The sequence below is a fragment of the Treponema socranskii subsp. socranskii VPI DR56BR1116 = ATCC 35536 genome (assembly GCF_000468115.1).
Lineage (GTDB): Bacteria > Spirochaetota > Spirochaetia > Treponematales > Treponemataceae > Treponema_D > Treponema_D socranskii.
The window spans coordinates 1-57,671 of the sequence record NZ_AVQI01000033.1 but is presented as its reverse complement, the minus strand read 5'-3'; the positions used below and the strand labels follow the sequence as shown (position 1 = coordinate 57,671).

At 47.2% G+C, this 57,671-nt stretch carries 51 protein-coding genes, 1 pseudogene and 1 CRISPR repeat array (1 of these 53 running past the window's edge); of the genes and pseudogenes, 25 read left to right on the top strand and 27 right to left on the bottom strand.

Going from position 1 to position 57,671, the window contains the following annotated elements; all coding sequences use genetic code 11:
- Positions 1 to 783: a CRISPR direct-repeat array (repeat unit 31 nt; unit sequence GTCGCTCCCTTACGGGAGCGTGAATTGAAAC) (it extends 2,273 nt beyond the left edge of the window).
- A 56-nt stretch (positions 784 to 839) separates the two neighbouring features.
- The gene (locus HMPREF0860_RS05430; protein ID WP_038081636.1) at positions 840 to 1,793 is read right to left on the bottom strand and encodes a DMT family transporter; all 954 of its coding nucleotides are present in this window, start codon (positions 1,791 to 1,793) and stop codon (positions 840 to 842) included.
- 100 nt (positions 1,794 to 1,893) lie between these two features.
- On the opposite strand from HMPREF0860_RS05430, the gene HMPREF0860_RS05425 reads away from it, so the two are divergent.
- From HMPREF0860_RS05425 to HMPREF0860_RS05405, 5 genes are all read left to right on the top strand, one after another.
- Positions 1,894 to 3,426, top strand: coding sequence for an L-fucose/L-arabinose isomerase family protein (locus tag HMPREF0860_RS05425; RefSeq protein WP_021495568.1), 1,533 nt, complete (start codon positions 1,894 to 1,896; stop codon positions 3,424 to 3,426).
- Positions 3,427 to 3,465: 39 nt separating this feature from the next.
- Positions 3,466 to 4,488, top strand: coding sequence for a LacI family DNA-binding transcriptional regulator (locus tag HMPREF0860_RS05420; RefSeq protein WP_021331141.1), 1,023 nt, complete (start codon positions 3,466 to 3,468; stop codon positions 4,486 to 4,488).
- A 58-nt stretch (positions 4,489 to 4,546) separates the two neighbouring features.
- On the top strand, positions 4,547 to 5,329 hold the full coding sequence (locus HMPREF0860_RS05415; protein ID WP_021331161.1) for a TrmH family RNA methyltransferase: 783 nt from the start codon (positions 4,547 to 4,549) through the stop codon (positions 5,327 to 5,329).
- A 95-nt stretch (positions 5,330 to 5,424) separates the two neighbouring features.
- Positions 5,425 to 6,009, top strand: a complete 585-nt coding sequence (gene yfcE / locus HMPREF0860_RS05410) for a phosphodiesterase (protein WP_038081628.1) — start codon at positions 5,425 to 5,427, stop codon at positions 6,007 to 6,009.
- Positions 6,010 to 6,131: 122 nt separating this feature from the next.
- Positions 6,132 to 6,914, top strand: coding sequence for a metal ABC transporter substrate-binding protein (locus tag HMPREF0860_RS05405; RefSeq protein WP_021331144.1), 783 nt, complete (start codon positions 6,132 to 6,134; stop codon positions 6,912 to 6,914).
- A 24-nt stretch (positions 6,915 to 6,938) separates the two neighbouring features.
- Here the strand turns inward: HMPREF0860_RS05405 and HMPREF0860_RS05400 are convergent, their stop codons facing one another.
- Positions 6,939 to 8,120 carry an iron-containing alcohol dehydrogenase gene (locus HMPREF0860_RS05400; RefSeq protein WP_021331172.1) on the bottom strand — a complete coding sequence of 394 codons (1,182 nt, stop codon included), beginning with the start codon at positions 8,118 to 8,120 and terminating at the stop codon, positions 6,939 to 6,941.
- Positions 8,121 to 8,331: 211 nt separating this feature from the next.
- Between HMPREF0860_RS05400 and HMPREF0860_RS13765 the strand changes: the two genes are divergently transcribed.
- Entirely contained in the window at positions 8,332 to 8,538 is a 207-nt protein-coding gene (locus HMPREF0860_RS13765; protein ID WP_021331165.1) for a hypothetical protein, read from the top strand.
- 43 nt (positions 8,539 to 8,581) lie between these two features.
- On the opposite strand, the gene HMPREF0860_RS05390 is transcribed toward HMPREF0860_RS13765, so the two are convergent.
- From HMPREF0860_RS05390 to HMPREF0860_RS05325, 14 genes are all read right to left on the bottom strand, one after another.
- The gene (locus HMPREF0860_RS05390) at positions 8,582 to 9,400 is read right to left on the bottom strand and encodes a sugar phosphate isomerase/epimerase family protein (protein WP_021331166.1); all 819 of its coding nucleotides are present in this window, start codon (positions 9,398 to 9,400) and stop codon (positions 8,582 to 8,584) included.
- Complete coding sequence (locus HMPREF0860_RS05385) at positions 9,397 to 10,575, bottom strand: amidohydrolase family protein (protein WP_021331173.1); 1,179 nt, start codon at positions 10,573 to 10,575, stop codon at positions 9,397 to 9,399. Before HMPREF0860_RS05385 ends, HMPREF0860_RS05390 begins: the two co-directional genes overlap by 4 nt.
- A complete protein-coding gene (locus HMPREF0860_RS05380; protein WP_021331168.1) occupies positions 10,572 to 12,059 on the bottom strand; it encodes a tripartite tricarboxylate transporter permease in 1,488 nt (495 codons plus the stop codon). The genes HMPREF0860_RS05385 and HMPREF0860_RS05380 overlap by 4 nt, the downstream gene beginning before the upstream one ends.
- A gap of 9 nt (positions 12,060 to 12,068) precedes the next feature.
- Positions 12,069 to 12,521, bottom strand: coding sequence for a tripartite tricarboxylate transporter TctB family protein (locus HMPREF0860_RS05375; protein ID WP_021331159.1), 453 nt, complete (start codon positions 12,519 to 12,521; stop codon positions 12,069 to 12,071).
- Positions 12,522 to 12,581: 60 nt separating this feature from the next.
- Entirely contained in the window at positions 12,582 to 13,577 is a 996-nt protein-coding gene (locus HMPREF0860_RS05370) for a Bug family tripartite tricarboxylate transporter substrate binding protein (RefSeq protein WP_021331151.1), read from the bottom strand.
- 121 nt (positions 13,578 to 13,698) lie between these two features.
- The gene (locus HMPREF0860_RS05365; protein ID WP_021331154.1) at positions 13,699 to 14,679 is read right to left on the bottom strand and encodes a DctP family TRAP transporter solute-binding subunit; all 981 of its coding nucleotides are present in this window, start codon (positions 14,677 to 14,679) and stop codon (positions 13,699 to 13,701) included.
- A 15-nt stretch (positions 14,680 to 14,694) separates the two neighbouring features.
- Complete coding sequence (locus HMPREF0860_RS05360) at positions 14,695 to 15,975, bottom strand: TRAP transporter large permease (protein WP_021331157.1); 1,281 nt, start codon at positions 15,973 to 15,975, stop codon at positions 14,695 to 14,697.
- Positions 15,968 to 16,465 (bottom strand): TRAP transporter small permease, encoded by a 498-nt coding sequence (locus tag HMPREF0860_RS05355; RefSeq protein WP_021331140.1) that lies wholly within the window; start codon positions 16,463 to 16,465, stop codon positions 15,968 to 15,970. The genes HMPREF0860_RS05360 and HMPREF0860_RS05355 overlap by 8 nt, the downstream gene beginning before the upstream one ends.
- Positions 16,466 to 16,478: 13 nt before the next feature.
- Positions 16,479 to 17,141 carry a cyclase family protein gene (locus tag HMPREF0860_RS05350; RefSeq protein ID WP_021331145.1) on the bottom strand — a complete coding sequence of 221 codons (663 nt, stop codon included), beginning with the start codon at positions 17,139 to 17,141 and terminating at the stop codon, positions 16,479 to 16,481.
- Positions 17,142 to 17,214: 73 nt separating this feature from the next.
- Positions 17,215 to 17,886 (bottom strand): aspartate/glutamate racemase family protein, encoded by a 672-nt coding sequence (locus HMPREF0860_RS05345; protein WP_021331171.1) that lies wholly within the window; start codon positions 17,884 to 17,886, stop codon positions 17,215 to 17,217.
- Between the two features lie 32 nt (positions 17,887 to 17,918).
- Positions 17,919 to 18,893, bottom strand: a complete 975-nt coding sequence (locus HMPREF0860_RS05340) for a tripartite tricarboxylate transporter substrate-binding protein (protein WP_021495561.1) — start codon at positions 18,891 to 18,893, stop codon at positions 17,919 to 17,921.
- 92 nt (positions 18,894 to 18,985) lie between these two features.
- Positions 18,986 to 20,500: a tripartite tricarboxylate transporter permease gene (locus tag HMPREF0860_RS05335; protein WP_021331162.1), complete on the bottom strand. Its 1,515-nt coding sequence runs from the start codon at positions 20,498 to 20,500 to the stop codon at positions 18,986 to 18,988.
- A gap of 8 nt (positions 20,501 to 20,508) precedes the next feature.
- Positions 20,509 to 20,967 (bottom strand): tripartite tricarboxylate transporter TctB family protein, encoded by a 459-nt coding sequence (locus HMPREF0860_RS05330; protein WP_021331156.1) that lies wholly within the window; start codon positions 20,965 to 20,967, stop codon positions 20,509 to 20,511.
- A 4-nt stretch (positions 20,968 to 20,971) separates the two neighbouring features.
- Positions 20,972 to 21,994 carry a PdxA family dehydrogenase gene (locus HMPREF0860_RS05325; protein WP_021495564.1) on the bottom strand — a complete coding sequence of 341 codons (1,023 nt, stop codon included), beginning with the start codon at positions 21,992 to 21,994 and terminating at the stop codon, positions 20,972 to 20,974.
- Positions 21,995 to 22,353: 359 nt separating this feature from the next.
- Between HMPREF0860_RS05325 and HMPREF0860_RS05320 the strand changes: the two genes are divergently transcribed.
- The 16 genes from HMPREF0860_RS05320 to HMPREF0860_RS05245 all read left to right on the top strand — a co-directional run bounded on the left by HMPREF0860_RS05320 (position 22,354) and on the right by HMPREF0860_RS05245 (position 41,417).
- Complete coding sequence (locus HMPREF0860_RS05320; protein ID WP_021331152.1) at positions 22,354 to 22,683, top strand: VOC family protein; 330 nt, start codon at positions 22,354 to 22,356, stop codon at positions 22,681 to 22,683.
- A gap of 74 nt (positions 22,684 to 22,757) precedes the next feature.
- Positions 22,758 to 24,647 carry a sigma 54-interacting transcriptional regulator gene (locus HMPREF0860_RS05315; RefSeq protein ID WP_021331155.1) on the top strand — a complete coding sequence of 630 codons (1,890 nt, stop codon included), beginning with the start codon at positions 22,758 to 22,760 and terminating at the stop codon, positions 24,645 to 24,647.
- Between the two features lie 322 nt (positions 24,648 to 24,969).
- Entirely contained in the window at positions 24,970 to 25,860 is an 891-nt protein-coding gene (locus tag HMPREF0860_RS05310; RefSeq protein ID WP_021331163.1) for a transketolase, read from the top strand.
- Positions 25,857 to 26,789, top strand: coding sequence for a transketolase family protein (locus HMPREF0860_RS05305; protein WP_021331160.1), 933 nt, complete (start codon positions 25,857 to 25,859; stop codon positions 26,787 to 26,789). The genes HMPREF0860_RS05310 and HMPREF0860_RS05305 overlap by 4 nt, the downstream gene beginning before the upstream one ends.
- Before the next feature lie 14 nt (positions 26,790 to 26,803).
- Complete coding sequence (locus tag HMPREF0860_RS05300; protein ID WP_021331143.1) at positions 26,804 to 28,084, top strand: iron-containing alcohol dehydrogenase; 1,281 nt, start codon at positions 26,804 to 26,806, stop codon at positions 28,082 to 28,084.
- Between the two features lie 140 nt (positions 28,085 to 28,224).
- Positions 28,225 to 28,758, top strand: coding sequence for a tripartite tricarboxylate transporter TctB family protein (locus tag HMPREF0860_RS05295; RefSeq protein WP_021331153.1), 534 nt, complete (start codon positions 28,225 to 28,227; stop codon positions 28,756 to 28,758).
- A 17-nt stretch (positions 28,759 to 28,775) separates the two neighbouring features.
- Positions 28,776 to 29,747, top strand: a complete 972-nt coding sequence (locus HMPREF0860_RS05290; RefSeq protein ID WP_021495562.1) for a Bug family tripartite tricarboxylate transporter substrate binding protein — start codon at positions 28,776 to 28,778, stop codon at positions 29,745 to 29,747.
- Positions 29,748 to 29,831: 84 nt separating this feature from the next.
- On the top strand, positions 29,832 to 31,322 hold the full coding sequence (locus HMPREF0860_RS05285; RefSeq protein ID WP_021330905.1) for a tripartite tricarboxylate transporter permease: 1,491 nt from the start codon (positions 29,832 to 29,834) through the stop codon (positions 31,320 to 31,322).
- Positions 31,323 to 31,396: 74 nt separating this feature from the next.
- Positions 31,397 to 32,155 (top strand): SDR family NAD(P)-dependent oxidoreductase, encoded by a 759-nt coding sequence (locus tag HMPREF0860_RS05280; protein WP_021330924.1) that lies wholly within the window; start codon positions 31,397 to 31,399, stop codon positions 32,153 to 32,155.
- Between the two features lie 355 nt (positions 32,156 to 32,510).
- On the top strand, positions 32,511 to 33,479 hold the full coding sequence (locus HMPREF0860_RS05275; protein WP_021330907.1) for an ABC transporter substrate-binding protein: 969 nt from the start codon (positions 32,511 to 32,513) through the stop codon (positions 33,477 to 33,479).
- A gap of 134 nt (positions 33,480 to 33,613) precedes the next feature.
- Positions 33,614 to 35,143 (top strand): sugar ABC transporter ATP-binding protein, encoded by a 1,530-nt coding sequence (locus HMPREF0860_RS05270; RefSeq protein ID WP_021330925.1) that lies wholly within the window; start codon positions 33,614 to 33,616, stop codon positions 35,141 to 35,143.
- Entirely contained in the window at positions 35,130 to 36,218 is a 1,089-nt protein-coding gene (locus HMPREF0860_RS05265) for an ABC transporter permease (RefSeq protein ID WP_021330922.1), read from the top strand. The genes HMPREF0860_RS05270 and HMPREF0860_RS05265 overlap by 14 nt, the downstream gene beginning before the upstream one ends.
- Complete coding sequence (locus HMPREF0860_RS05260) at positions 36,215 to 37,246, top strand: ABC transporter permease subunit (RefSeq protein WP_021330914.1); 1,032 nt, start codon at positions 36,215 to 36,217, stop codon at positions 37,244 to 37,246. Before HMPREF0860_RS05265 ends, HMPREF0860_RS05260 begins: the two co-directional genes overlap by 4 nt.
- A 90-nt stretch (positions 37,247 to 37,336) precedes the next feature.
- Complete coding sequence (locus HMPREF0860_RS05255) at positions 37,337 to 38,323, top strand: ABC transporter substrate-binding protein (protein ID WP_021330908.1); 987 nt, start codon at positions 37,337 to 37,339, stop codon at positions 38,321 to 38,323.
- A gap of 9 nt (positions 38,324 to 38,332) precedes the next feature.
- Positions 38,333 to 39,787 carry a sensor histidine kinase gene (locus HMPREF0860_RS05250; RefSeq protein WP_021495566.1) on the top strand — a complete coding sequence of 485 codons (1,455 nt, stop codon included), beginning with the start codon at positions 38,333 to 38,335 and terminating at the stop codon, positions 39,785 to 39,787.
- A gap of 1 nt (position 39,788) precedes the next feature.
- Entirely contained in the window at positions 39,789 to 41,417 is a 1,629-nt protein-coding gene (locus HMPREF0860_RS05245; protein ID WP_021330926.1) for a response regulator, read from the top strand.
- A gap of 36 nt (positions 41,418 to 41,453) precedes the next feature.
- On the opposite strand, the pseudogene HMPREF0860_RS05240 reads toward HMPREF0860_RS05245, so the two are convergent.
- The 5 genes and pseudogenes from HMPREF0860_RS05240 to HMPREF0860_RS05220 form a co-directional block, all read right to left on the bottom strand.
- Positions 41,454 to 42,374, bottom strand: a pseudogene (locus HMPREF0860_RS05240) (ribokinase).
- A 55-nt stretch (positions 42,375 to 42,429) separates the two neighbouring features.
- A complete protein-coding gene (locus tag HMPREF0860_RS05235; RefSeq protein WP_021330920.1) occupies positions 42,430 to 44,289 on the bottom strand; it encodes a PfkB family carbohydrate kinase in 1,860 nt (619 codons plus the stop codon).
- Between the two features lie 322 nt (positions 44,290 to 44,611).
- Positions 44,612 to 45,820 carry a MalY/PatB family protein gene (locus tag HMPREF0860_RS05230; protein ID WP_231364413.1) on the bottom strand — a complete coding sequence of 403 codons (1,209 nt, stop codon included), beginning with the start codon at positions 45,818 to 45,820 and terminating at the stop codon, positions 44,612 to 44,614.
- A 44-nt stretch (positions 45,821 to 45,864) separates the two neighbouring features.
- Complete coding sequence (locus HMPREF0860_RS05225; protein ID WP_021330910.1) at positions 45,865 to 46,716, bottom strand: DUF3737 family protein; 852 nt, start codon at positions 46,714 to 46,716, stop codon at positions 45,865 to 45,867.
- A 282-nt stretch (positions 46,717 to 46,998) separates the two neighbouring features.
- Positions 46,999 to 47,958 (bottom strand): formylglycine-generating enzyme family protein, encoded by a 960-nt coding sequence (locus HMPREF0860_RS05220; RefSeq protein WP_021330906.1) that lies wholly within the window; start codon positions 47,956 to 47,958, stop codon positions 46,999 to 47,001.
- 730 nt (positions 47,959 to 48,688) lie between these two features.
- On the opposite strand from HMPREF0860_RS05220, the gene HMPREF0860_RS05210 reads away from it, so the two are divergent.
- The 3 genes from HMPREF0860_RS05210 (at position 48,689) to HMPREF0860_RS05200 (ending at position 51,077) form a co-directional block, all read left to right on the top strand.
- On the top strand, positions 48,689 to 49,150 hold the full coding sequence (locus HMPREF0860_RS05210; RefSeq protein ID WP_021330919.1) for a chemotaxis protein CheX: 462 nt from the start codon (positions 48,689 to 48,691) through the stop codon (positions 49,148 to 49,150).
- A gap of 50 nt (positions 49,151 to 49,200) precedes the next feature.
- Complete coding sequence (locus tag HMPREF0860_RS05205) at positions 49,201 to 50,565, top strand: aminopeptidase (RefSeq protein ID WP_021330927.1); 1,365 nt, start codon at positions 49,201 to 49,203, stop codon at positions 50,563 to 50,565.
- Positions 50,566 to 50,663: 98 nt separating this feature from the next.
- Positions 50,664 to 51,077, top strand: coding sequence for an EamA family transporter (locus tag HMPREF0860_RS05200; protein ID WP_021330923.1), 414 nt, complete (start codon positions 50,664 to 50,666; stop codon positions 51,075 to 51,077).
- 35 nt (positions 51,078 to 51,112) lie between these two features.
- Here the strand turns inward: HMPREF0860_RS05200 and HMPREF0860_RS05195 are convergent, their stop codons facing one another.
- From HMPREF0860_RS05195 to HMPREF0860_RS05175, 6 genes are all read right to left on the bottom strand, one after another.
- The gene (locus tag HMPREF0860_RS05195) at positions 51,113 to 54,130 is read right to left on the bottom strand and encodes a peptidase MA (RefSeq protein ID WP_021330921.1); all 3,018 of its coding nucleotides are present in this window, start codon (positions 54,128 to 54,130) and stop codon (positions 51,113 to 51,115) included.
- Positions 54,111 to 55,067 carry an RluA family pseudouridine synthase gene (locus tag HMPREF0860_RS05190; RefSeq protein WP_021330930.1) on the bottom strand — a complete coding sequence of 319 codons (957 nt, stop codon included), beginning with the start codon at positions 55,065 to 55,067 and terminating at the stop codon, positions 54,111 to 54,113. The genes HMPREF0860_RS05195 and HMPREF0860_RS05190 overlap by 20 nt, the downstream gene beginning before the upstream one ends.
- A gap of 21 nt (positions 55,068 to 55,088) precedes the next feature.
- Positions 55,089 to 55,223, bottom strand: a complete 135-nt coding sequence (locus HMPREF0860_RS13555; RefSeq protein ID WP_231364417.1) for a hypothetical protein — start codon at positions 55,221 to 55,223, stop codon at positions 55,089 to 55,091.
- 99 nt (positions 55,224 to 55,322) lie between these two features.
- On the bottom strand, positions 55,323 to 56,393 hold the full coding sequence (locus tag HMPREF0860_RS05185; RefSeq protein WP_021330912.1) for an endo alpha-1,4 polygalactosaminidase: 1,071 nt from the start codon (positions 56,391 to 56,393) through the stop codon (positions 55,323 to 55,325).
- The gene (locus HMPREF0860_RS05180; RefSeq protein WP_021330911.1) at positions 56,390 to 56,935 is read right to left on the bottom strand and encodes a methylated-DNA--[protein]-cysteine S-methyltransferase; all 546 of its coding nucleotides are present in this window, start codon (positions 56,933 to 56,935) and stop codon (positions 56,390 to 56,392) included. The genes HMPREF0860_RS05185 and HMPREF0860_RS05180 overlap by 4 nt, the downstream gene beginning before the upstream one ends.
- A 26-nt stretch (positions 56,936 to 56,961) precedes the next feature.
- Entirely contained in the window at positions 56,962 to 57,621 is a 660-nt protein-coding gene (locus tag HMPREF0860_RS05175) for an epoxyqueuosine reductase QueH (RefSeq protein ID WP_021330918.1), read from the bottom strand.
- Positions 57,622 to 57,671: the final 50 nt, after the last annotated feature.

Here is a 57,671-nt window from a genome sequence, read left to right as displayed (position 1 = left end):
AATTGAAACTTTTGTCATAATAATTTTACTCCATTACCCGCTCGTCGCTCCCTTACGGGAGCGTGAATTGAAACCTCGTCCTCGTCATTTTTGACAATAGCAAGGTAGTCGCTCCCTTACGGGAGCGTGAATTGAAACTTACCGCGTATACCGTAAACCCTGTTCTTACGAGGTCGCTCCCTTACGGGAGCGTGAATTGAAACTGACAACCTAATCCACGATACTAGCGATACGTGTCGCTCCCTTACGGGAGCGTGAATTGAAACACGAAAAAGCATAAAGACGCCCGCTCTATGCGAGTCGCTCCCTTACGGGAGCGTGAATTGAAACAATGCACAATTTACCGATCACCATGTCCACATCGAGTCGCTCCCTTACGGGAGCGTGAATTGAAACACAGTGAGCATGGTACCGTTGCGCCATGCACTAAGTCGCTCCCTTACGGGAGCGTGAATTGAAACTTTTTATCGACATCGAGCAACTCGGTTTCGTCTGGTCGCTCCCTTACGGGAGCGTGAATTGAAACATTTAGCAAATGGATACAAAAAGACAGATTGCCCGGTCGCTCCCTTACGGGAGCGTGAATTGAAACGTACACGGCAACACGGGCAAAATCCATCACGATGTCGCTCCCTCACGGGAGCGTGAATTGAAACCCTGCCCTGAAAAATAGAGCGGAGCAGTAAGCGTCGCTCCCTCACGGGAGCGTGAATTGAAACGGATGAATTCGGCGGTATGCCGTATACGAACGAGTCGCTCCCTCACGGGAGCGTGAATTAAAACTCCTTGTTCGAGAAAAACGTTTTTACAGGAGTTTTCCGAAACACCGGACGCGACGTTTACATTTGACTGCGCATTTTTTTATTCGACAGCATGAGCCCACAGATCGTCAGCACGACACCCGCTATGCCGGGTGCGGTGATCCGTTCACCGAGTGCAAAATACGCGAATACAATCGTCACGACGGGAATTAAATAAATGCCGACGGTTGCACGGACGGAACCGAGCTTATCGCATGCGGTGTTCCACGCAGCAAAACAGAGCGCGGACGCGGCGACGCCGAGAAAGAGCAGATTTATCCAGTTGAGCGGTTTTGCAAAACGGGACATATTGACAGCCGCATCGAACGTTACAAAAAAATTGTTATTGTCTTTTGCAAGCGGTGACAGAGCACCGAAAAGTACGAGCGGTACCATGCAAACGATCGCGTAAAAGAATATATGTCGTACGACTGCCAATTTATTGCAGCGCAACGCGTTGATTTTCGTGACAAAGAGCGTATAGAATCCCCATGAAACTGCGGAGCCGAGCGCAAGCAAGTCGCCTTTCGGCTTGAGATGAAATTCCGCCGCTCCGTTAAAGCTTACGAGTGCGACACCTGAAATCGCAATGACAAAACCGGCGATAAAAAAAGGCGTGACGTGTTTTTCGTGCAGAAAAATCTGTGCGACGATTGCAGCGAAGATCGGACAGATCGAAACGATAACGCTTATGTTCGACGCCGACGAAAACATGATCGCGATGTTTTCGAGAAATTGATATACCGCAACGCCGCTTAAGCCTGCCGCGACGAAAAGCCATTCGTCTTTTTTGCACGCAAGTCGAAGCGGATGCGGGCACAAAATCCACAGCATGACATAGGCGAATAAAAATCGGATGACGAGAATTTCCAGCGCGGAAAAATCTTGTAAAAGCGATTTCGTACAAACAAAGGTGATACCCCACACAAAGATCGAAAAAGCGGCAAAGAAAAAACCGGTGAGCGATTTTTGCGGTTGTCGATTTTTAAACATGACGAAAGTATAGCACATTCGCTTGATAAAAAACAGCGTATTCGATACGATAATACCGTGCACGAGCACGGTATTATCCCTTAATCAGGAGAACACAGCTATGAAAAAAATTACAAACGTCCCCGAAGTCAAACTCGGGATCATCGCGGTAAGCCGCGACTGTTTTGTCATTTCGCTTTCGGAGCGGAGGCGCAAAGCAATCGTAGAATCCTTTTCGCAGTACGGCACGATTTACGAAGCGAAGACGACGGTCGAAAACGAAGTCGATATGCTCAAAGCCGTCGACGAAGTAAAACAGGCGGGCTGCAACGCGCTGTGCGTATTTCTCGGAAACTTCGGCCCCGAAACGCCTGAAACGCTCATCGCAAAAGAATTCGCAGGTCCCGTATTGTACGCCGCTGCGGCCGAAGAGCACGCAGGCGATTTAATCGACGGGAGAGGAGACGCGTACTGCGGTATGCTCAACTGTTCGTACAATCTCGGGCTTCGAAAACTCAATGCAGTCATCCCCGAATATCCGATCGGAACCGCCTGCGACATTGCAAAAATGCTGCGTGATTTTATTCCGGTCGCGCGTGCGTGCATCGGCATTGCGAATTTGAAAATCATCACGTTCGGTCCTCGCCCTCAGGATTTTTTTGCGTGTAACGCGCCGATTAAAGCGCTCTACGATATCGGCGTCGAAATCCAGGAAAACTCGGAACTCGATTTGCTCGTGTCGTACCGCGCGCATAAAGACGACGGCCGCATTCCCGAAGTCGTAAAAGATATGGAAAGCGAACTGGGTACGGAAGGCAACCGATTTCCCGATCTGCTCCCGCGCATGGCGCAGTTTGAACTTACGCTGCTCGATTGGGCGGAAGCGAACAAAGGTGCGCGAAAATACGTCGCGTTTGCAAACAAATGCTGGCCGGCGTTTCCGAAAGAATTCGGCTTCGAACCCTGCTATGTAAACAGCCGCCTTGCGACACGCGGCATTCCGGTTGCGTGTGAAGTCGACATCTACGGCGCGCTCAGCGAATATATCGGCACCTGTGTGACGGGCTCTCCGGTCACGCTCCTCGATATCAACAATTCCGTACCCGCTGATATGTACGAAAACGATATCAAAGGAAAATTCCCTTACGCTTACAAAGCGACGGACGTGTTTATGGGATTTCACTGCGGCAATACGCCGTTCTGTCGTTTGAATCCGAAAAGCAAACCCGCGATTAAATATCAGCTCATCCAGCACCGCCTGCTCGAGCCGTCCGGCAGTGAGCCCGACTTTACGCGGGGCACGCTCGAAGGCGACATCGATTCCGGCGATATCACGTTTTTCAGACTTCAGAGCGCGGCGGACACGACGCTGCACGCATACATCGCGCAGGGCGAAGTGCTTCCCGTCGCAACGCGTTCGTTCTGCGGCATCGGCGTGTTTGCGATTCCCGAAATGGGCAGGTTTTACCGTCACGTACTCATTTCAAAACGATATCCGCACCACGGCGCGGTAGCGTTCGGACATGCGGGCAAAGCGCTGTTCACCGTGTTCGACTATCTCGGCGTACAGGATATTTCATACAATAAATCCGCCGGGCAGCTGTACGGCGATGAAAATCCGTTTGAAAACCGCTGCGACGAATACCGGGCGTAAAAACCGCTCGGCATTCGATCGATATCGAAAAGGCTGAACATGGCTGTTACGATAAAAGATATTGCGGCAAAAGCCGGCGTGTCCCGCGGAACCGTCGATCGCGTGCTTCACAACAGAAAGGATGTCAAACCCGAAGTAGCGAAACGGATCCTTCTCATCGCCGACAAACTGGGCTACATACCGAACCGCGCAGGCAAAGCGCTTGCAGCTCGCAAACAGCCTATTCGCTTCGGCTGCCTGCTTCCCGACAGAGACAATCCGTTTTTCAACGATGTCATCAAAGGATTTCGGCGAGCCGAAGCGGAGCTTAAAGATTACGGCGTAAGCGTAGAGCTGATTCACATACGCGGATTCGACGCGCAAACGCATATCGCCGCGATAAAAAAAGCGACAAAAAAAGGCTACAGCGGTATGTGCATCACAACGCTCGACTTACCCGAAGTGCAACGGGAAGTTTTCGCGTTCACGGACGGCGGCATCCCCGTCGTCAGCGTCAACACCGATATCCCCGACAGCGGAAGAATCTGCTATGTCGGCACCGACTACAAAAAAGCGGGGTACACCGCAGCGGGCATGTTGTCGCTTATCACAAAAGAAAAACAAAAATTATTAATCGTAAGCGGTTCATTCCACATGCGCGGGCACAACGATAGAATCAAAGGATTTTGCTCCGGGCTTGCAAAACACGGCATTGCATACGAAATTATTAAAACGGTAGAAGCTTTCGACAACAATGAAGATTCATATACGCTCACACGCACGATTCTTTCGGAGCATCCCGAAATCACCGGCGTCTTTGTCGTCGCAGGCGGCGTCCCCGGAGTATACCGTGCGATAAAAGAGCTCGGTCGCTCTTCAATCGCGCTACTCGTGTTCGACGATTTGCCGGAGATTAAAAAAATTATTAAAGAAGGCGGCATTGCTTTTACGATCTGCCAAGAGCCGGAAACGCAAGGCTATATCGGCATCATGCGATTGTTCTCCTATCTCATGGAAGAAGGCAAAAAGCCGCCCCAAGACTACATCACACAGACGATTATTAAAATCGCCGGCAACCTATAGGAATAGCGTACCGAAAAAACGCGTTGTCACGTGCGGCGCAATCGGCTACAATAAATTCATGCGAAACAAACAAAACGACGAACTTGCGGTGTGCGGACTTTCCGCCGTAAAAAAGCTCGAAAAAAAAGATTGGAAAAAAATCCGCCGATTGTATTTTACAAAAGAAACCGCGCCGTTTTTCGGAGGCTTGTGCAAAAAGCTTGCGAAAAAGGGCGGCATATATAATTTGGTCGAGCCGGCCGATTTGGAAAAACTTTCCGGAACCGTGCATCATCAGGGCGTCGTCGCGATGATCTTTATGCCGAAAATTATGCCGCTCGATTCCGACGTCGCGGACGAGTGGATCGCAAACGGCGAAAACGTGCTCGTGCTCGACCGCATCGGCAATGCGAACAATTTCGGCGCAATCGTCAGGAGCGCAGCTTTTTTCGGTATGAAAAACATCGTTATCCCGGCGGACGAATCGCAGTCGGCCATTACGACGAGCAGCTACCGCATCGCCCAAGGGGGCATGGAATTCGTCGATATCTATTCGGCGAATTCGATTGCGCGTTTTATGGAAGCGGTACGCGGACGCATGATGCGGATCGGCACCGATTTGCGTGCAAAAAAAACGCTTGCGGAAATTGCCGGTATGCGCGGCGAAAAACCGTTGCTCATCGTGCTCGGCAACGAAGAGGACGGCATCTCAGACGACGTGCGCAAAAACTGCGATGAATGCGTCATCATCCCCTTTGCCGGGTTCGCCGAAGGAGCCGAACCTGCGATACAGAGCTTAAACGTCGCGCAGGCGGCATCGGTCATTTTATACGAACTGCAAAAAACGCAGCCGCCGCACTGATGCGGGACGGAAAATATGATTTCCGATATTGTTGTCCCGAATGAGATATTTTCAAAACATTGTCAAAAGACGCTAAGCGTGTTATGATTCGTATTATGAAATACTTTATCATGTCCGATATTCACGGAAGCGCCGCCGCGTGCGAAAAAGCGCTTGCGCACTTTCAAGCGCTCGAATGCGATAAAGTTATTTTACTCGGCGACGTGCTGTACCACGGACCGAGAAATCCGCTGCCGGAAAATTATGCGCCCGCCCTTGTCTCGCAAATGCTCAATCCGCTTGCACATAAGATAATCGCGTGCCGCGGAAACTGCGATGCCGAAGTCGATCAGATGGTACTTGCCTTTCCGATTTCTGTGGATTACGCCTGTATCGTCGATGACGGTGTGAGAATTTTCGCATCGCACGGACATATCTATTCTCCGGCGAAAAAAACGTCGGACGAAGCGGTCGTCGCCGGAAGCAAAATTCCGCCGCTTTCGCCGAACGATATCGAACTGTTCGGACACATCCACGAACAGCATTTGTATAAAACGCAAGAAGGCGTGCTTGTATGCAATCCCGGTTCGACATCGCTTCCGAAGAACGGCTCTCCTGCGGGATTTGCCGTATACGAAAAGGGTGAAATCGCACTGTACGATATGGATGGGCGAGAACTCAAGCGGATGAGCTGCAAATAAGCGGCCCGCAAAAAATTGCATTAACAAGGAAACTGTCCATAAACTGAAGTTTTTGGACGCCGCCTGTGTAATTTTAAGGGACGGCAAACCGGTTTTGTCTGAATATATTTGGAGGACTTTACATGATGAAAAAAATTATTAATTTCATACTGCTCGCATTTGCAGGGGCGGTACTTTTTGCAAATGAAAAAACCGGAGAGCGCTCTCCTGTACGAAGTGCGTCCGAAACGAAACCGCGCGTCGTTGCGTCGACGTCGTGGACGGCCGCCTTTGCCGATATCGCAGGAGCGGACGGCGTCGAAACGATCGCACCCGCAAACCTCCGCCATCCGCCGGAATACGAAGTGACGGTGAGCGACATTCAAAAAATCGCAGCGAGCGATTTTTTCGTCTACGCCGGTTTTGAGCGTATGATGAAAACACTCGGCACTTCCGTCGGCACTGTGCAGATGATACGAATTGCGAACAACAATTCGATTGCGACTGTGACGAGCGAAACGGCAAAAATCGCGGAAAAGCTGGGTACGGAAAAAGAAAACGAAGCGCGCCTCGCGCTCTACGTAAACGCAATACGAGAAGCGAAAGCGGAAATCGAGCGCAGAGGAAAATCGAATGCAAAAGTTCTGTGCCACACGCATCAGCGCTATCTCGCCGCCGATTTGGGTTTTACCGTTGCGGCGATATTCGGAGCGGAGGGTGTGACGGCGAATCAAATCGCGGATGCGAAAAGCGGCGGCTACGATATAATCATCGACAACGTGCACAACCCCGTCGGCAGCCCGCTTGCCGAAGTCGCGCCGAAAGCGGTATACGTCGTGTGGCGGAACTTTCCCGATAAAGTCGAACGGAACGCGCTGCTGCGCGTCGTACAGGAAAATATCGCCGCGCTGATGAAGGCGCTCTAACAATTTACTCGATGCGGGTTTATGCTATTGATTTGCCGCTTTATAAATTTCGAACATATCCGCTTCGTATAACACTTTTGCAGAACCGCGCTTGCCGCCCGTCGCGAGGCTGCATTTGTGCGCGAGCGTTTTCATCTGCTCTTCGGAAAGATTGATGTCGAGCTCTTTGAGGTTCGTCGGCATTTTTATTTTGCGGAAGAATTTTTCCATCGCTTGAATGCCGCGCAGTGCGATCTCTTCCGGATTACCGTCCGCAATCCCCATGACGTTAACGGCAAACTTATGGAAACGCGGCAGGCAATCCTTATACACGTAGCGCGCCCAGCTTCCCCAAATCGCCGCGAGTCCTGCGCCGTGCGCGACGTCGAACATACCGCTCAATTCGTGTTCGAGCGCGTGCGACGACCAATCGCCGCCGCGGTCGTTACCGCAGCCGGTGAGCCCGTTGTGTGAAAGGCTTCCCGCCCACATGATCTCTGCGCGCGCATCGTAATTTTGCGGCTCGTCACGCAGTATCCGCGCATTTATCATAACCGTGCGCATGAGCGCTTCGGCGATGCTGTCGGTAATTTCCATATTGCCGCCGTTTGTAAAATAGCGCTCCATCGTATGCATGAGGATATCGGTACAGCCGCACGCGGTTTGATAATCGGGAAGCGTCATCGTCAATTCGGGATTCATTATCGCAAATTTCGGACGGCAAAAATCCGTATTGCAGCCGCGCTTTACCTGCCCTTCTTCTTTGGTGATAACCGTACTGTTGCTCATTTCGCTTCCTGCCGCTGCAATCGTCACTACGACGCCGATCGGCATACACGCTTCCGGCACACGCGTGTGTTCATAGAAATCCCACACGTCGCCTTCGTTTGCAACGCCGTAGCCGATTGCTTTTGCCGAATCGATAACGCTGCCGCCGCCGACTGCAAGGATAAAATCGACGTTTTCTTTTTTAACAAGATCGATGCCTTGATACACGAGGGAAAGGCGCGGGTTCGGTACGACACCGCCGAGTTCAATATACGAAATATGCATTTCGTCGAGCGATTTTTTTATGCGGTCGAGAAGCCCCGATTTTTGTACGCTGCCGCTCCCGTAATGGACGAGTACCTTTTTGCATTTTTGTTCCGCGACGAGCGCGCCGATTTGCTTTTCCGTCTCTTTTCCGAAAACGACTTTCGTCGGCGTAAAATATGTAAAATTGAACATACAACCCCCTATAAACTTGAAATACAAAGCGACGGCGATATTTCAGACATCGCTTTGTACATGCTTCTTCAATTGCGGTTTCGATGATTTCAGTATATATCGATTAGCCGAAGCGCGCAATAAGTTTCTTTCAAGCATTTCCAAAAACTATATGACTGCCCGTACGTTGATTGCGTTACAAGCTTGTGTTATGATGAAAAAGGAGGCCGGTATGATTATCAAAAAGATCGCTTTGCCGCTTTCCGTACTCTGCGTGCTTGCGTTCGCATTTTTTCCCGCATCGTGTACCGTAAAATCTTCGGAAAAAGCGGCACAGGAAGCGGCCGACGCACTCGCGATGCCTTTTGCGCCGATCGATTTCGACAAAGCGGAAGCCGCAAATGAGGGGCTGCAAAAAGAATCGGAGACGGGGAAATAGTAATTGCGTACCGCGACAAAATTCAGTTTTTAGAAGCTCCCGATTATCGGTAATACTTTGCGTATTTTCCTTTTATAAAAGATATCGCTTGTTTCGCAGCCGTATCGGGATCCGGAACGGGAAATATCTCTACAGATGTCCAGCCCTTATATCCGATATCATGTAAGGCTGCAAATATCTCATCCCAGTTCATATGACCTTGTCCGGGCGCATGACGGTTGGTATCGGCAAAGTGGACATAATCCACATATTCATGGCTCCGGCGCAATGCATCGCCGATATGAGCATCTTCGATATTCATGTGGAATACATCGGGCATCATTTTCAAATTGCCGCACCCGGCTTTTTTAATCATCAAAGCGCATTCTTCGGTATTATTAATGAAATCCGTTTCGTAACGATTGACAGGCTCAATCATCAAAGATACGCCTTTTTTTTCCGCGTATTCCGCCAAATATCGAATCATATCGATAAATAAATCTTCACAAAAAGAACGATCCCGTTCATTAAAAGTACCCCGAATACGGCCTATATTCACTTTTTGGCCGAAATCGGAAGCAAGATCGATAAAACCGCAAAAAGTTTTTTTCAATTCTTTTCGTTTTTGTTTATCTTCATCCATGAATGACAGCTGTCTTGCCGACCAAACTTGACCTGTTGAAACGGCGGAAATCGATAATCCCGTTTCACGCAATAGAGAGCGCAGCCGAGCCGCTTCCACTTCATCCGGACTTTTCAGTGCCAACTCGACACCGTCATAGCCCAATTCGGCAGCTTTTTTGATCGATGCGTCGATTCCTCGAAATACGACAAATGCGCTGGGCAGCGCATCTTTACTTGCAATTGCGACAGATAATTTCATACTGTTACCTCCATAGTGTTGTTGCAAAATATATCGCTTGTTTGAATCATATTCCCATGTATTATAATGGTATCAACGTCAGACAATGCCTGCCAATCGGTTAGTGGATCTCCTCTAACGGCGATCAAATCTGCGTCATAGCCGACAGTTAATTGTCCTGTTTTTCGCTCCAGCACTTCGCCTGCATACACGGTTATACCTTTTATCGCTTCTTTGATATCCATTCCCAAACGATGCATCCATCCGATTTCACGATATAAAAGTCCGTGATATGCGTCCGTACCGATAATAAAACGAGGTTTGGCGGCAACCAATTTTGAAAGTCTTTTTTGTACTTCATCTCTCGATTTTAAAACCGCGTCGGCATGGCTCGACGGAATCATGGGCAGCCGAGAATCGTCCATAATAATACCCGACGTAAAACAAACGCAGGTACCGTTTTTTATCAAAGCTTCGATTTCCGCATCCGTAACCCAATAACAATGATCGATTACATCGACTCCTGCATTCAAACAGTGATAAAGCGCTTTGCCGCCGATACAATGCGCACTGACTTTCAAACCGCAGTTTCGTGCCTCTTCTACTACAACATGTACTTCATCTTGCGTGAGAAAACAATTGAGATGCGCATCGCTTTTTGCAGGAGGAATACCCTGCGTCATAAATATTTTGAGCCAATCCGTGTGATGATATATATTTTCCCGACATTGTCGTCTGAAATCTTCCGTCCCTGAAAACCCCTTCCCTACATACCCGTGTCCATGTAATCCTTTCATGCCTATACCGGCGACCGCCATCCACGGCAGCTGTAAGTTTCCGGTTTTTTGAAGATCTCTGAGCATTACATCGATATAGTATCGATCCCCTACGCATCGTAACCCGGTAATACCGGCAGCCAAATCATCTCGTGCCGATTTCAGTGCCCGCAATAATTGTTTTTTTTCAGAATCGTTCGTCGAATTAAGATGATCGGGTATCCGCGCATCCAATGCAAGATGAGAATGACAGTCGATCATACCCGGCATTACTGTCGTCTTCGCACCAAAGACGATATCGGCACCTGCATCGGATCCCGCTTGTATGGACAGTATTTTCCCGTCGTCAATCGTTATCATTTGATTTGTCTTTGGCTCGAGTTGAGGTCCTGCCAACATGCGGGATGCAAAGATTTTCATTTTCTAACCTCTGTTTTTAATTTTTTACTTATCAACGGCCAAAACAAAGAAACGATAATAAAAAGACTGAAAATATCAACGATGGGTCGCGTAAAGATCATAAAAAAATTGGAATACATCGTAGTCGTGAGCATTATCGATTCTTCCAGCATCGGGCCGAGCAGTAAGCCGAGTGCTATCGGAGAAAGCGGATAATCGTATTTTGTTAAAAAGTATCCTATGACGCCTGCAATAAACATCGTTATAACGTCGGTTATGTTTTGCTGAATCGAATACGAGCCGACAACAGTGAGTATAATGATAAGGGTTACGAGCACTTGTTTCGGTATAAATAGAATCTTTTTAGCAATTTTACAAAAGAGCAAACCCACGAACAGCATTATTATATTTATGACGGCAAAACCGACAATCAGCGTATACACTTCAGAAGCATGGCTCGTAAAAAGCAGCGGGCCCGGTCGCAAACCTTTTATAATCATCGCTCCGAGAAAAATAGCGGCCGGCGCTGATCCGGGAATTGCCAAAGTAAGCAAAGGGATGAGGGAACCTCCCGTTACCCCGTTATTGGCGCTTTCGGATGCGATAAGCCCTTCGTATGCTCCGTGCCCGTACGTATCTTTATTTTTACTTGCCTTTTTTGATTCGTTGTACGCAAGAAACGAAGCGATATCCGGCCCTGCCGCCGGTATGATACCGACAATAATCCCGATGATAGATGATCGAAGCAGGTTAAACCAATTTTTATTTATGATTTTCCACGGTACTTTGACTTTGCTGTCGGAAAAAGAGATTTTTATTTCTTTTTCATTGCGGATGGAAATTATCATTTTAAAAACTTCAGGCAAACTGAATAAGCCTATTAAAATGGAAACGACTTCAAGTCCTCCGGATAATTTATAATTTCCGAATGTAAACCGCGGAAATCCAAGTACGGGATCTTGCCCTATGCACGCAATCGCCAAAGCGACAAAACAAATAAAAATACCTCGAGCCATATTTTTTTCGGAAAGCATCGAAACAACCGACAGACCGAAAACAGCGACCATCATTTGTTCGGGAGGACCTACACGCATCGCGATTAGCGCCAGCAACGGCGCACAAATAAGTAATGCGATCGACGACAGCAAACCTCCGAAAGAAGAAGCAAAAGTTACAATGCCGAGCGCTTGACCGCCTTCTCCTTTTTTCAACAGCGGGTGTCCCTCCATCGATGTCGGGACGCTTGCAGGTGTACCGGGAATACCCAATAATACTGCCGGAATAGATCCTCCGTAAATCGCGCCGCAATACACGCCGCTTAAAAGCAGCATCGCCGTCCCCGCATCCAAGACGTATGAAAAAGGGACGAAGACCGCCACCGCCATAGTTGCGCTGAATCCGGGCAAGGCTCCGAAGATTATACCGACGATAAGCCCTATCAACATAAAAAGCAGATTGTATACCGTAAATACCCCTGCAACTCCTAAAGCAATATTTGTAAACACGATCGACTCCTATAATGCGATAGCGCTTAAGAATCCTTCAGGCAATAAGACATGCAATACTTTATTAAACAAAAGATAGATGAACAAAGTAATGCAAATAGGATATAAAAAAAACAGCAATTTATTATTTTTTAAACCTAAAAAGAATAATGCTGCATATAAAAATACCAACGATGAAATAATATACCCTGCCGAATTTTGCATTACTATATACAAAAGAACCATACCGCTTAAAATTATACAATCGACGGTTTGACGTTTTTGAACCGTATTTGTATCGTTTTTTCCTGCTTTAAAAATTATTATATATATGCACAGAGCTATACCGACGATAAGCAATACCATGGGATACGTACGTCCGCTTTGAGGAATTTCTCTCAACTGCGTAAAAAACACAATCAACGCAGTCAAAAGACATAATAAAAAAATCCGTTCTTCCGTGATCGTTTTCTTTTTATTCATAGTAAAACTCCGCAGCGTACAGACCGGACGAGGTAATTATCCGGTCTGTATTATCGATGATTATTTATCGGTGTTTGATTTTAAAGCAGCTGTAATCAGTTTATTATAATTATCGTGCGACGTATAAAAATAATTTTTAAATCGGTCGTACGACATATATTCCATAGTTGAGCCTGCCAATGCAACTTCCTTTTGATATTCGGGATTATTGAATACTTTTGCGAGCATCGCATCGAGCTTAACTACGATCTCTTCAGGTATATTGGCCGGACCTACAAGAGCCCGCCACATCGCATGGCTGAAATCGAGTCCCTGCTCTCTCATCGTCGGAATAGACGGAACGATCGTATTCCGCTTATCGGATGAAATCGCAAGTGCGATAACATTTCCCGCCTGTATCTGCGCAAGCGCTTCGGAAACAAAGGGCACGGCGACATCACAGTTTCCTCCGGCAACGGCGGTTACCGCTGCGGCGCCGCCCTGAAACGGCATTCGCTTGAATTTAAGACCCAATTGATTTTCCAACTTGATTCGAAGAAAATCATGACTGGACCATGCTCCGCCCAAGCCGAAGGTTACGGAATCGGGATGAGCCTTTACTTTATCGATTAAATCGGACAAAGTTTTGATACCGGACTTTTTGGAAACGATTAAAATATGCGGATCGTTTGCAAATTGCGCGATAGGCGTAAAAGACGCAGCGTCGTATTTCACGCCTTCAAACAGCAGTTGCCCGTTAGACATATTGCAATCGCCGTATCCGAACGTATAACCGTCCGGTTTGGCATCGGCGATTGCGCTAAAACCGATAGTACCGCTGCCTCCGGTTATATTAGCTACGATAACGGGCTGCCCCATTTCTTTTTCGAGCCATTTCGTGATCAAGCGTACGGTAATATCGGCACCGCCTCCTGCTCCGTACGGAACGATTACTTTTACGGATCGATTCGGCCAGCTGCCGGCATCTTTTACGCCGGATTCCTTTTGTCCTTCCGCAAAAATCGTCAATGAACACAGGAATAAAAAAACAATGATCAAACCCAACATCTTTTTCATATTTGTCCTCTTGGAAAAATCGGCGATAAAAAACGACGATGATATTTCAAACGCTGTTTTTTATCGCTTTCTTTTATTAATATCCCGGCTGAACAGACTATCAACTGTACGATTTAAATTATCATTTAAGGATATTGATTATATCCGTGCCGTATTGAGCGGCAAACATAGCTGTAGAATTGCTCATAGCTTTTTTAAAAGCCTGCTTATCCGGTTTTTCATTGATTTTTACGCCGGCATCTTTAATCTGTTTCAGCAGAGCTGCGGAATTTTCATCGTTTATACGATAAACTTCTTGCTGAGCTTCTTTGGCGGCTTTTTTCAATATATTTTGTTGTTCCGCACTCAAGCGATTCCATGTGACACCGCTCGCGCTGAGCAGCATCGGGGTATAAACATGTTCGGTGAGAGAAAGGTATTTTTGAACTTCGTAGAATCGTTGGTTATAGATTTCGCTTAGCGGATTTTCCTGCCCGTCGACGACACCTTGCTGAAGAGACGAATACAATTCGGAGATATCCATCGGAACCGGGATGGCACCGGCGCTTTCCCATGCCTTTACTTGGAATGTTGCAGGAAGACATCTGAGTTTTATCCCTTTAAGATCTGCAGGAGTATTTATCTCTTTTTTATTATTTGTAAGCTGTCTGAAACCGATTTCCCAAAAGGCCAACGGCTGAATTCCTTTTTTTGAAAGTTTTTCCATTATAAAATCGCCGGCTTTACCATTGATTTTTGTTCTGGCATCGGATACGGAATTAAACATATAAGGCAGCTCAAATACCTGAATTTCCGGAACCAAACCGGAATAGTAAGCGTCTCCGGTTACACAGATATCGACGGTACCCTGCTGTAAACCGTTTACCAAAGAAGACGGACTGCCGAGTGTCGTATCGTAAAAAACTTTTACATCGACGGAACCTTTTGAATACTCTTTAACAAGCTCCGCAAATTTTGTTAAAGCTTTTCCGGCAGGACTGTTTACACTCATACCTCCGGAAGAAGCAGCCAATTCGATCTTTGAACTCTCGTTCTGCCCTGTTGCAAATACCGCCGTAAATGCAAAGACACAGACGAATGTCGATAAAATGATTTTTTTCATACGATCCTCCTAATTCTATTGTCGCGCCATCATTGGCAATAAGAGACTTAATTGGGGTATCAAAATAATAATAATCACCGATATAAACATCGAAATAAGAAACGGCATAATCTGTTTTGAAACGGACATGACCGGGCGGTTACCGATACCGGCAGAAACAAACAGCGTCATACCGACAGGCGGCGTAACGAGTCCGATACAGAAAGTAGTAACCATAACCACGCCGAAGTGAATCGGATTGATGCCCATTTCGACGGCGGCAGGTACCAGAATCGGAGCGAAAATCAAAACCGCAGGAACGGGATCCAAAAAACAGCCGACTGCCAATAAGATCAAACTGATAATTAGCATGAATACTTTAGGATTATTGCTGATTGTTGAACAAAGCGCAGCGATTTCATGAGGTAACCCTGCACGAGTAAGAATCCAGCTGAATAACTGAGTTACTGCAACGATACCGAGGATTTGACCGACTATTTTGACCGAATCGTACAGACAACGCATAAGATCTTTGATCTTCAATTCTCTATAGACAAACAGTCCTATCACAATTGCATAAAGACAGCTTAAAGCGGAAGCTTCCGTAGGAGTACAAAGGCCGCTGTATATGCCGCCCAAAATGATGACAGGTGTCAGTAGAGCAAAAATCGATTCTTTAAAACTTTTCCAGATATTCTTTAAACTGATACGGCCTTCTCCTTTGTATTCCCGTTTTTTGGAAATAAAAAGCGTCACTAAAATAAGGTTGAGCGCCACAAGCAGTCCGGGGAACAATCCTGCAAGCAGCATATCCCCGACACTGTTACCGGTTGAACAGCTGTACAGCACCATCAGAATACTCGGAGGAATTATAGGCCCCAAAGTACCGCCGGCTGCTTGAAGCGCACAGGAAAAATCCACATCATAGCCGTTATTTACCATAGCAGGGATCATCATACCGCCGATCGCCGCAACACAGGCGGCTCCGGAACCGGTCATAGCAGCAAAGAACGCGCTTGCAATAATTACAACAAGCCCCATACCACCCGGAAAAGATCCGACGATAGCGGTAGCAAAACCTATTATACGTTTACTGATTCCTCCCGATTCCATAAGCGCGCCGCTTATGATAAAAAACGGTATCGCCATCAAAGGTACCGAAGAAACGCCTGCTAAAATCTGATTCCCTACGATATTCAAGGGAATATTCATAAACCCCACGATATAGGCGACCGCGGCAAGCCCCATTGCGCCTATTACAGGAAGTCCCAAAAACAGTAAAATCAGAAAAAAAAGAATCATCAAAGAACTAAGCACGCTTAGCCTCCTTGTCCGTAAGCTGTTTAATGAGCATTACCGTTTTTGCAATCACTATCGCGAGCCATGCAGTCGCTCCGAGTACAAGAGATAACGTGGTGATCCATACGGGCAGATTCAATATTGCACTCTGCTGGCCTGTAGATATTTGAAGTCGGCATATCGAATAACTCTGCAGGCACAAAACGCCGATAAATACTATCATAAGAAAATTTTGAATCACCTTTAGAACGAGTTTTTTTCTTCCTTTCAGGGCATCAGTCAAGATTGAAATTTCTATATGTTTGTCATCGAAACTTGCAAGCGCGACTCCGATAAAAATTATCCAGATAAATAAAAGCACAAAAATTTCTTCGCTCCACGCAAATGACAGTTTCAGAACGTATCTGGAGAAAATCGCAAAATTTTCCAAAAGTATCCAAAAAAAGACAATGCCGCCCAAAAAAAGCTTAAAGCATTTTTCAATTTTCAAAATCGGGGTTTTATTCATAACGGCTCCTCTATCATACTCTGGCAACCGCTCTTACGGGACACCCGTCGATACGGTCAAGTTTCAGCGGTAAACAAAAGAATTCGCATCTGTCCGAAGGGATTGAATTGAAATTACAAAGGTATTCGATGAGCAAAATATTATTTCTGAGTAACAGGGTATGAGTCTTTTGTTCTTCAGGACCGACCGGTCTTTCGATAAGCAGACGAATGGAATAGTCTTGTGGAAAATCAAAAGCAACCGCATTGATATCCTGTCCTTGCAGCCAGTCGATTGCATCATCGGTAAGGTAAGGCGCTTTAGTCCAAAATTCTTTTTCCATATGAGAACACTCAAGCCCCCAATCACTTCTGAGGAGCAAAATTTTTTCAAGCTTGCCCGTTTTTTTGCAAGCATATTTCAGATCCTCGCTTGTGAACCCGTAATTTTCCACACTTGTTTTAGTCAAATTTAAAATCGACGCCGCGCCGTTATAATAATCGAGCGAAAATGCACTACTGTCGGGATATTGTGCACCCGTATGCCGCGGAAAGTCCATGTGGCTGAACCAGTGAGAGCCGAGATAAAAACCGGTAACTTGCCAAAGATTGCCTTTTTCAAAAGACTGTATTTCTTCTCTGTAAAACTTACCATAGCGCCAATGTTTTTCAATAGGCCATGTTAAATCTATCAACATATATTCCCTTTCCTTTTCGTTTTACGATGTAATGCAGCTGTCTGTGTATAAACCGATCCAACGACATTTAAAATTATTTTTTGCCGTTCAATCCGAAAAACTCGGCTATCTTTTTTTGACATAAACGGGGTGACGCAAGCGTCGGTATCCCCGTTGCAGCGGAAACCGGCTCCGACATATATGCCATAGACGCTTGGGCAAAAACAATGACATCGGTATTTCGAACTTTCTTTGCCATTTCCAATACCAACGCATCGTGTACGTTTCTATCGCCGGTCTTTAAAGCTTTGATCGCTTCCGGATTACAATACGAATCTATCTTTACCGCTTTGCCTCGTTCTCGACCCATCGATTCCAATTTATGTACGACCGGATCGACGGCGGATATCGCCGTAGCGAGTACGGTAATTCTGCTGCCTTTTGTCAGCGCTTCTTCACACATTGCATCGTCGATCGCTATAATAGGCGTCGAAAAATAATCACGTAATTCGGGAATATACGGCGATAAGGTGCTGCATGTCACGACAATCAAATCAGGGCCCGCAAGTTGAGCGCTCTCCAAATCTTTTAACAATCGCAATCTGTTGTTTTTTGAAAAAACGCCTTCATTGCGGGCAGGATCATCGGCAAGAAAATCATCGAGGATATTATTTAAAATAATATCTTCAGCGATTAATTCTCTCAGTTGTGCGCCGAAAGATTCGTATACCGTTTTGACAGTGTGCAGTAGAATTACTTTTTTCAAAACAGCACCCTCATAGAATTCCAGCCGATGCTTTATTTTTTCTTACCTATCTTCTTTAGGTAATCTTTTTCAAATTGTTCCATAAAAGCGGCGGCTTCGCTCGAATTCATATACTGCTTAATCAACCCGTTTTTATGTATATAATCGTTTTCCCATTCCGATGTGGAACTGACCTGTTTCATTAATTCGCTGTAGAATTTGACGGCGGCGTCCGACATTGCGGCCGGAGCTGCAACGCCGCGCCAAACCGGAACTTCAACATCGTTGTAGGAACCGATTTCGCTCAAAGTGGGAGTATTGCCGAAAACACCTCCGAATCTGGTTGTGGAAAGCGCGAGAACAGCTTTCATCTTGCCGGATTCGACATAGGCTCGAGATGCTGCGGGTTTACCCATGGCAACAGTTACATGACCGCCCAATACGGAAGTCAGCGCATCGCTTGTCGAATCGTTATTGATATACGGAACCGTTTCTTCAGAAAAGCCCAATTCGGCCATCAGGGCTTTATACGTCATATAATCATCTTCACGACTGCCGGCTATGGTCAGTTTTTCCCCCGCCTTTACCGCAGCGATAAACGACTGCATCGTTTGATATTTCGAATCGGCATTTACCAGCAGGATTTGTTTATCGACCGCCATCAATGCAATCGGCTTAAAATTAGCTAATCTATTGTTAGTGTTTTTTATCATCGGCATTAAATCGCCGCTGTTAAAAGTCAACAATGTATAATTTGCAAGATCGCCTCGCGTCGTTGCGACTGCATTTCTTCCTACTTCTCCTCCGCCGTCGGTTTTATAATTGATCAGAAAATTCTTTTTTACAAAACCGTTCTTTTTGGCAATATCGGTTATGATTCTGGTGTATATGTCCGACCCGCCTCCCGGCTTTGAAGTTACCGTCCAATTTATATCTCTTGTCGGACTAAACGTTTTTTCCGTTCCGTCTTTTGCGTATGCACATACGACCATGCATACGATTAAAATAAAACATACGTTTTTTTTCATTTTCTTACCTCCATACGGTTTTATAAAAGTTTCACCATTTCGATTTTATTTTACGATAAGGGATATACCTTACTGTAAAAAACCTATGATTTTCAATTCGATTTCGGTCTTATAAAACCTAACTTTGCCGATATCGTTCGTATAACCGGTGCCGCTATAATCAAAAACAGGAGTATCATAAAAAAGCATGCTATCGGTTTATTAAAGAAAATTGAAATGCTGCCTCGACTGATAATAAATGATTTGCGCATTTTTACTTCAAGAAGCGGAGAAAGAACGTATGCAAGCAGCATCGGGCTCGTCGAATATCCGTGTTTTTCCAGGATATAACCGACGACACCGGATATACCCATGACAATTACGCCGTACATAGAATAGGTTGCACTGTAAGAACCCACTATACATATCGTTATAATACAAGGAATCAATACCTTAACGGGAACTGCAAGAATTTTAAGCAAAAAAGGAATAAGTCCGAGCGCGATGCCCAGCGTCAATATATTCGCCATAAACAGCGATGCGATTAATCCCCATGCAAAATCGGGATGCTGCGTAAAGAGAAGGGGTCCGGGATTAAGTCCCCACATCATTAATCCGCCGAGCAGCACGGCTCCGGTTCCCGAACCGGGAATACCTAAGGCAAGCAAAGGAGCAAAAGCTCCTGCTGCAGCCGCGTTATTTGCCGCTTCGCTCGCTGCAATTCCTTCTATGGCTCCGCTGCCGAGAGGCTCTTCCGTTTTAAAACATTTAGCCATGGCATAGCCTAAAAAAGCTCCCGTTGTCGCACCGGCACCCGGTAAAACGCCGACAAAGGTTCCCATAATGCCGCTTCGCGCTGCAAAAGGAAACAGACGCTTAAAATCGTGTCTATTTAAAAGACTTTTTTTAATAGTGAGTCTGTCATACTCCATAGAAACTTTTTCATGTCGCGTTTCCATCAAACGCATCACTTGTGCGAATCCGACCGTGCCGATAACAAAGGGTGTAAACGGAATCCCGCCCAAAAGATACATACTGCCGAAATCATATCGAGGCGATCCGGTCAATGAATCCATACCGATACATGCGATAAGAATTCCTAAAAACGTTAAGAGTACGCCCTTTATCGGATCGGCTCCTAACAGCCATCCGATACTCGTCATAGCGACGAGCAGGAGCGCAGTCATCTCCGGGTCGCCGAAATGCAGACCGATTTCCGCAAGAAGCGGCCCCAGCATTACTAAAATTATCATTCCTATCATACCGCCGATAAATGAAGCGGTATTCGCCGTCATAAGCGCTTTTCCGGGAAGCTTTCGTTGAGACGCCATAGGATATCCGTCCAACGTAGTCATAATAGCGGGGCTGTCCCCGGGTATATTTAATAATATGGCGCTGTATGAACCGCCGTACATATTCGAATAATATAATGCGCCGAGCATTATGATGGCGGTTGTAGGATTGAATTTATATGTCAGCGGCAATAACAGCGCGACCCCTGCTAAAGAACCGATACCGGGCATCGCTCCGACAATTATTCCGAGTATGGCTCCGATAAAACACGCAAAGATATTTTGCAGCGCAAAACAGACTTTAAAACCTTCCGCTAACAGTATAAAATTATTCATACATCCTCTCAAAACAACACATTAAACAATAAGCCTTTCGGGAATTCGATTTGTAACCACATTCGGAATACAAAAACAACAATTGCCGTCATGACGACGGTCGTACTACAAGTAAGCTTCCACGATAATTTTTCAATTCCTTTTAACCACAACAATAAAAAAATAAAGAGCGATGCTATCATGCCGATGAAATACGAACAAACAAGGATCAATACCAATGCAAGCGGTACGAGCCAATTATCACGAGGCATATCGGCCTTTGCCGATTTAAAAGATTGAAAAAACGCGGGAATGCTGATACAGATCAAACAGATAGAGACAATAGCAGGGTAAAAACCGGACAGAGGACCGATAACATTGTCCCAAAAACCGTATTTTATAAAACTAAAACCGAGAGCAATACAGCCGACAATAAAACAAATAAGAGGGATTACTCTATCTATAACGTTTTGTTTACCGTTTTCCATTACTTCAATTCCTTCCGGCAATATGATTTGCCATCCGCGCGGCCATTTTAACCGCATTTTCAAATGAAGAAGTTTTCACAATATTCTTACCGGCTATATCATACGCCGTTCCGTGTCCGCAGGTGACAATAGGATACGGCTGCCCGCCTGCAATGGTAATCCCTTCGTCAAATCCCTTTAATTTTAAAGCTATCTGTCCCTGGTCGTGGTACATAGTAACGACGCCGTCAAATTTTCCTTGGAAAGCTTTTATAAAAAGGATATCGCTGGAATAGGGACCGGACGCGGCGATCCCGTCGTCGACGGCTTTTCTTACTGCAGGTTCTATTATGTCGATCTCTTCACGTCCGCAAAGGCCGTTTTCTCCGCAGTGCGGATTTAAGGCGGCAACTGCAATACGAGGCGACGTCACTCCGCTGCTTTTAAGAGTAGAAGCACAAAGCGAAACGGCACGAAGAATTTTTTCAATCGATAAATTCTGCGAAACCTCTTTTATCGGAATATGACTCGTAGTTCTCGTCGTCCACACCGAGCCTACAACGTTTATTTCTCCGAAGGGGTTTGTCACGTGAAATACATCGGCCAGATAATAGTGTTCGCTTTCAAAATGCATGCCGGCGGCTTTCATGCCCGCCTTATTTAAAGGCGCAAAGCAAAAACCTTCTATCATGTGCGTTTTGCATAATTGTACAGCCGCAGTAAGTTCCGCTAAACAAATTTTTCCGCCTGCAAGCGATACTTTTCCAAATTCGCACAGCGGAGAATCCGCACCATCGATTTCAACCACCTGCACGGCGTCCGATTCGAAATCGACGGCGGAGGCATCCCGAACAGAAGTGACCGAAACGCTCGGTGAACCGATCACATCAAAAGCCCTTTCGAGTATTTTACGCCCGCCGATAAATACGGGAATACAAAATTCTTTAAAAAACCCGTTTGCGATAAGTTTTGCAATTATCTCAGGACCTACGCCTGCCGGATCTCCCATCGCTATTCCAAGAACCGGTCTTTGTACGTCTTTTTTCATTTGGTAATGAAAGAGCAAGTATTATGCCAAGATATGATATCGCGCGGCAGGATTCGAGCCTTATTCCTTTTTATAGGATATTTATATATATTATAAAGAATAAGTTTTATATACGCAGATACATACCGTGCAAAAACGATAAATCAATCAATCCGCAGGTATAAAATTGAAACAAATTGTTGCATCAGTATAGCTGCAAATGAAACAAAAATGATAAAATACCTTGACACCGTTCCGATTCAATGATAAAATTTCAGTAATTCAATACTTCATAGATCATTCCATAACAGAAAGACACTATATTTTACTGCTTTTATTTGTTGTTTGCAATTTTATTATATATATTTGGAGATTTGTATATGGTTTTCGATCACGTATGTTTACAGGTAAGCGACATCCTTTGGTGTATACAACTGTTTTCGGATGTTTTCGGCATGAAAATCAGCAAGCACAGCGGAGACCTCAGCCACCCTTCGCAGGTTTGGCTGGATGCCGTTTTGCAATTAAACGAAGTCAAAAATGCGACCGACAACGGAACCGGTATTTTCGGGCACCTTGCATGCTGCGTACCGGATACGGACGCGATAATAAAAAAGCTGTACGCTTATGGAGGCAAATCTCTTCCTCAAGGGATCAATTGGGTTCAACTCCCCAACGGGATCATACTTGAAATCCTCCAGCAAGAGTAATGCGTATCTATGCCGTAAAATTATTCGTCTGTATTGTCGGCATATTCGATATAGTATGGTATTCGTAATAAACAATGATTAAGATTCTTGTGATTGTTCCTTATCAGGAACTCCAATCGATCGTAGATACGAAGATCCGCTCCATAGATTCGAAGGGGTTTTCCATCGAGTCGCTGCATTTCTACGGTACGAATACGCAAACCATTGCAGACATAGACGCGGATATTGTCGTTGCGCGGGGCATTACAAAAGAAGCTATATCCGAAAGGAGACCGGACATTCACGTTATCGGTATCCCCTTGCTTGTATATGATTTTTTGGAAGCGCTCTATACATGTAAACAACTGTATCCGGGCAAAAAAATCGGGTGGATCAGTAATCAGTACGATTTGGAAGGAGTATCGGAAAAGATTTCAGCGCTTATAGGATGTGAATTACTGTATGCAAGAATATCGGATCAATTTGATATCGCCGTATCCGTCGATTATCTTCACAACATGGGCTGTGAAGTCTTTGTCGGCGGCCTGACGGTCTGTCGTTTTTGCGAAGACATAGGATTCGCTCATGTGCATATCAAAAACGGTATTCATGCTATAGAAAACGCCATCGATGAGGCTATTACTGCCGGCCGTGCGTTAGAGACGTCGATATCAAAAGCGAATCTATTAAAAACGCTTTTGAATAATGCACAAGATGCCATCATAGCGGTAAATATAGACGGCATCATCATAGCATCAAATAAAATAGCTTCGATACTGTTTCACGGAGATTTAAAAAGCAGCAATATCGAATCGCTGTATCCTCGAAAAAACTGGGAAGCGGCGATTTCGGCCAAAAACAGAATCGAAGTAGTACAGACGGTTTGCGGACAGCACATGCTGGTCGTCCAACAGCCGCTTTCGGGAATCGGAGTTTTATTAACTTTTCAAAATATTAAACGATTGCAACGTATCGAGCAAAAAATACGTACCGAATTATCGCAAAAAGGGCTTGTTGCAAAATATACGTTCCAAAATATCCTAACAAAAAATATCCATGTGCAGGCGCTGGTGGCAAAGGCGCATCGCTACAGTCAAGTAGATGAATCGATTCTTCTGATCGGCGAAACGGGTTCCGGCAAAGAATTGTTTGCACAGAGTATCCATAATGCGTCACAGCGTGCTTCCAAACCTTTCGTCGCTATAAATTGTGCCGCCCTTCCGGAAAATCTCCTTGAAAGCGAGCTGTTCGGATACGAAGACGGCGCTTTCAGCGGCGCTCGAAAAGGCGGCAGAGTCGGTCTGTTTGAGCTTGCTCACGGAGGAACGATTTTTTTAGATGAAATCGGAGAAATGTCCGTCAATCTGCAAGCAAAATTACTTCGCGTGCTGCAGGAAAAGGAAATTCGAAAAATAGGCGGCGATACGAATATTCCGGTAGATGTACGGATAATCAGCGCTACGAATATCAATATCAATGAAAAGGTCGACAACGGATTATTCCGCATCGATTTATTTTATCGCATCAGTTTATTGACTATTCGATTATTACCGCTGCGGGAACACATGGACGACATTCCGGTTCTATTCGAATGGTTTGTTAAACATTATTGCAATAAGCATAATTTTCGTATTCCCCACATCTTGCCTGAAGTGTACGAACTGTTAAATTGTCATTCGTGGCCGGGAAATATCCGTGAACTGCGCAATTACGCGGAGCGGCTTGCGATTTTAAACAGCGCAGCGATTGTCGGTAAAGAACAGATAGCGGAATTGGATATCGATGCCACTTCGATCGGCGGTTTTAAAACCGAAGACAATGACAATTTGCTTTCACCTGCCGACGATACGGGAACGGATCTCCGCCGTCAGTTACGGTCGAGCGGTCTTTCACAGGAAGATTTTGCCAAAACGCTGGGAATAAGCCGTACAACGCTTTGGCGCCGGATGCAAGCCGAAAAAGATATCAAAACGTCTCATATATAAGCATCCAATCAACATACCCCGGCGCACGAATACAATCGATAACCTATTTTTGTTTCATTTTTTGAACGGAATTGAAACAAATTGATTCAACACCGCTTCCGTATTTTTATTATCCGCTTTTACCCCGTTAAGATACTTTCATCTAATTTGTTATCATACATATAAATAGGTAAAATAAAAGAATGACTGCCGAATCACGGCGGCCGATATATCGATTGGCATAATACTTGCTATAAATTAAATATATAAAAATGCTGTTTAAAGAGTCCCCGTAAGGGGAAAATTCAGTCCAATTTTCTGACAGCTATGGTAGGAATTAACTATGGGAAAATCAGTAAAAGACCTTTTGAAAAGTCCTGATCGGAAATTTTCGGAAAAAGAGCTGGCTGTACTTGCCGCATATTTTCGAAAATGTATGTTTGAGATTCTGCACCAACGAGGCACGGGCCATTGGGGCGGAGCGGCTTCTGCTGCAGAGTTGACAACGGCTTTATATTTCAATCGATTACATATCGATCCGAAAAAACCGCAGTGGGATGATCGTGACCGCTTTATATTAAGTAAGGGGCACGCATCCGTCAATCTTTATACCATTTTAGCGCACCGGGGCTTTTTCCCCGTCAGCGATTTGCCTACCTTCAGAACTTTGGGATCCCCGCTGCAGGGACATCCGGCAATGACAAAATTGCAGGGCATCGATATGTCCACCGGTGCACTGGGACACGGCCTTTCCGTCGGCTTGGGAATGGCATTGGGTTCAAAGCTGCGACATAAAAAATACTGGACATACGTATTGACCGGCGAAGGTTGTTTGAACGAGGGTCAATCTTGGGAAGCGCTGATGATGGCGGCAAAGTATAAAGCTGAACGCTTTGTACTGATGATCGATTACAACAAAGTGCAGCTCGACGGTACCGAAAAAGAGATAATGCCGCTGGATCCGCTAAAAGAAAAACTTTCGGCTTTCGGATGGCATGTGAATCAAACTCCGTACAACGGGAACAGTACAGCGGATATTCTCGCTTCTTTTAAATGGTTGGACAGCGATAGTCTTTGGCCGAAAGCCGTTATATACGACACGGTAAAGGGCAAAGGTGTTACCGAAACCGAAGGCAAAAACATCTGGCACGGAGCGCCTATCACGGATGATGTATTCAACGAAGGAATACTTCAGCTTGAAAACGACATTAAAACAAAGGAGGCTTTTTTATGAGTCTTGCAATGCGTGAAGCTTTCGGGAAAAAGCTTGCTGAGTTAGGCGACATATATCCGGAAATCGTAGTATTGGATGCGGATGTTTCTTCCTCTACGAAAAGCAATATATTTGCAGGGAAATATCCGGAACGATTTTTTAATTGCGGCGTTGCGGAAGCGAATATGGCCGGCGTCGCGGCGGGTCTTGCAACATGCGGTTTGCGTCCCGTTATCAATGCATTTTCCATTTTTCTGGCCTTAAAAGCGACCGACCAAATCCGCAACGATATTTGTTATAACAATCTCCCCGTCATTATAGCGGGAAGTTACGGGGGGCTTTCGGACTCTTACGACGGAGCAAGCCATCAATCGATCACCGACATCGCAATCATGAGGGCGCTTCCCAATATGCAGGTTATCGTTCCGTCCGACTCAAAACAAGCCGAACAAGCGCTCGAATACGCGTTACAACAAAACGGCCCCGTATTCATACGATTGAACCGAAATGCGATGCCGGAACTGCCGGTTGAAAAGAATTTCGGCAAAAAGAAAGTGATTAAATGCACGGAGGGCAAGGATATCACCATTGCCGCGAACGGCATAACCGTTTCTTTTGCCACGGAAGCGGCGGAAAAACTGAAAAAAAGCGGTATATCCGCAGAAGTGCTGGCCGTACCCTTTGTAAAACCGATAGATATGAAACCGATAGAATTAAGTTTGCAAAAGACGGGAAAATTGCTGTGTGTCGAAGAGCACGTTCTTGCAGGAGGATTTACCGGCGCTGTCTGTGAAAATTTAATGAAAGATCATATCGTCTGTGATTTTGACGCGATCGGTATTCAAAATACGTTTACCGAAACCGGCGATTATATTCAATTGCTCGATAAATACGGCATAAGTGCAGGCAATATCGTAAAAAAAGCAAAAAAACTTTGCCAAAACAAATAGAAGGAGATTATCGTATGGATTATATCAAAGAAGCTTATAGACTGCTGAAAGACTGGAAAGGTGATTCGTATATTTTCGGATTATCGGTTCTGGATAAGATCGGAGAGGTCGCTTCGCGTTTCGGGCAAAAGGCATTGCTTGTCAGCAATACGACATATATGAAGCCGGTTGCCGATTCCGTCGCCGATTCTCTTCAAAAAAAAGGCGTACAATTGGCGGGGAATTGTATATGTCCCGATGCGAAACCGAATGCGCCCAGAGAAGACGTCTACAGAATAGAATCGTATATTTTACACACAAAACCGGACTGCGTTATCGCGTTGGGCGGCGGGTCTACGATCGATGCGTGTAAAGCGGCTTGCGTTCTTGCGACACTCGGAGGCAAAGTGACGCCTGAAATCGATCACTATTTCGGTACCGGCATCGTTACAAAAGAATTGGAATCGACGAAGGAAACCCTGCTGCCGCTCATAGCGATTGAAACTTCGGCTTCTTCCGGTGCGCATCTTACAAAGTACGCGAACATCACGGATCCTGTCATCGGCCAAAAAAAGTTGATAGTGGACGACGCCGTCGTACCGAAAATTTCGATTTTCGATTATACCGTGACGAAGTCTATGCCGGTAAAGGTTACGATAGACGGAGCTTTGGATGCGATTGCGCATGTTTTTGAAGTCTTTTGCGGTGCAAAAGAAGCTTCATTCGAAAAAACAAAAGAATTGGCGGAGTGTGCGATAAGCCTTTGCGCCGAATATGCTCATAAGCTTGTAAAAGATCCTTCCGATATAAAAGCCCGCGAAGCGATCGGTTTGGCGACGGATCTCGGCGGATATGCAATTATGGTCGGCGGAACATCGGGCGCTCATCTGACGAGTTTTTCATTGGTGGATATTATCGGGCACGGCACGGCATGCGGTATAATGAATCCGTATTATGCAATTTTATATTCAAAGGCGATCCAACGACAGTTAAAGATTGTCGGAAAAATATTCAAAAAATTCGGTTATACAAACGATGACATCGATAATTTACAGGGAAGAGAGCTTGCCTTATCCGTTGCCCGTGCAATGATCGCTTACGGAAAGAGCATAGATGCGCCTACGACGCTTGGCGAAATCAAAGGCTTTACGGAAGCGCATATCCAACGCGCTTTAACTGCGGCAAAAGATCCTCAGTTGGATATGAAGCTTAAGAATATGCCGGTTCCCATGAACGCTTCTCTTGTCGATGAATACATGGAACCCGTTTTACGGGCTGCCGTATCGGGCGATATGTCGTTGATAAAAGAATTATAGAAAATGCAAAAGCGAAAAAGCTGTCCGAAATTTACGGTTTTCGGACAGCCGCGTTTTCTTTAACGTGTTTGCAATACGGAAAATAACGTGAAAATCGAACGCGACGGTGTGAGAGAAATTTACTGCGGGGATACTTAAAAATGACGGGAAAAAATAAATTCGGTATTAAACACATGAATAATTTTGTTTTATCGATTTTTACTTTTATTATCGGTATGTATATTACATTTGCGCCGAACGTCGTAACAAATATGTCAAGCAAGCAAGAAGGAGGTTTCTTTGCCAGACCTGATATATATCTGAAAATGCTTTCCGGTTCTCTTATCGTATTGGCAATACTTCTCGTGATCAAATCCGTCGGGAAGATTGATGAATCACGGACGGCTGATTGCAAATTTCAATTTTATCTGAACAGCGAGATTGTGTATTCGACGATTGCATTGATTTTATATGCCGTTTTGCTCCCGTTGATAGGATTTGCCGTCACTACTACAGCTTTGGTTTTCTTTCTTGTATTTTTATTTGCAATACCCGCCCTTCGCGATATACACGATACGGTCCTTAAAAAGCGTGAAATAAAAAAACTTATCATAATTGATTTTTTTTATACGATTATTTTGGTCATAATTATGTATTTATTATTTACATATTTATTCGGTATTTCATTACCATAATTAACATGGAGGAAAAAATGAAAAAGGTGTTGATGAGTGCGGCGATTTTACTGTGCGTAAGTTCGCTTTTACTTGCAGGGGGACAAACGGAAGATGCGGGGAAAGTTCAATATCCCACAAAAAACATGAACGTAATTATTCCTTATGCTCCGGGCGGCGGTTCGGATATTCTTACTCGCACGATTATGAAATACATTCAGATGGATCGTTCTTTCGTTGCGATCAATGTCGACGGTGCCGGCGGATATATCGGATGTATGCAGGCTTACAATGCCAATCCGGACGGATATACATTGCTGGCGCATAATGCGATGGATGTCGTTTCGTATACGCTGAGCGGTCAAACGAAGACTCCCGTTTGGAGCGATTTGGAAACGATCTGTATGGTGGTTTCCGATTTTAATGTCATCGCAACAAACAAGCAAAGCGGGTGGAAATCTTTGGAAGAAATGGTCGCATATGCAAAAGCCAATCCGGGAAAGATCCGCTGGGGTGTTACCGGCGCACAAACGGTCAATATGGTAGATACGCTTAGAATTGTTGACGCCTTGGGGTTAAAAGGTTTGGTGACACTGGTTCCGTATGACGGCGGAGCAGCGTCAAAGACGGCTCTTTTGGGAAATCATATTCAAGTCGAAACGAATTCAAGCGCGGATATACGCTCGTCTTTGCTTTCGGGAGATGAAATCCCCCTGATGGTAGTTGCCAAAGATCGAATAAAAGCATTACCCAAAGTCCCGACCACCGTTGAAAAAGGTATCAACATAACTACCGCAAAACCGAGGGGCTATTACGCACCGAAGGGTACTCCAAAATATGCGTTGGATTATCTTGCAAAGGCGATAAAAAAAGTAACGGAAATGCCGGAATTTGCCGAAACCGTTGAAAAATTGGGCTGGCAGGTTGAGTATGTAGACGGAGAAGCGTCTAAAGCACAAGTAAAAAAATGGGTGGAAGAGTTAACGCCGTTTTTCGCTCAATTCAAATAAAATAGCTCGGTTTGCCGAAGTTTCCTTTGTAATAATAGGTAACTTCGGCATTTTTTTATAAATAACAAGGTGATGATTTAACTTATGGATGTAATTCTGCTGGGATTTCAGGCTCTTTTTGCAAATCCGATAAATTTAGTATTATTGGCGTTCGGCATTTTCATGGGGATCTTTTTTGGCGCAATACCCGGGCTGACGGCAACGCTGGGCGTATGCCTTATGATTCCCTTTACGTATAAGTTAGCCCCCGTTGCGGGAATCACTCTGCTGGTAAGTATTTATGTCGGAGGTATAAGCGGCGGTTTGATTACAGCAACATTGATTAATATACCCGGTACGCCGTCGTCGATTTTTACCTGTTGGGACGGTTATCCGATGACAAAAAAAGGGAAACCGGACATTGCACTTGCGTTAGGCGTTACGGCATCTTTAATCGGAGGAACCTTTTCCGCGATAATCCTTTTTGGAATTGCTCCGCAGCTTGCGAAAGTTGCGTTATATTTTAATAATTGGGAATATTTTGCCGTTTCTCTGATGGGGGTTGCCATTGTCGTAGGTATGAGCGGCAATGATTTGCTTCGCAGTTTAATAGGAGCAATTATCGGATTGATACTGGGCGCAGTAGGGCTTGATGTCATAACGGGTTCATCCCGCTTGTGTTTTAACCAGTGGCAATTGCAAGGCGGTATAACTTCCACCGCATTGATGATGGGGCTGTTTGCAATCAGAGAAATATTCGATCAAACAAAAGATATGCATAAGCCGCGAGAAAAAGTTCATCTGAAAAAGGTTTCTTTTCTCCCGCCATGGAAAGAATTGAAACAATGCGGTAGAGCGATTTTTGGCGGTTGTTCCATCGGTACGGGAATAGGAATCCTTCCCGGTATCGGTCAAAATGCGGCAACAATCCTTTCATATAACTATGCAAAAAGCGTTTCCAAGCATCCTGAAGAGTTCGGGAAAGGAAGTCCCGAAGGCATTTGCGCATCCGAATCTTCCAACAATGCAGTTAACGGCGGTGCTCTTATCCCTTTACTGACACTCGGCATTCCCGGCGATATGACAACCGCTATGATGATAGGCGGTTTAATGATACACGGTATTCAGCCCGGTCCGCTTTTATTTAAAACCAATGTCGATGTCGTAGGCGCAACTATGGCGGTATATTTTATAGCAAATTTTGTTATGTACCTTATGGAATTGGGTTTAATGAAAGTTTTTGTAAAAATGATAAACATTAAACTTTCTTTGCTGTTTCCTGCGATAATTTTATGTTGCGTGCTCGGCGTTTTTGCCATGAATAACCGGATTTTTGATGTTTGGATTTTAATAGCGTTTGGTATTTTCGGTTATATTTTGAAACAGTTGAATATAGATCTCACACCCGTTATTCTCGGATATATACTCGGACCTATCGTTGAAAAATATTATAGACTCGGTATGATTTCAGCTAACGGGAATTTTTTGGATTTATTTACCAGACCTGTTGCGACGATCTTTTTTATCGTGTCCGTTTTGTTTATCGTAGTTCCGTATACAAAACTCGGCAAATTGCGCATTGTCAAAAACCGGTAAATGCGCTATGTTTTTTACAAAACCGTTATGAAATCACCGCAGCTGTAATTACAGCATATACAGGAGGAAATATTATGAGTTTTGGAAATTTAAATGGAAAAGCCGCAATTGTAACAGGTGCCGCACAAGGAATGGGAAAAGCGATTGCCCTGCAATTAGCACAGTCCGGGGCAGATGTCGCTATATGTGATATCAAAGAAGATGAATTAAAGACTGCATGCGATGAATTGAAAAAATCTACCGGAAAGAGAATATACATGAAACAGGTGGATATTTCGAAACAAAATCAAGTAAACGAATTTGTTGCCGATGTTGAAAAAGAATTTGGGAAGGTAGATATTCTTGTAAACAATGCGGGTATCCATCCCCTGCATCCGATTGAAGATATCTCAAGCGATGAGTGGGATCTCGTATTTGCCGTTAATATAAAGGCTCATTTTTTCTTTTGCAAAGCAGTTATACCCGGTATGCGGAAGCGAAAATTCGGGAGAATTATTTGTATTTCTTCCGAAGCCGGAAAAAACGGCGGTACGGTAGCGGCTCTGCATTATGCGGCATCGAAAGGCGCCGTATTGAGTTTCGTACGAAATCTGGCACAACAGGTAGGTGCCGACGGAATTACCGTCAATGCGATCGCTCCCGGTCGTATTCAAACCGCAATGGCGGCAACCGCGACACCCGAACAAACACAAAAATTCTTGGATAAAAGTATTATCAAACGGCTCGGCTCTCCCGATGATATTGCCTATGCAGTATGTTATCTTGCAAGCGAAGAAGCGTCTTTCGTTACCGCCGAAACCATGGCGGTTAACGGAGGTACGCTGCGAGATTAATATTTTAAAAAATTTCTTAGTGTAATGCAAATTAATCCTCCTTCGGATTAATTTGCATGAACTTTGAATTTTCCCCCTTTTTTTGAAATAAAACTATTATTACAAACGCAGCACCCGCAGTAAAACAATACGGCGCCTTTGTCCTATCGTATTTTTATATACGTCGATCGGTTCGTTAAATTATCTACCTTTTTTCGGAAAAAAACGAACTTTTTCGCGGCCGCGGCTGCGATCGTACGGATATCGGCTTCCGTTCAAAAAAACTTAAACCGAAATCGATAAAATTATTTATGTACTTTTTTAAAATACCGCCGTACAATCGATTCATCGGTTCTTATAGAAAAGGAGGAACTTTATGAAATTGATTAAAACGATAAGCTGCATCGTAGCGGCAAGCATCTGCATGGCCGGCGCGTTTGCAGCCGGACCGAAGGGTGTTATCACGGTCGGTTATGCGCAGGTCGGCGCCGAATCGGATTGGCGGACGGCGAACACGGAATCTTTTAAAAGCACGTTCACCAAAGCGAACGGCTATAAACTGATTTTCGACGATGCGCAGCAAAAACAGGAAAATCAAATCAAAGCGATCCGCAATTTTATCCAACAGGATGTCGATTACATCGTCGTCGCTCCCGTCGTTGAAACGGGATGGGAAACGGTTCTCAACGAAGCCAAGCGCGCAGGCATCCCCGTTTTGCTTTCCGACCGCTTAATGAAAGTTTCCGACAACAGTTTGTACGTCTGCTGGGTCGGCGGAAATTTCGTCAAGGAAGGAAACGATGCGGTCGCGTGGCTCAACGGATATTTGAAGAAAATCGGCCGCGATAAAGACGATTTGAATGTCGTCCTCATTCAGGGAACGATCGGTTCTTCCGCACAAGTCGGACGCACGCAGGGCATCATCGAAGGGCTCGCGAAAAATCCCAAATATCATCTGCTTGCAAAACAATCCGGCGAATTCACGCAGGCAAAGGGACAGGAAGTGATGGAATCGTTCTTAAAAGCGTATCCGAAAATCGACGTCGTATTCTGTGAAAACGACAACGAAGCGTTCGGTGCAATCGATGCCATCAAAGCCGCCGGCAAACGCCCGGGCAAAGACATCATCATCATTTCGTTTGACGCCGTTCACGAAGCGTTTAATAAAATGATCGCAGGAGAGCTCAACTGCGCGGTCGAATGCAATCCGCTTCACGGACCGCGTATCGCCGAAATCATTCAAAAACTTGAAAAGGGTGAAAAGGTTGAAAAGATTCAGTACGTTGTCGAAAGCGTATTCGATCAGGCAAATGCGGCAAAAGAATTACCGAACCGCAAATATTAATTGCACAATATATTAATAAACTTGCCGGAACGCCGAAACCCTGCGCGTCTCCGGCATTTTCAATTAGTCGAAATTTCGAAAAAATCGCTAAAGGCGAGTTTTTCGAGAAGCCTTATCGCAACAGCGGAGGAACTATGAACGGCGATGTTATGCTTTCTATGAAAAATATTTCCATAACATTTCCGGGCGTAAAAGCGCTTCAGCATGTCGATTTCACGCTGCGCCGCGGAGAAATACACGCGCTGATGGGAGAAAACGGCGCCGGAAAAAGTACGCTTATCAAAGTTCTCACCGGAGTACATACGCGGGACGAAGGGACGATACTGCTAGACGGTAAAGAGATCGACAACCGTTCTCCCGAAGAAGCGCTACAAAACGGCATCAGTACCGTATATCAGGAAGTAAATCTTTGTCCGAATCTTTCCGTTGCCGAAAATATTTTCGTCGGACATCAGCCGAAAAAACATTTTGCCATCGATTGGAAAAAGATGAACGAGACGGCAAAAGAAATTCTCGGTAATGTCGGACTTTCGCATATCGATGTGACGCGCGCACTCGGCAAATACTCCGTCGCGATCCAGCAGATGATCGCCATCGCGCGCGCGGTCAACTTCAACTGCAAAGTGCTCATCCTCGACGAGCCGACGAGTTCGCTCGACGATCGTGAAGTCGCAAATCTCTTTGCGGTTATGAAAAAATTAAAATCGCAGGGAACGGGTATCGTGTTCGTTACGCACTTTCTCGAACAAGTATACGAAGTGTGTGACAGAATTACCGTGCTTCGCAACGGGGAGCTCGAAGGCGAATTTCCTATCGGCGAACTGCCGCGTGTCAAACTCGTTGCGACGATGCTCGGCCACGAATTCGACGAGCTCGCGTCCATCCGCAGCAATACGCAGGGCGGCGATCGCTCCGATCACGCAGCGGAAGTCGTTCGCGCGGTCGGACTTTCTCACACGGGTACGATAAAGCCGTTCGATATCGCAATCAAGCAGGGCGAAGTCGTCGGGCTGACGGGATTGCTCGGCTCCGGCCGCTCGGAGCTTGCGCGTACCTTGTACGGTGCGGACAAAGTCGATACCGGTACGCTGTTTTTCAAAAACGAAAAGCTGAAAGCGTCGGAACCGATCGACTCCATGCGCGCGGGAATGGCGTTTTTGCCGGAAGACCGCAAAGATGAAAGCATCATCGCCGATCTGTCGGTGCGAGAAAATTTAATAATCGCGCTGCAGGCTAAAACCGGCGTTTTCAAACTGCTGCCGGCGGCGAAGCAAAACGAACTTGCCGAACGGTACATCAAAGCGCTCAATATTAAAACGCCGTCACCGGAAACGCTCGTTCGTCAGCTGTCGGGCGGAAATCAGCAAAAAGTGATCATCGGGCGATGGCTTATAACGCATCCCGATTTTTTGATTCTCGACGAACCGACGCGCGGCATCGATGTCGGAACAAAAACGGAAATTCAAAAACTTATCGTTCAGCTTGCAGGGCAAGGCATGACTATTATGTTTATCAGTTCCGAAATCGACGAAATGCTCCGTACGGTGAACCGTCTGTGTGTACTTCGCGACGGAAAAAAAGTCGGCGAACTCGAAAACGACGACCTCACGCAGCACGACGTTATGGCGGCGATAGCCGGAGGAGAAAACAATGGCAACGAATAAATCGCTGCGGCAATCGTTAGCGCGCAATCCTCTGCTGCTGCCGGTCGCCGCGCTTATCATCATGCTTTGCGTAAACGTAATCATCACGCCGTCGTTTTTTAAAATATCCATTCAAAACGGTGTGTTGTACGGCTATACGATCGACATTTTAAACCGTGCGTGCGAATTGGTCATTTTGTCGATCGGCATGACGCTCGCCGTCGCTTCTTCGCGCGGTACGGATATCTCCGTAGGTGCAGTCGAAGCGGTCGCGGCCGCAGTCTGCGTCCGCCTGCTCGGTTCAAGCTACGACGCGTATGCCGTCCCTTTCGCATTCGCGGCGGTGATGTGTCTGATTGCAGGCGTCGCGTGCGGTGCGTTCAACGGGTTTCTTGTGGCTCGCCTTCGTATACAACCGATGATCGCCACACTTATCCTGTTTACCGCAGGGCGCGGCATCGCGCAGTTGTTGAGCGCGCGGGAGATCAACGGCGTCATGGTGCCCGGTCAAATTCTCTACGTGCGCATGGAATCGTTTAAATACATCGGAGGTTTTATTCCGGGCATCGTCATTCCCACGCCCGTTTTTATCGCCGCCGCTTTCGTCATCGCGACGACGCTGCTGCTCAGAAAAACCGCGCTCGGCATGTATATTGAAACGGTCGGCATAAATCCGAAAGCGGGCCGGCTCGTCGGCATCAATTCGACGCTCGTCATCTTTTTTTGCTATGTGTTTTGCGGACTCGCATCGGGGCTCGCAGGCCTCATCTCGTCGAGCCGTATCTATTCGAGCGATGCAAACAATATCGGACTCTACATGGAGCTCGATGCGATCCTCGCGGTAGCCCTCGGCGGCAACAGTCTCGGCGGCGGTAAATTCAATCTTGCCGGTTCCGTCATCGGCGCGATTACGATTCAAGCGCTCACGACGGGACTCTATGCCGTAGGTGTTTCGGCGGATCAGCTTCCCGTATATAAAGCGATCGTCGTCGTTCTCATCGTGACGCTGCAGTCGGAGGAGTTCAAACGGATCCGTGCGGTGTATAAGCTGAAGCGCAGACATACCCGCAGCGCAACGATGGAGGCATCACAATGAAAACTCAGCTGTTCAAACGAAAACTCGACGGCAGCAATTTTTTACTTTTCGTCACGATCGTTCTGTTCGTCATAATGTATATCGCAGGCTGTATCATCTTTGCCGATGCGGGTTTCGGTAAATTTCAAACGTTTTGCAATATGCTTATCGACAATGCAGGATTGATAATCGCCGCTTCAGGTATGACGATCATCATGATCACCGGCGGCATCGATATTTCCATCGGTTCGGTCGTCGGCCTTGTGTGTATGATGCTCGCGTATTCCATGCAAAACATGGGGATGAATGCGTGGGCTGCGATTTTTCTCGTGCTGCTGTTCGGTGTCGTATTCGGAGCGGTTCAGGGATTTCTCGTCGCCTATATGAAGCTGCAGCCCTTTATCATCACGCTCGCGGGAATGTTTTTTTGCCGCGGATTGACGGCGATCATCAGTGTCAACCAAATCGCCATCACCGAAAACCGAACCTTTCTCGCCGTCGCGAATAAAGATATCCATCTGCTTATCGGCGCGACGGTAAACAGACGCGGTGTAAAGATGTATCCGTTTATCCATCCGAGCGTTATCATCGCGCTCGCCGCAATGGCCGTTATCTGGTACGTTTGCAAGTATACGAAATTCGGACGCAATCTTTTTGCGGTCGGCGGCAACGAACAGTCGGCTCTGCTCATGGGTATCAATGTGCGCAAAACGAAATTCCTCGCGTATATGCTCAACGGATTCCTCGCCTCTCTTGCGGGATTCGTCTTTTGTCTCAACACGACGAGCGGTTTCGTCGAGCAGGCGCGCGGCTTTGAAATGGATGCCATCGCATCGGCGGTTATCGGCGGTACGATGCTCACCGGCGGCGTCGGCACCGTTGTCGGAACCTTTTTCGGCGTGCTCATCAAAGCGACGATCGAAACCTATATCCGGTGCAACGGAACGCTTTCGTCGTGGTGGAATAAAATCGTGCTGTCCGCACTGCTCTGTTTTTTCATCGTGCTGCAGAGCGTATTTATCATGATGAAAAATCAAAGGCGGCAGTAAGTGTAAATGCGCGCGCCGGCGCGTTCGGTATGTCCGCATCGTTTGTATTTGCAGCCGTTACGGTGTATAATGCGCCATACGGAAAGTATTATGCGTAACATAGGCCTTTGTATCGGAGCTGCGTTTTTGTGTGCGCTCTCCGGCTGTACAAAAAAAGCAAACGAAGAGCGGGCGCAAAGCAGTATCATACTCGGATTTTCGCAGATCGGCGCGGAAAGCGCATGGCGCACGTTCAATACAAAATCGATGCGCCTTGCCGCCGAGCGCTCAGGTATCCGGCTCCTGTATGAAAATGCCGAACAAAAGCAGGAAAATCAAATCAAAGCGATCCGTTCGTTTATAGTTTATCAAGTCGATGTCATCGTTTTCGTTCCGATCGTGCAGGGCGGCTGGGACAATGTATTGCGCGAAGCGAAAGATGCGGGTATTCCCGTCATCGTGTACGACAGAAAGCTCACCGTGTCGAACGAAGACCTCTATGCCGGATACATCGGAACGGACAGCGTCGAAGAAGGGCGCGACGCCGCGCGTTTTTTGCTCGATAAATTTAAAAACAAGGGCGGCCCGTTCAATATCCTCGAAATACGCGGTACCGACGGGTCATCCGCATCGGACGGCCGCTCAAGCGGCTTTCGGGAAGTGCTCGGGGACGATGACCGCTTTTCGATCGTATACAGCGAAAGCGGAGACTTTATCCGGTCGCGGGGAAAAGAGATCGCAAAGACGATTTTAGCGGCGAACGGCTCCCTTTCGATAGACGGAAAGCCGATCGATATAATCGTCTCCAACAACGACGGGATGACGCTCGGTTTTTTGGACGTGCTCCGCGAACACGGAATCCGAACGGGAAAGGACATCGTCGTCGTAAGCTACGACGCGGAACAGGAAGCGCTCGATAGGCTGAGGGCGGGAGAGATCAACTGTGTCGTCGAATGCAATCCCGACAGCGGTGAACGTGTTATGGAACTCGTCAAACTTTTGGCGGCGGGAAAATCCATTCCGCGCCGTACCGATATACCCGAGCGGGTGTTTACTGAAAACGACAATCTCGATGATGTGCCGCCGCGAGGTTATTGATATACGATCATGCAAAAAACGAACAGCATAAAAAAGCGCTTGAGCTTTTCCTATATCTTCATCATCGTCCTCATGATCATACCGACGGCTTATTCCATAATTGCGCAGCGCATGTACACGCTGCAGTACGATAAAATCATTACCAACGTGAGTCGTGCGAACAGGCTGAGCCAAATCGTCAAAACCGAAATTTCCGACGAAATATGGGACATCGTTGCGGGAAAAGTCGATTTTGCCGAAGGACGGCAATACGTCATACTCGAACGCATACGGTCGGGCATCGCCGAGATCGCGCGCTCGACGATACGCGATGACAACCGGCAGCTGCTTGTCGTCGTTTCGCGGGCGGAAAAAACGCTTGAAAATTACGTCGATATGCTCGGCAGGCAAATCGAAGCGGGCACAACGGTCGCCGAAAACGAAAAGACGATGGATGAAATACGCGGCGTATCATCGCTCATCTACGACATTTTGCAGGATTACATCGTTGCGGAAATCGAATCGTCGACGAATACGAACGAAAGTTTAAAACACTCGTCGATTACGCTTATGTATATACAGATCGGCATCATAATAATTATTATTATGATTTCAGTGTACGCGTTCACTTCGGTATCGGAAAACATACGGCGTCCGATCCACGACATGGAAATACTGTCGTCGCGCATCGCGAACGGAGACTTGAGCGCGCGTGCGGAAAAGCCCTATGTAGAAGAGCTCGACAACCTTGCGCTCAATCTTAACATTATGGCGGGAAAGATAACCGACCTCATCGATGAAAATATTAAAGAGCAGCAAAATCTGCAAAAGGCGGAAATGAAAACGCTGCAGGCGCAGATTACACCGCACTTTTTATACAATACATTCGATACGATTATCTGGCTCGCCGAATCGGAAAAAAAAGACGCCGTCATAAAAATAACGCGCGCATTTTCCGATTTTTTTCGAATTTCGCTGAGCAAGGGACACGAATGGATAACGATCGCGCAGGAACTCGATCACGTGCGGAATTACCTGACGATCCAGCGTATCCGCTATGCCGATATCCTCGACTATACGCTCGATGCCGACGAAGGGATCGGCGACATCCCCGTCCTTAAATTGGTTTTACAGCCGCTCGTCGAAAACGCGATCTATCACGGTATCAAAAATAAACGAGGGCGGGGGATTATCTCCGTAACGGCAAAAAAAACTGCGGCAGCGGACGGCGGCGATACGCGCATACGATTTACCGTCGAAGATAACGGCATAGGATTTACGGAAGAGCGGCTTAAAATCATCCGCGATGAGTTGCTGCAAACGTCTCCTGCGGAAAACCTGCACACATACGGTCTGTACAATGTGAACAAGCGCCTCAATCTGTATTACGATACGTCGGTGTCGCTTTCGATAACGAGCGAACGCGGCAAAGGGACGCGCGTTTCGTTTACGGTGCCCGTCGAAACGTACGCGAGCGAGGGATAATATGTACAGCGTTTTTATCGTCGATGATGAAATGATCGTCCGCGAAGGTCTCCGTACAAAAATCGATTGGGAAAAGTCGCGCTTTTCGTTTGCAGGCGAAGCGGGCGACGGAGAAATCGCGCTTTCGATGATACAGGATATAAAGCCGGACATCCTCATCACCGATATCAAAATGCCGTTTATGGACGGGCTCGAACTCGCGCAGGCGGTAAAAAAATTGCAGCCGAAAATATCGATCATCATCCTGTCCGGACACGACGAATTCGATTACGCAAAAAAAGCGATTTCGATCGGTGTGGAAGATTATATTTTAAAACCGTTTACGCTCGATGAAATTTTGCGCTGCTTAAACCGCGTTGCCGAAAAGCTCGACCTGGAGCGCCGGCAATTTACCGACATCTCGCGGATGAAAGCGGAACTCGAATCGAATATCATGCTCGCTCGCGAAAAGCTTTGTTCGGATATCGTACTTGGCGCACTCGATACGCATACGGCCATCCAAAAAGCGGAAGCGCTCGGCATCAATCTCGTCGCGCGCTTTTATATCGTAAGCGTCGGCACGATCGCAAGCGCGGACGATACGGTCGATGCGTTGATCGCCGCAAAATCGATTGTCCTGTCGGTAAGCGCAAGCATGCCCGACAGCATCGGATTTTTTATCGCGCCCGATACCTTCGTTTCGATCATCAAAAGCGGCGCAAAAGAATCGTGCGAAGAGGCGGCGTTCAACATCGCCGACACGATCCGGCATGAAATCGCAAAAAACACGGCGTGTACGGTTATCACCGCGATCGGTTCGGTCGCCGAACACATATCGCACATCGTCAATTCGTTTCAAGACGCATCGTCGATTTTAAAACGCTGCCGCATTTCGGACAAAAATAAAATAATAAGTGCGGGCGATATCGACGCATCGCAAAACAATTCCATCGTGCTGCAGGAAAACGATCCGCTGGTCGAACGCCTCAATTATGCCGACGAAAGCGAAATCGATCAAATCATACGGGAATACATAGCGCTGCTCGGCGACAATCGGGAGCGCTTTTCGATCATCGCATCCTATCTTCTCGTCGACGTGATCATGGCGGTGTCGAAGATAATCGAACAGTTCGGCGGAAACATTCAAAGCGTTATGCCGGAAATCCTCACGCATGCGTTTATCGATGCCGCCGTGCAGAACGAAAAAACCTTTATCGCGGAAATCGAAAAAGTGCTCGCTTCCGTGCTGCGCTACCGCAACGAGCACGTACGCGGACACTACGCCGACGTCATCCTGCGTGCAAAAAAATATATCGACGCGAATTTTGCAGACCCCGACATTTGCCTGCGTTCGGTTGCGGACGCGGTGCATTTCAGTCCGAATCATTTCAGCACGATATTTTCACAGGAATGCAATACGACGTTTATCGAATATTTAACGGGGGTACGGATCGCCCGCGCAAAAAAATTATTAAAATCGACCGATATGAAAAGCGCGGACATCGCATACAAAACAGGTTTCAACGATCCGCACTACTTCAGTTTTATTTTCAAAAAAGTGACCGGGCTTTCGCCGCGCGAATACCGAGCCGATCCGGCAAACGATACATACGCACCGCGGCAATCCGGCTCGGTTTCGGACAACGGCTGAGCGTTTCTAAAACCCGGTCGGATGCTTGGAAAACGATCACTTTTTCAGCGCGAGCGTACAGCGCTCAACTTCGTCGAATGTCGGAATCGACGGGGATGCGCCTTTTCGCGACACCGCAATGGACGACGCTTTCGATGCGTATTCGAGCGCTTTTTCGACGGGCATGCCGAGCGCGCGGCACACGATAAAATAGCCGGTAAAAGTATCTCCCGCCGCCGTCGTGTCGACGACGTCCACGTCGTAAACTCCGTGGCGGTACGTGCCGCTCGCATCTTTGTAAGCGACGCCGTGTTTTCCGAGCGTCAGCACGACCGACGCGCTGCTGAATTTTTGTGTCACGGCGCGAAGGAGTTCATCGCCGTCTCCGAGAGGCGTTTCCGCGATATCGGCGGCTTCCACTTCGTTTACGAGAAAACAATCGACATAGTGCAGCGGCAGATCGAGAATGCTTTTTTCGAACGGCGACGGATTGAAAAAAATTACGAGTCCGCGCTAGTGCGCTTTTTCGATGATGTAATCGAGCATATTGATTTCGTTTTGGATGATAATAAAATCGCCTTTTGAAAAATGAGAGAGCACGCCGTCGATGAAATCTTTTGTCTGCATTTTGTTCGTTCCGGCGTAATAGACGATGCTGTTTTGCCCCGACGCATCCACTTGTATAAATGTGTGTCCCGACGGCGCATCATATTCTCCGAGCAATGCCTTATCGACGTTCATATCGATGATGGCCTGTTTTAAAATCGCGCCGTCGTTTTTACCGATCCCGCCTGCAATGCAGATTTCAATACCGGACGTTTTGCCGAGCGCGCGGGTAAGCGCCGTCGTCTGATTCAATCCTTTGCCGCCGGGAAATATGTCGCGCCGCACGGCCGCAAGCGTTTCTCCCGGACGCACGAAATGCGGCACCGTATAGACATAATCGATGTTCAACGAACCGAAATTGACTATTTTCATATAATCCTCCGAAAACCATGTAAATAAAAAACACATTTAATCATGTAATACGCCGTTACGGTTTTTTGCATGTTATAAAATGTTCCAGCGTTGCCCGATCGACGAGCGAAGGAACCACGCCCACACGAGTTGTTGAAAAACCTGCCGCATAGGCGGCATATTGTAAGGCATCCGCAAGGCTTTTATTTTCCGATAAAAATACCGCCAATGCCGAAATAAATGCATCGGCGGCACCTGTCGTATCGACGGGGTCGAAAGAACCTGCTGCGGGAAAGTACCGTTCAACTTCCCGCGTCCGTACGTAGCAGCCGCCGCTGCCGAGCGTTACGATAACCGTTTTAACGCCCTTTTCCAAAAACAGGTCGGCCTTTTCTTCCAATGAATTGCCGGCCGGACAAAGCCGATACAATTCTTTGCGGTTGGGAATAAAATAATCCAAATCCCGCAAAAGTGCATCATCGATTGTTTTTGCGGCGGAAGGTTTTAACATAATCGCAACGTTGTTTTTATGCGCAACGCGGACAGCGGCTTGCACGGCATCCGTCGGAATTTCGGTTTGCAAAAGACAAAAGGCCGCATCCGTAAAAAGGCTCTCGTTACGGTACACCGTTTCCGCCGAAACCGATTCGTTCGCTCCTCCGTATAAAACAATCCCGCTCTCTCCGTCTTCTTGAACGTGAATATACGCTTTGCCCGTAGGCTTTTCCCCGTCGATTTCCACGGCGGACGTATCGACACCGTTTTCATACAGCACATTCAAAATCATATCGCCGTCGAAATCCCTTCCCACTTTTCCAATCAGCGATACCTTTGCGCCGAGTTTCGCTGCGCCGACCGCTTGGTTTATTCCCTTTCCTCCCGGAAGTATCGAAACATTGTCTGCGGAAATGCTTTCTCCCGTCTGCGGATAATTCTTTACGGCGAGCAATATATCGGTATTGATGCTGCCCGCAACGATGATACGTTTTTTCCGCAACGGAAAAGGCAAATCGATACTACCGCCGCCCTTACAACTATAGCTCCCTGCGTATACCGAAACGACGTTCTTTTTCTTTTCGATTTTATTAATCATATAATCGCACGCAAATGCTCCGAAATCGAACAACGGAAGCGGAAGTGCGGATAACGAGGGAAACGATTTGATATTTTCCGCATCGTCGATACATAATACGGACACATCATGCGGTATACGGAATTTATGCAGCGCCGCATATTCGTATGCCGCCAGCGCCGTATCCCAAGTACAGCAAATGAGCGCCGAACAGCCGTGCAGCGTCAGCGCTTCCTGCAAGCAGCCGTATTCATCGGAAAGGCAATGGTTGTCGAACAGACATCGCTCCACTCCGCTGCGCATCGCACATTGGCGTTCGTCGGTCGGATCATACAAACAATGTATTTTCGTATGTCCCGATGTTATTACTATTTTTGCGGCGTCATATCCCGCTTTTTTATAATCGTAGGAAATACTGTCTTCCGAATCTCCTTCACCCAACAGCACACAAGAAATGCCGCTTTTATGCAGCAAAGAAAGCGCTTCGACATCATCACCGGCGATCCGTTCCCGTAAAATCGCATCCGCCCGATTTTTACACAGCGCCGCAATATGTTTCAGTTCGCTTTCCGCTGAAGATGCGAGGCATACCTGTACTTGGTACCCTCGTTTTTCCGCTTCGTGTAAAAACCCGCGTTGAAACGAATCGCGTTTTTTTGTACCGGACAACAAAAGACCCAGCAAAAAATTTTTCGCACCGGTATTTTTTTTAATAAAATCGTAAGGTTTATAGCGGTAGTCTTTAACGATTTTAAGCACCCGCTCGCGTGTTTCGTTTTTGATACCCGCGTCTTTACCGTTAATAATTTTTGAAACGGTCGAAACGGAAACGCCTGCAAGTCCTGCGATATCGTTAATCGTCAAAGAAAATCCCTTTCGCCGAAATCGGGGATTGAACGAGGTTATACGAAACGGCAATTACGATGCCCGTACGTATACGGCAAAATACCGCAGCGTCATTTAAACCGGCACTATATAAAGCGCTATTGTATGATATTTTCGTCATAATAATCCTTGTCACATAATAGCTGCGTTACGATACAAAGCCATATCGCATAAAGAATTACAGACACTAATAAGTATACCACAAAGCTCTGACAATTGCTATCTTTAGCGAACAGATCTTGATTTTATAGGTATATGTACGTCTGCCGAAACGGCGGAATGATTTTTTAATAATATGCCTTTACCGTCTTTTGCTGCAATACGCGCGAACACCCGCTTTCAGACGCGCAAGGCCGTCGTCGACCGTCGCGTTCGGACAGGCGACGTTCATGCGGAGGAATTTATTTCCGTTTCCGCCGTACACCGAACCTGCCGTAAGATAGAGTCCCGTTTCGCTTCTGATAAATGCGGCAAGCTCTTTTGAGTCTTCGGTGATTTTCGAACAGTCGAGCCATAAAAGGTAGGTCGCGTCCGACGGAACTGCAAAGATTTCGGGAATTTCCTTTTTAATAAATTCGCGCACCGTTTTTTTATTTTCGAAAATGTACGCGCGAAGTTCGTCGAGCCACGCACCTCCTTTTGTAAAAGCCGCCGCAGCCGCGATGCACGCAAATACATTCGGTTCAGCGACTTCGTCGGTGTTGAGCGCACGGTCGATCTTTGCGTGAAGTTTGGGATTTTTTGAAAATACCGCTGCCGTGTGCAAGCCTGCAATATTGAACGTTTTCGACGGTGCGATGCACGTAACGCCGTTCATCGCACAAGTTTCAGAAACCGATGCGAACGGAACGTAGTTTTTCCCGGGATCGGTGAGATCGCAGTGGATTTCGTCGCTTATGACGGTAACGCCGTGCTTTGCGCAGAGCTCTCCGATACGCCCAAGCGTTTCGACGCCCCAAATTTTTCCGACAGGATTGTGCGGATTGCACAAAATAAAAAGTGACGTCTGTGGATCAGAAAGCTTTTTTTCAAAATCGGCAAAGTCGATTTCATACGCGCCGTCTTTGTATGCGAGCGGGCTTTCGAGAATACGTCTTCCGTTATTGACGATGGAGTTGAAAAACACATTGTATACCGGCGTCAAAACAACGACGTATTCGGCGGGTGTCGTAAATTTTCGAACGGCGCTCGAAAGCGCCGGTACGACGCCTGTACAAAACGAAAGCCATTCTTTTTCAATCGGAAAGTCGTGCCGCGCTTTCCACCAGCCGATAAGGGCGTCATACCAATCGTCTTCGATGACCGGATAGCCGAAAACGCCGTGCTTTATGCGTTCGGAAATCGCATCGATTATTTCAGGAGCGGCTTTAAAATCCATATCGGCGACCCACATCGGAAGCTCGCCGTCTTTTACGTCCCATTTATACGACGCCGTATGTCTCCGATCGATGATCGTATCGAAATCGTATTTTGCCATTTCCGTCGCCTCCGTAAACATATATGTTTGCACACGCGCAACTATATGCGTTTTATTAATTTTATAACAATCCGATATTAATTTTCTTCCACATCTTTGCACACGATTTTCGTTTTTGCCGGATCGACTTGCTCTTTTTCGACAATGAGCTTTGCGATGCGTTCGGCGCGTATCGTACCGCTTGAAGGATTAAACACGCTGTCGATCACATTCGTTATGTCGGCGTTGACGGACGAGTATTCGAAAGCGAGCGTCGTATTGATGAGCTTACAGTTTTTCATGACGAGGTTGTCGATGTAACACATGCCCTGCAAGCTTTCGATCGTGCAGTTTTCGAACGTCAGATTTTTCGAATTCCAGCCGAGGTACTCGCCCGAAATAAAGGAGTTGCGGACGACGATGTTTTCGGCATTCCATAACGCGTCTTTTGAAATGAGTTTTGAATTGTCGATTTCGATATTTTGTGCGCCGTCGAAAGGATAGTTCCCGTCAATAATAAGCTTGTCGATTTTCATGTTTCGACTGTTCATCGCAAAATAGTCGCCTCTAGCTCTGACATTTTCGAAAACGACACCGTCGCACGACCAAAACGTTTCGGCAGCGTTCGGCATGTCGACATTTACAAGACGCACGTTTCGGCATCGGCGGAAATTTTTCGGCGCTTCGATGACGCAGTCTTCGACCGTGATGTTATCCGTGTACCATACGCCCGCGCGCCCCATTTCAAACCACGTACAGTTTTTCGCCTTAACGTTTTTACCGTACCACAGCGGGTATTTCCATTTGAACATACAGCCGTCAAGTTCGACATCCGATGCGTGCTTCAGCGGCGATTCGCCGTCTGCAAAAATCGTGTCGACGATTTTCATATCGTGTGCTTGGAACAGTGCACGTTCACCCGTCAAAAATTCCTGCTTAATTTCTTTCATACCGTAATCCTTGTGCGCTTACGTATAAAATATAATGAAATACCAACGAAAGTGCAAACGGACACGGAAATCGGTTTTCACAGCGACGGCACTTATGCAAACTCGAATTAAAAATTGTGCGCTCTTACACAATTTTTAAACATTATACCGAACTTTCCGCAGTTTTGTAAGGAAACTCTTGCTCACAAAAAACCGCCCTCAAACCGAAGTTTTTCCGGCTTGAAGGCGGTCAGTTAGACGTCCAAAATCCGCAAGCGGGTTTTGAGCCGTTTTCAAACATTTTTACGGGCGCGAAGCCAGCCGCAAGCCGAGGGTGCCGCGTGAGTTTTCGGGCTTATCGGCGCCCCGAACGGCACGAGTCGTGTTAGCAGGGGTATCATTATAATAGCCCCCGCGCTTGATGCGGAAAGTACCGGAAGCGGCGCCTGTCGGGTCAGTCTGCCCGCCTGCAGGCGTAGTGGTGCTGAACCAGTCCCAGCACCATTCTGCTACGTTGCCGCTCATGTCGTAGAACCCGTAGCCGTTTGCAGTCTTTTTCTTTACTTCATGCGTTTTGTTGCTGTTAGCATTGTACCACGCATAATTTACAAGCTGCGTTTGCTCATTCGTTCCCGCCCATTTGTCATCCGTACCGCCTTTGGCAGCCCATTCCCATTCGGCTTCGGTGGGCAGGCGGAAGCCTGTTTTGCTCATATCCAATACGGTATTGTTCCAGTCCGCACTGTCCGATGTAGGTATAGCGCTGAATGCAAGCGTTTCAAAATTTACCGGATTCCCTGCAACCGTTACCGTATAGCACGGCGTAAGTCCGAGCTTTAAACTCAACTTATTGCAAAACGCTATCGCTTGATACCAGTTGATATTTTCTACCGGACGCTTTCCCTGTACTTCGCCGCTTTCAATATTATCTTTAAAATTGCTCGGATTATTGCCCATCACCGCCTGCCACAGTTCCTGCGTTACTTCCGTCTCTCCGATCCGGTAAGCGGTCAAGCTTACCGTGTGCACTTGGTTCATGCCTTCGTCGGCGTGCCCCACGTTCCCGCCCGTTACCGCAGCGATGCTTTTCATCGTAAAGCTTACGCCGCCTACGATACCCTTACCGGTCGCAGGGTCATAGCTGTCGGCAGGAGCGCCGTCCGAGCTGGAACAGCTTATTGCCATACCGGCGAATAAAAGTGCGGCTATGGCGAGTGCCGCCCCTCCCTTAAAGGCATGTGCCTTTACATTGCTGTGTTTCATAAAACACCTCCTCTATAATAAAATGCTTTTTAAGAGAAATGTCCCCTTAGACCCCGTTTTTATAGGGGCAGGACGACACCCCCGTTCAGGGCAGCGGTTTCTTCCTGCCCCTATGACCCCATCCTTCTTCCTCGCACTGCTTAGGACTCTGCCCTAAGAACCCGGCGGGTAAAGGCAGGCAAGTGTGTATGTGGAACCGTTCATTCGGTTTCCAAATATTGCAATGGAAAAATCGGTTTAACCTGTGTTTTTCCTCCATACAAAAAGTTTTGCAGACGGTGCTTTTTATCGTACATTCTTTCGAACGAGAAAATAAAAAACGCACGGGGGACAACAATACGTCCTTCGTGCGCTTTTGTGCGGGTTTATATTGTATGTTCCTTATGAACGGACTAGTGTGCGGCGGATGAGCGAAATCAGTCCTCAGCGGAGAAGCGGAGAAGCGGAGAAGCGGAGAAGCGGAGAAGCGGAGAATTTTGCACGACCCGCGTAGTCATGTCAAGCACCCTGCTGCGAGACCTGCCGCAAAGTTTTTGTAGACGGGCGCGCGTACATACGCGGGAAACGGCGGAAAGATATGTTCGGTACTCTCTCATAACTTCAGTATACCGCATAGGACGGGAATTGACAAGCGGAATATTATCATAAATCGGAACAACTGCACATTTTCCGCCGCATACTTTCCGCGCGCCTTGCCCCAAATTTCACATTGCGATATACTGAATTTCAAATGGACGTAAAAATTATTAATCCGTTTTTAATATCGTGTGAAAATGCATTTAAAAATATGTTCGATATGCCGCCGCAGCATAAAGATCCGTACCTGCTCGACCCGAATGCCGGCCATGCGTGGGAAATTTCCGGGCTGCTCGGCCTCACGGGCGATTGCAACGGCGTCGTCGCGTTTCGTCTGCATAAAATCCTTGCAGACAAAATGCTCGAGCGTTCGGGTATAGAGATCGTCATAGAATCGGAGCGGGAAGAGCTCGCAAAACAGCTCGTAAGCGAGTTTACGAATATCATCGCCGGGAACGCGATTTCGGAAATCAAAAACCGGGATATACAAGTGTCGCCACCCGTCGTTGTAGCGGGGAAAGATCACACGCTTTCATGGCCGAAAAATTATCCGATTATCGGCATCCCGTTTGCGACGCAATACGGACCGTTTGAAGTCGACGTATGTTTTAAATAATATCGATCAGGTTTTTATAAGTACGCATATAATTATAATGAGGAGCATATATGGACGAAAAATTTATCAACGCTTACAAAAAATTTTTGGACGGTGGAAAAACCGAACGCGAATGTGCCGCACAAATCATCGCAGCGGCAGAACAGCACGGTTATAAAGACATTGCGAAATATACGACGCTGAAAGCGGGCGATAAAGTTTACGTGCAAAAGATGAATAAAACCGTCGCCCTGTTCGACATCGGAACGGCGAGCCTTGAAGACGGCATGAACATCCTCGGCGCGCATATCGATTCACCGCGTCTCGACGTAAAGCAAAATCCCGTCTATGAAAAAGACTGCATCGTGTATTTGAATACGCACTACTACGGCGGCATTAAAAAATATCAATGGGTAACGCTGCCGCTTGCGATTCACGGCGTCGTATGCAAAACCGACGGCAGCGTCATTCACGTAACGATCGGCGAAGCTGCGAAGGATCCGGTGTTTTGCGTATCGGATATTCTGCCGCACCTCGCACAGGAGCAGATGAAAGAAAAAGCGTCGGATTTTATCCCCGGCGAAAATCTCGACCTCATTTTGAGTTCCGGCATTCCGCAAAAAAAAGACAAACAAAAAGAACAAAGCGATGAAAAATCTTCGAAGAATAAAGAAAAATATAAAAAAGCCGTTTTAAAATTATTAAAATCGAAATATAATATCGACGAAGACGACTTTGCATCCGCCGAACTTGAAATCGTTCCGGCAGGCTTATCGCGCGATTGCGGCATCGACCGGTCACTCATCCTCGCCTACGGACAGGACGACCGCGCGTGCGCATTTACATCGGTGCAGGCGCTTTTCGACAGCTCGGCTAAAGCGCGTACGAACTGCTGCCTCTGCGTCGATAAAGAAGAGATCGGAAGCGTAGGAGCTACGGGCATGGGTTCGCACTTGCTCGAAAATGCGGTCGCCGAAATCGTTTCGCGTATGAGCGGCGGCTACAGCGATCTGACGCTCAGACGCTGCCTCGCACATTCGGCGATGCTTTCAAGCGATGTCAACGCCGCCTTCGATCCGATGAACGGTAATCTCTACGACAAAGATAATTCATCGTTTCTCGGCGGCGGAATCGTCTTTAATAAATACACCGGAAGCCGCGGCAAATATTCCGCAAGCGACGCGAATCCCGAATTCATCGCAAAGGTGCGCGCACTTATGGAAAAGAACGATATCCCGTTTCAAATGGCCGAGCTCGGAAAAGTCGATCAAGGCGGCGGCGGTACGATCGCCTACCTTGCGGCAAAGTACGGCATGGACGTGCTCGACGCAGGCGTTGCGGTTTTAAGCATGCACGCGCCGTGGGAATTGACAAACAAAGAAGACATCTGCACGGCATATAATTGCTATAAAATATTTTTATCGCTTGAAAAATAAAGCGCTCTTGAAAAAACTAAGCGGATTTTTTGAGCAACAGAATATAAGCTGCTTTGAAAATCCGCCTTTCAATCGATACCGTTACACGGAGGCATAGTATGTGGCTGCCCTTTGCCGTCTGTTCCGCAGTGTTCGCCGCGCTCACTTCGATCCTCGCCAAAATCGGAATCGAAGGAGTCAATTCGAATCTCGCCACTGCTATTCGAACTTTTGTCGTACTCGCGATGGCGTGGCTTATGGTTTTCATCACACACGAGCAAAGCGGCATCGCAGCGATTTCAAAAAAGAGCTGGATCTTTTTAATTTTGTCGGGACTTGCGACCGGCGCATCGTGGCTTTGCTATTACCGCGCACTGCAGACGGGAGAAGCTTCGAAAGTCGTCCCCATCGACAAAATGAGCGTCGTGATCACGATCGCGCTCGCCTTTATTTTCCTACACGAAAAGGTTTCGGTAAAATCGATCGTCGGTGCGTTCCTTCTCACTGCAGGTACGCTCGTCATGGTGTTGTAAAAACGGCGGATGCGTAAGGGAGCGTTCAGCATAATTTAATAAGCAAGATTCCAGCCGAATTCGAATGCAAAATAATTTTGTTTTTTAGTTTCACGAATGACATAACGCAAACCCGCGCGCAGGGTCGATGTCAAAAGCGGCGTCGCTGCGGCACCGAAGTTCGGTGTAAAGGTCAGCGACGCGGACAGTACGGCCGAATCGCAATAGCGCATTTCGCCCGAAAAAAGATTCCGTACAAGATGCGGCGTATCAAAAAAATCCCACGATGTGCCGCCCGTATAATCGAAGCGGCCGGTATACGATGCACGCAGTGCCCAGCGGTTTACGTAGAAAAGCGGAATCGCTTTTTGCACTTCGCCCGCAAACAGGATGATTTCGGCGGTATTTTTAATAAAAGTCGATTTGTTCGGAAAAAGCTGTGTGCCGAGCGCAAACGGAAAATTATACGTATAATCATAACGGCATACATACGGCAAAAGACGCGGCAAACGCAGAGCGGCGTTGACGGAAATGTTCTGATATACCTTATCCTGCGAAAAAGGCGTTCCCGGCTCGGATTCGTATTTGGCAATATATAACGCGCCTGCGGCAAAGCCCGCTCTCTCATATACACCCGCACCGGTTTTATAAATATTCGAATAGCCGACGGATAATTTATTAATTGCGATAAACATCGGTAAAGCATCGTCATCTTCAAGGATGCCGAAAAGCGATGTGAAGCCTTTCGGAAATTCCGTGCGGCTTTGCCTGCCGGCAAAAATATGTGCATCGTTCCCGAACGTAAGGCGCGATATCCTGCCGACGGGAATCGCCGATGAAAGATTCACCGTGTGAGCCGTCTGCTTAAAGCCGCGACGGTCGAATTCGATTTGATCGCTGAGCGAATATTTGAAAAGCGAAGTCGCCGTTCCGCTTTGGAAGCGCGTTTCGATCGCTCCGCTGTTTGAAAGAATACTGTAGCCGCCGCTCACGATTGCAATTTTCGACGACCACGGATTATTGGACGCATAGGTAAGTCCCAACGGCAAAAGCATACTTGTCACATCGCCGCGCGCATTATGTCCGTATGTCGATGCGATGCCGACCGGCAAAAAGATGCCGCGTTTATAATAATCGAGCGGGTTATATTTTTTCGATCGGGCAAAAATCGTTTGCGCGTCTCGATTGCCGGCCGCCTGCTCTTCGCTTTGCACATTGTCGGCAGCTTCCGCCGATCGCGCTTTGTCTGTATCGGACTTTTCAACCCTTTCGCGTTTTGCGTCGAGTTCGATTTTCCGCATTGCCATACTGTCGTTTTCCGCAGTCAAGAGGCGATTGTCACGAAAAAAATGCCCCGTATACGCGATACTGCCGTTTTGCAGCATGACGGGATTATATACACCGCCTGACACATCGTCCGTCTGTAAAAGCATTACGGCGGAATCTCTTCGTTCGTCATCAGAATTATTAATTATTAATTTTCCGAAGCGCGGCATCGTATCTTCGGCAGCCCAAGAAAACGTAAATACTTTTTTAGCGTTAGCCGAGTTTGCAAGAGAGACGTCGCCGATAACCATGCGATCGTACGGCGCATCGTATACCTTTTCCGTACCGTCCGCAATCGAATACAATCGAATCGACCGGTGCATACCGCTTTTGCATACGTATACGATTTCGCCGCCGCCTGCGTCCTTCGGCGTAAATGCGACATCTCCCCGAGCGAGGGGACGGGATGCGATAAGCGAAGCGCCGCGCACTTTGCCGTCTGCTCTTTTGTCGAGTTTGTAGACAGTGAGCGTGCTTTGCTGCGACTTCGTTTTTATTGCCGCGAGATAATATGCGCCGTTCCATAAAACAACGGCTGCATCGCGCAGTCCCGTTTCGCTCATCGTATAGCGCGAGCGGCTTTTCATATTAACGATATGCACTTCGCTTTTCGGAACGGCATGCCTTTCGCTCATCACGCTGAAGGCCGCATATTCGCCGTCAGTCGAAAGAGATGTGTGCCGCAGATTTTTGACGGTACATATTTTTTTTACGCGATCGTAGCATCTTCGTTCGGCATCCCATTTTGAAAAATAAAAACTTCCGGCCGCGTCGTCGGTAAAGCCGAATCCCGCGCTGCACGAAACGAGCGACGCATATCGTGAGGCGCGCGCGTTTTCTTTCGAGCGTTTATCGGTGCCGGAAAAATAATCCTTGCATCCGCCTTTAACGAGCGGGTCGGGATACTGCGCAGCGGAAGCGGGCACGACGATCGAATCGTAAAAATGTTTCCACGCTTCTTTGACGGAAATTCCGTACACCGATTTGAACGCGGCGGATGCGTGTATCGTTTGAAAGTTGACGCACTTATATAAAAACCGCGCGTAGTTTTTCATACCGTACGTTTTTTGAATCCAGTTTTCAAACGCCGCACCGAAATGATAATTCGTATCGTACGGATAGATATCGCGCGAACCGTAGATATCGGCATGCGACGGAAAAGCGCTTTCGATCTTTGCCTGCCGCACCGTCTGCGCGCTGTACGGGTCGTTCAACCGTCCTTCGCCGCCGGCACTTTCCGATGCGACGGCAACGCCTTCGGTCCGTGACCGCGTGATAAACAGGTATGCAGGATTTACGACGTCGCCGAAGACCGCGCCGATTCCGCGCCAAAACGCATTTTTCATATTGTACGAAACGGCGTGCGTGAGCTCGTGTCGGAACGTCGACAAAAAATCGTCCGATGCGACGGCGATCTTTTTCGTCACCGGCGTATCGTACATGACGATCGTATCGTAGCACGCAGGCGAATAGTACGCGTTGAATTCGTCCTGCGCCGAAGCGATGACGACGGGAAAGCGCTTCCATTGTTCGGTTTCAAGATACGCGCATACGTCTTCGTATATCGCATCCGCATGACGCGCAAGATGTTCGGCGCTTCGGGCGGAATCCGGAGCATAGATGATATCGAACCACTGCGTCTTTACGACGCGGATATCTTTTTCGCCCCACATGACACCGTCTGCGGCGCTGAGCGAAAGCGATACGAAAATCGAGACGATAAAAAAATTAATTATTATTTTTTTCATACACTATACTGCTCTTGCCGCCGTTTTGCGAAGCGGCAAAATCGCGCAGCAAAGCCGGCTTGCCGCGCATTTCTCTTTCTTTCCGCCATACCGGAAGCTCAGGTATTTCATCGCCGCGCCGGACATATTCGAGCCAAGTTTCGGGTTCGGGAACTTCGAAGCGTACGGTTTTGTGCGTTGCGGGATGGACGAATTCGATAGTACGCGCGTGAAGCGCAAGGCGGCAAAACGGATCGGTACGAGCGCGGTGCGTTTCATCTCCCGCAATCGGACAGCCTTTCGACGCGAGGTGCGCGCGTATTTGATTTTTTTTGCCGGTATCGAGGTCGAGCTCGAAAAGCGTATGCGTCTGGCCTCGCTCTACGATGCGATAACGGGTACGCGCTTCGACCGTTTTAAACTTCGCCTTTCCGCCGGAAAAATCCAGATGCTTCACGTAAGTCGTTTTATTTTTATCGGATCGTTTTATCCGGTACGCTTTGTCGGAAGGCTTATCGTCCGCTTTCGGAACGAAGCCGATATTGTACGCGTTGTAGGCAAGAGGCGCGTCGATGACGCCGAAATCGGGAAGCGCAGGCCCCTTCGGATTTTCGGCAACGGCGCGATATATCCGCTTACTGACGACTTTTTTCCAAGAACGCATAAGCGAGCGCTGTACCTGCTCGCTCAGCGCAAAGAGCATGACGCCGGACGTGTCGCGGTCGAGGCGGTGTACGACGAAGGGACGATGCCGCTGCGAATACGTACCCTTGCTCCTCATGATGCGGCAGAGCACGTCGAGCGCCGTCCGAGCTTTGCTGCCCGGATACGGAACGGAAAGCATGCCCGACGGTTTATGTATGACAACGATGTACGCGTCTTCATAGAGGATATCGATTCGCTCGCGTCCGAAATCGATTTTATGTTCGCGCTTGTATTGTGTGCTCGGCTTTTCCATACGGCTGTCTTTCGATAAGCATCAATAATGCGGCGGCATGCGGTTGGGAATCTCTTCCGCCGCATCGGCCAATTCGCGCAGTTTTTCCGACATCGCTTTGCACTGCGCCGTAATCCCGTCGATCGATTTCGTGTGAACGACGGAAACGCCCTGCAGCTGATTTACAAAATCTTCGAGATAGGCAAGTTTCGTTTCGAGCGCGACGATGCGCTTTTCGGTTTCGATATCCGTAGATAACTCCTTGTAAGATGCGGTTTATCGCTCTTCGAAATATTCGTATGCATCGACGATGTCGAGGTAAACGCCGTCGAATCTCGCATCGATAATTTTTTGAATATACGAATCCTTGCCGCCGCAGATGATAGTTTGCCAATCTTCGTTCCAGTATTGCACTTTGTAATTTCCTTTCCAATCGGGATTCAATTTATCGAGCCACGCGGGCGCATTTTTTGTCAATTTTTTTCCGCGTATCCAGCGCTCATCCCAATACCAGCGATAGTCTTCCGCTTCGCCGATACTCATATACGCGATGACAAAGCGCGCTCCTCCGGAAGCTTTTTTCTTAATCGATTCGACAGCCGCACGGGAAAACGGCACATTGCCGCCGTCTACAAAGGCGTCCATGATCACGGCGTCGTAATCCGTCGCCCGTATTTTTTCGATGAGCGCACTTCCGTCCGCGTCGCCTGAAGACATGCCGAGCAAAAATAAAAAATTTTTCGCGTCGGAAAGTTTCGTCACGTCGTTTCGATTTTTGCGGTACGGATAATATTCTCGCCCGTATCCGCTTTGTTCCGGAATAAGAGCGAGATTTCTATCGGGCGCGGCAAAACCGATAAAACCCGCCGCGGCGTTTTTCGCGTAAGAGTCGGCGATCGCGGCTCGGGAAGAACAGTAATCGATCGAAAAGACGGTCTTACCTTTTTCCGAAAATTTTTTGCACGTACCGACAAAATATGCGGACGCCCTCGAAGATGTCGCTTTGCCCGCTCCCCTTTCGCCGTAAAACGTATCTTCGCGGCCGCATCCGTCGATCGCATCCATGTACGACGTATCGGCTTCCGTAAGCGGCACGCCGTTTTCGTCGGTAGGGACATCGCTGTCCCACGCGACCGTCTGCCCGTTTTGCGGAATGACGACAAAGTGCGGATTTTGCGCCTTTGCATAGGCGGATATTTTTTTAATAAAAGAGCGCATTTCTTCGCGGTAACGCGGCGGCACATCGTGTGCGGTACAGAGTGAATTGTCGCTGCAAAAAGCGGTCGCGGCAAACATGAAATTAATAATTATTAAAATTGTACATCGTCTTCTGTCGTTTTGTTTCATACTGCTCCCTTGGAAGTGTTCCGGACATCTTTAAACATCGCCATGTTGACACCTTCCAGCTCAAGAAGTTTTATTTTTTTATCGATACCGCCGGCATATCCGGTCAGCTTTCCGTCCGATCCGACGACTCTGTGACACGGAATGATTACGGAAACGGGATTATGCGCAACCGCTCCTCCGACCGCGCGCGCCGATACCTGTTCAAACCCTTTGCGTTTTGCAAGCGTTCGGGCGATGTCGCCGTAGGAAATCGTTTTACCGTACGGAATCTTTCGGAGAACGGCCCACACCTCCTGCCGAAAATCGCTTCCTGCCGGAGCGAGCGCGAGTTCCGCCGCATCCGGTTTTTGTCCCGCAAAATATCGATCGAGCCAACGTTTTACTTTGACCGATGTTTTATCGTCGTCTTTCGGCACCGCCTCCGAAATCGCCGCGCCGTAATATTTTTGCCCTTCGAACCACAGTCCGACGAGCGCTCCGTCCTTTTGCGCCAAGAGCATATCGCCGAACGGCGACGAATAAGACGTCGTATATATTATCATAACACTCCTTACCGGGACACGCCCGTTTAATGCGCCTTTGTATTTTCGAGCGAATACTTACAGCCGCAATAGTCCTGCCGATACATGCCGTATTCTTTGCTGATTTCGAGACTGCGTTTAAAACCGTTTCGCTTTTTAAAATCGCTTGTGAGAAAACGCGGACCGCCGGATGCTTCGAGCATCGCACCGATGCTATTGATTTTATCCGCGTCTTTAAACGGGCTGATCGAAAGCGTCGTCGTAAACCAATCGAAAGAGTGTGCGCGTGCGTATTCGTATGCGCGCTTCATGCGCAGTTCATAGCATCGTCTGCACCGTTCCCCGCGTTCGGCTTCGGAAGCGAGTTCGGGATTTTCGGCTACGCGGACGGCTTCTTCGAATTCGCCCTCGTCGTAGTCGGCGCGCACGAGCCGAACGCGGTTTTCGAGCGCCGGCGGAAATTGCGGTAAAAAAGTTTCGAGTTCGTATAAGCGCCGCTCGTATTCTTTTTGCGGATGGATATTCGGATTGTAATAATAAATCGAAATGTCGAAATAGGATGCGAGATATTCGATGACATAAGATGAGCACGGCGCGCAGCACGCATGGAGGAGCAGCGAAGGCTTTGCTGCAGGCGCTCCCGCTCTTTCTTCCGCTGAGATGCGGTCGAGGATGCCGTCGAGTTCCGATTGATAATTCCGCTTCATCGTTTTAGATTATAGCACTTGCCGATAGACGCTCGCAATACGATACGGCT

Bases quoted from the DNA above. Each gene is read 5' to 3' on its own strand.
- HMPREF0860_RS05430 (WP_038081636.1), bottom strand. From the start codon at position 1,793: ATGTTTAAAAATCGACAACCGCAAAAATCGCTCACCGGTTTTTTCTTT.
- HMPREF0860_RS05425 (WP_021495568.1), top strand. From the start codon at position 1,894: ATGAAAAAAATTACAAACGTCCCCGAAGTCAAACTCGGGATCATCGCG.
- HMPREF0860_RS05420 (WP_021331141.1), top strand. From the start codon at position 3,466: ATGGCTGTTACGATAAAAGATATTGCGGCAAAAGCCGGCGTGTCCCGC.
- HMPREF0860_RS05415 (WP_021331161.1), top strand. From the start codon at position 4,547: ATGCGAAACAAACAAAACGACGAACTTGCGGTGTGCGGACTTTCCGCC.
- yfcE (WP_038081628.1), top strand. From the start codon at position 5,425: ATGAAATACTTTATCATGTCCGATATTCACGGAAGCGCCGCCGCGTGC.
- HMPREF0860_RS05405 (WP_021331144.1), top strand. From the start codon at position 6,132: ATGATGAAAAAAATTATTAATTTCATACTGCTCGCATTTGCAGGGGCG.
- HMPREF0860_RS05400 (WP_021331172.1), bottom strand. From the start codon at position 8,120: ATGTTCAATTTTACATATTTTACGCCGACGAAAGTCGTTTTCGGAAAA.
- HMPREF0860_RS13765 (WP_021331165.1), top strand. From the start codon at position 8,332: ATGATTATCAAAAAGATCGCTTTGCCGCTTTCCGTACTCTGCGTGCTT.
- HMPREF0860_RS05390 (WP_021331166.1), bottom strand. From the start codon at position 9,400: ATGAAATTATCTGTCGCAATTGCAAGTAAAGATGCGCTGCCCAGCGCA.
- HMPREF0860_RS05385 (WP_021331173.1), bottom strand. From the start codon at position 10,575: ATGAAAATCTTTGCATCCCGCATGTTGGCAGGACCTCAACTCGAGCCA.
- HMPREF0860_RS05375 (WP_021331159.1), bottom strand. From the start codon at position 12,521: ATGAATAAAAAGAAAACGATCACGGAAGAACGGATTTTTTTATTATGT.
- HMPREF0860_RS05370 (WP_021331151.1), bottom strand. From the start codon at position 13,577: ATGAAAAAGATGTTGGGTTTGATCATTGTTTTTTTATTCCTGTGTTCA.
- HMPREF0860_RS05365 (WP_021331154.1), bottom strand. From the start codon at position 14,679: ATGAAAAAAATCATTTTATCGACATTCGTCTGTGTCTTTGCATTTACG.
- HMPREF0860_RS05355 (WP_021331140.1), bottom strand. From the start codon at position 16,465: ATGAATAAAACCCCGATTTTGAAAATTGAAAAATGCTTTAAGCTTTTT.
- HMPREF0860_RS05350 (WP_021331145.1), bottom strand. From the start codon at position 17,141: ATGTTGATAGATTTAACATGGCCTATTGAAAAACATTGGCGCTATGGT.
- HMPREF0860_RS05340 (WP_021495561.1), bottom strand. From the start codon at position 18,893: ATGAAAAAAAACGTATGTTTTATTTTAATCGTATGCATGGTCGTATGT.
- HMPREF0860_RS05335 (WP_021331162.1), bottom strand. From the start codon at position 20,500: ATGAATAATTTTATACTGTTAGCGGAAGGTTTTAAAGTCTGTTTTGCG.
- HMPREF0860_RS05330 (WP_021331156.1), bottom strand. From the start codon at position 20,967: ATGGAAAACGGTAAACAAAACGTTATAGATAGAGTAATCCCTCTTATT.
- HMPREF0860_RS05325 (WP_021495564.1), bottom strand. From the start codon at position 21,994: ATGAAAAAAGACGTACAAAGACCGGTTCTTGGAATAGCGATGGGAGAT.
- HMPREF0860_RS05320 (WP_021331152.1), top strand. From the start codon at position 22,354: ATGGTTTTCGATCACGTATGTTTACAGGTAAGCGACATCCTTTGGTGT.
- HMPREF0860_RS05315 (WP_021331155.1), top strand. From the start codon at position 22,758: ATGATTAAGATTCTTGTGATTGTTCCTTATCAGGAACTCCAATCGATC.
- HMPREF0860_RS05310 (WP_021331163.1), top strand. From the start codon at position 24,970: ATGGGAAAATCAGTAAAAGACCTTTTGAAAAGTCCTGATCGGAAATTT.
- HMPREF0860_RS05305 (WP_021331160.1), top strand. From the start codon at position 25,857: ATGAGTCTTGCAATGCGTGAAGCTTTCGGGAAAAAGCTTGCTGAGTTA.
- HMPREF0860_RS05300 (WP_021331143.1), top strand. From the start codon at position 26,804: ATGGATTATATCAAAGAAGCTTATAGACTGCTGAAAGACTGGAAAGGT.
- HMPREF0860_RS05295 (WP_021331153.1), top strand. From the start codon at position 28,225: ATGACGGGAAAAAATAAATTCGGTATTAAACACATGAATAATTTTGTT.
- HMPREF0860_RS05290 (WP_021495562.1), top strand. From the start codon at position 28,776: ATGAAAAAGGTGTTGATGAGTGCGGCGATTTTACTGTGCGTAAGTTCG.
- HMPREF0860_RS05285 (WP_021330905.1), top strand. From the start codon at position 29,832: ATGGATGTAATTCTGCTGGGATTTCAGGCTCTTTTTGCAAATCCGATA.
- HMPREF0860_RS05280 (WP_021330924.1), top strand. From the start codon at position 31,397: ATGAGTTTTGGAAATTTAAATGGAAAAGCCGCAATTGTAACAGGTGCC.
- HMPREF0860_RS05275 (WP_021330907.1), top strand. From the start codon at position 32,511: ATGAAATTGATTAAAACGATAAGCTGCATCGTAGCGGCAAGCATCTGC.
- HMPREF0860_RS05270 (WP_021330925.1), top strand. From the start codon at position 33,614: ATGAACGGCGATGTTATGCTTTCTATGAAAAATATTTCCATAACATTT.
- HMPREF0860_RS05265 (WP_021330922.1), top strand. From the start codon at position 35,130: ATGGCAACGAATAAATCGCTGCGGCAATCGTTAGCGCGCAATCCTCTG.
- HMPREF0860_RS05260 (WP_021330914.1), top strand. From the start codon at position 36,215: ATGAAAACTCAGCTGTTCAAACGAAAACTCGACGGCAGCAATTTTTTA.
- HMPREF0860_RS05255 (WP_021330908.1), top strand. From the start codon at position 37,337: ATGCGTAACATAGGCCTTTGTATCGGAGCTGCGTTTTTGTGTGCGCTC.
- HMPREF0860_RS05250 (WP_021495566.1), top strand. From the start codon at position 38,333: ATGCAAAAAACGAACAGCATAAAAAAGCGCTTGAGCTTTTCCTATATC.
- HMPREF0860_RS05245 (WP_021330926.1), top strand. From the start codon at position 39,789: ATGTACAGCGTTTTTATCGTCGATGATGAAATGATCGTCCGCGAAGGT.
- HMPREF0860_RS05225 (WP_021330910.1), bottom strand. From the start codon at position 46,716: ATGAAAGAAATTAAGCAGGAATTTTTGACGGGTGAACGTGCACTGTTC.
- HMPREF0860_RS05220 (WP_021330906.1), bottom strand. From the start codon at position 47,958: ATGAAACACAGCAATGTAAAGGCACATGCCTTTAAGGGAGGGGCGGCA.
- HMPREF0860_RS05210 (WP_021330919.1), top strand. From the start codon at position 48,689: ATGGACGTAAAAATTATTAATCCGTTTTTAATATCGTGTGAAAATGCA.
- HMPREF0860_RS05205 (WP_021330927.1), top strand. From the start codon at position 49,201: ATGGACGAAAAATTTATCAACGCTTACAAAAAATTTTTGGACGGTGGA.
- HMPREF0860_RS05200 (WP_021330923.1), top strand. From the start codon at position 50,664: ATGTGGCTGCCCTTTGCCGTCTGTTCCGCAGTGTTCGCCGCGCTCACT.
- HMPREF0860_RS05195 (WP_021330921.1), bottom strand. From the start codon at position 54,130: ATGAAAAAAATAATAATTAATTTTTTTATCGTCTCGATTTTCGTATCG.
- HMPREF0860_RS05190 (WP_021330930.1), bottom strand. From the start codon at position 55,067: ATGGAAAAGCCGAGCACACAATACAAGCGCGAACATAAAATCGATTTC.
- HMPREF0860_RS05185 (WP_021330912.1), bottom strand. From the start codon at position 56,393: ATGAAACAAAACGACAGAAGACGATGTACAATTTTAATAATTATTAAT.
- HMPREF0860_RS05180 (WP_021330911.1), bottom strand. From the start codon at position 56,935: ATGATAATATATACGACGTCTTATTCGTCGCCGTTCGGCGATATGCTC.
- HMPREF0860_RS05175 (WP_021330918.1), bottom strand. From the start codon at position 57,621: ATGAAGCGGAATTATCAATCGGAACTCGACGGCATCCTCGACCGCATC.